This window comes from Streptococcus sp. ST16 (genome assembly GCF_046098135.1).
Taxonomy (GTDB): Bacteria; Bacillota; Bacilli; order Lactobacillales; family Streptococcaceae; genus Streptococcus.
This window is the reverse complement of the sequence record NZ_JBJUSE010000012.1, coordinates 1-52,593: the sequence shown is the minus strand read 5'-3', so window position 1 is coordinate 52,593 and position 52,593 is coordinate 1. Positions and strand designations below refer to the sequence as shown.

The 52,593-nt window shown below is 38.2% G+C and carries 61 protein-coding genes and 1 tRNA gene; 4 read left to right on the top strand and 58 right to left on the bottom strand.

All coding sequences use genetic code 11. The features are described 5' to 3' along the window. Nucleotides 1–2: 2 nt before the first annotated feature. The 6 genes from ACIY14_RS07875 to pbp2a form a co-directional block, all read right to left on the bottom strand. Nucleotides 3–74: transfer RNA gene (locus ACIY14_RS07875), tRNA-Glu, on the bottom strand. A gap of 64 nt (nucleotides 75–138) precedes the next feature. Beyond that, nucleotides 139–612, bottom strand: coding sequence for a sigma-70 family RNA polymerase sigma factor (locus ACIY14_RS07870; protein ID WP_409002178.1), 474 nt, complete (start codon nucleotides 610–612; stop codon nucleotides 139–141). A gap of 120 nt (nucleotides 613–732) precedes the next feature. Further along, nucleotides 733–1,269, bottom strand: a complete 537-nt coding sequence (nusG, locus tag ACIY14_RS07865) for a transcription termination/antitermination protein NusG (RefSeq protein WP_409002177.1) — start codon at nucleotides 1,267–1,269, stop codon at nucleotides 733–735. A gap of 52 nt (nucleotides 1,270–1,321) precedes the next feature. Further along, nucleotides 1,322–1,498 (bottom strand): preprotein translocase subunit SecE, encoded by a 177-nt coding sequence (gene secE, locus ACIY14_RS07860; RefSeq protein WP_409002176.1) that lies wholly within the window; start codon nucleotides 1,496–1,498, stop codon nucleotides 1,322–1,324. 9 nt (nucleotides 1,499–1,507) lie between these two features. Beyond that, nucleotides 1,508–1,660, bottom strand: a complete 153-nt coding sequence (gene rpmG / locus ACIY14_RS07855; RefSeq protein WP_009755504.1) for a 50S ribosomal protein L33 — start codon at nucleotides 1,658–1,660, stop codon at nucleotides 1,508–1,510. A 52-nt stretch (nucleotides 1,661–1,712) separates the two neighbouring features. After that, nucleotides 1,713–3,908, bottom strand: a complete 2,196-nt coding sequence (gene pbp2a / locus ACIY14_RS07850; RefSeq protein ID WP_409002175.1) for a penicillin-binding protein PBP2A — start codon at nucleotides 3,906–3,908, stop codon at nucleotides 1,713–1,715. 86 nt (nucleotides 3,909–3,994) lie between these two features. Between pbp2a and ACIY14_RS07845 the strand changes: the two genes are divergently transcribed. Then, the gene (locus ACIY14_RS07845; RefSeq protein ID WP_409002174.1) at nucleotides 3,995–4,870 is read left to right on the top strand and encodes an RluA family pseudouridine synthase; all 876 of its coding nucleotides are present in this window, start codon (nucleotides 3,995–3,997) and stop codon (nucleotides 4,868–4,870) included. A gap of 72 nt (nucleotides 4,871–4,942) precedes the next feature. Here ACIY14_RS07845 and gap read toward each other — a convergent pair whose 3' ends face one another. From gap to ACIY14_RS07670, 35 genes are all read right to left on the bottom strand, one after another. Beyond that, the gene (gene gap / locus ACIY14_RS07840) at nucleotides 4,943–5,953 is read right to left on the bottom strand and encodes a type I glyceraldehyde-3-phosphate dehydrogenase (protein WP_000260673.1); all 1,011 of its coding nucleotides are present in this window, start codon (nucleotides 5,951–5,953) and stop codon (nucleotides 4,943–4,945) included. Between the two features lie 316 nt (nucleotides 5,954–6,269). Next, on the bottom strand, nucleotides 6,270–8,921 hold the full coding sequence (adhE, locus tag ACIY14_RS07835; RefSeq protein ID WP_409002173.1) for a bifunctional acetaldehyde-CoA/alcohol dehydrogenase: 2,652 nt from the start codon (nucleotides 8,919–8,921) through the stop codon (nucleotides 6,270–6,272). A 296-nt stretch (nucleotides 8,922–9,217) separates the two neighbouring features. Continuing rightward, complete coding sequence (locus tag ACIY14_RS07830) at nucleotides 9,218–9,631, bottom strand: hypothetical protein (RefSeq protein WP_409002172.1); 414 nt, start codon at nucleotides 9,629–9,631, stop codon at nucleotides 9,218–9,220. Continuing rightward, on the bottom strand, nucleotides 9,618–10,061 hold the full coding sequence (locus ACIY14_RS07825; protein WP_002876368.1) for a low molecular weight protein-tyrosine-phosphatase: 444 nt from the start codon (nucleotides 10,059–10,061) through the stop codon (nucleotides 9,618–9,620). Before ACIY14_RS07825 ends, ACIY14_RS07830 begins: the two co-directional genes overlap by 14 nt. A gap of 47 nt (nucleotides 10,062–10,108) precedes the next feature. Then, entirely contained in the window at nucleotides 10,109–10,429 is a 321-nt protein-coding gene (gene yajC / locus ACIY14_RS07820; RefSeq protein WP_001069056.1) for a preprotein translocase subunit YajC, read from the bottom strand. 117 nt (nucleotides 10,430–10,546) lie between these two features. After that, the gene (gene tkt / locus ACIY14_RS07815; protein ID WP_409002171.1) at nucleotides 10,547–12,523 is read right to left on the bottom strand and encodes a transketolase; all 1,977 of its coding nucleotides are present in this window, start codon (nucleotides 12,521–12,523) and stop codon (nucleotides 10,547–10,549) included. Between the two features lie 118 nt (nucleotides 12,524–12,641). Continuing rightward, nucleotides 12,642–13,265, bottom strand: a complete 624-nt coding sequence (locus ACIY14_RS07810) for an HI_0552 family protein (protein WP_409002170.1) — start codon at nucleotides 13,263–13,265, stop codon at nucleotides 12,642–12,644. Between the two features lie 55 nt (nucleotides 13,266–13,320). Further along, nucleotides 13,321–14,307, bottom strand: coding sequence for an RNA-binding cell elongation regulator JAG/EloR (gene jag, locus ACIY14_RS07805; RefSeq protein ID WP_409002169.1), 987 nt, complete (start codon nucleotides 14,305–14,307; stop codon nucleotides 13,321–13,323). 14 nt (nucleotides 14,308–14,321) lie between these two features. After that, complete coding sequence (locus ACIY14_RS07800; RefSeq protein WP_002883077.1) at nucleotides 14,322–15,149, bottom strand: membrane protein insertase YidC; 828 nt, start codon at nucleotides 15,147–15,149, stop codon at nucleotides 14,322–14,324. Beyond that, nucleotides 15,124–15,495: a ribonuclease P protein component gene (rnpA, locus tag ACIY14_RS07795; protein ID WP_000748120.1), complete on the bottom strand. Its 372-nt coding sequence runs from the start codon at nucleotides 15,493–15,495 to the stop codon at nucleotides 15,124–15,126. The genes ACIY14_RS07800 and rnpA overlap by 26 nt, the downstream gene beginning before the upstream one ends. A gap of 170 nt (nucleotides 15,496–15,665) precedes the next feature. Further along, on the bottom strand, nucleotides 15,666–16,799 hold the full coding sequence (locus ACIY14_RS07790; RefSeq protein WP_409002168.1) for a tyrosine-type recombinase/integrase: 1,134 nt from the start codon (nucleotides 16,797–16,799) through the stop codon (nucleotides 15,666–15,668). Nucleotides 16,800–16,863: 64 nt separating this feature from the next. Next, on the bottom strand, nucleotides 16,864–17,238 hold the full coding sequence (locus ACIY14_RS07785; RefSeq protein WP_409002167.1) for a hypothetical protein: 375 nt from the start codon (nucleotides 17,236–17,238) through the stop codon (nucleotides 16,864–16,866). A gap of 10 nt (nucleotides 17,239–17,248) precedes the next feature. Continuing rightward, nucleotides 17,249–17,839: a hypothetical protein gene (locus ACIY14_RS07780; RefSeq protein ID WP_409002166.1), complete on the bottom strand. Its 591-nt coding sequence runs from the start codon at nucleotides 17,837–17,839 to the stop codon at nucleotides 17,249–17,251. 37 nt (nucleotides 17,840–17,876) lie between these two features. Next, nucleotides 17,877–18,194: a hypothetical protein gene (locus ACIY14_RS07775; RefSeq protein WP_409002165.1), complete on the bottom strand. Its 318-nt coding sequence runs from the start codon at nucleotides 18,192–18,194 to the stop codon at nucleotides 17,877–17,879. 44 nt (nucleotides 18,195–18,238) lie between these two features. After that, the gene (locus ACIY14_RS07770; protein ID WP_409002164.1) at nucleotides 18,239–19,066 is read right to left on the bottom strand and encodes a hypothetical protein; all 828 of its coding nucleotides are present in this window, start codon (nucleotides 19,064–19,066) and stop codon (nucleotides 18,239–18,241) included. Between the two features lie 10 nt (nucleotides 19,067–19,076). Then, nucleotides 19,077–19,895, bottom strand: coding sequence for an LPXTG cell wall anchor domain-containing protein (locus tag ACIY14_RS07765; protein WP_409002163.1), 819 nt, complete (start codon nucleotides 19,893–19,895; stop codon nucleotides 19,077–19,079). Nucleotides 19,896–19,913: 18 nt separating this feature from the next. After that, complete coding sequence (locus ACIY14_RS07760) at nucleotides 19,914–21,014, bottom strand: phage tail tip lysozyme (RefSeq protein ID WP_409002162.1); 1,101 nt, start codon at nucleotides 21,012–21,014, stop codon at nucleotides 19,914–19,916. Next, nucleotides 21,015–23,162 carry a type IV secretion system protein gene (locus ACIY14_RS07755; protein ID WP_409002161.1) on the bottom strand — a complete coding sequence of 716 codons (2,148 nt, stop codon included), beginning with the start codon at nucleotides 23,160–23,162 and terminating at the stop codon, nucleotides 21,015–21,017. A gap of 14 nt (nucleotides 23,163–23,176) precedes the next feature. After that, entirely contained in the window at nucleotides 23,177–25,684 is a 2,508-nt protein-coding gene (locus tag ACIY14_RS07750; RefSeq protein WP_409002160.1) for an ATP-binding protein, read from the bottom strand. Continuing rightward, a complete protein-coding gene (locus ACIY14_RS07745) occupies nucleotides 25,668–26,060 on the bottom strand; it encodes a TcpE family conjugal transfer membrane protein (RefSeq protein ID WP_247918155.1) in 393 nt (130 codons plus the stop codon). Before ACIY14_RS07745 ends, ACIY14_RS07750 begins: the two co-directional genes overlap by 17 nt. A gap of 4 nt (nucleotides 26,061–26,064) precedes the next feature. Beyond that, a complete protein-coding gene (locus ACIY14_RS07740; protein ID WP_409002159.1) occupies nucleotides 26,065–26,283 on the bottom strand; it encodes a TcpD family membrane protein in 219 nt (72 codons plus the stop codon). A gap of 14 nt (nucleotides 26,284–26,297) precedes the next feature. After that, nucleotides 26,298–27,254, bottom strand: coding sequence for a conjugal transfer protein (locus ACIY14_RS07735; RefSeq protein ID WP_409002158.1), 957 nt, complete (start codon nucleotides 27,252–27,254; stop codon nucleotides 26,298–26,300). A gap of 57 nt (nucleotides 27,255–27,311) precedes the next feature. Beyond that, a complete protein-coding gene (locus ACIY14_RS07730) occupies nucleotides 27,312–27,785 on the bottom strand; it encodes a hypothetical protein (protein ID WP_409002157.1) in 474 nt (157 codons plus the stop codon). Between the two features lie 30 nt (nucleotides 27,786–27,815). After that, nucleotides 27,816–28,031, bottom strand: a complete 216-nt coding sequence (locus ACIY14_RS07725) for a hypothetical protein (RefSeq protein ID WP_409002156.1) — start codon at nucleotides 28,029–28,031, stop codon at nucleotides 27,816–27,818. 19 nt (nucleotides 28,032–28,050) lie between these two features. Then, complete coding sequence (locus tag ACIY14_RS07720; protein ID WP_409002155.1) at nucleotides 28,051–28,419, bottom strand: hypothetical protein; 369 nt, start codon at nucleotides 28,417–28,419, stop codon at nucleotides 28,051–28,053. A 57-nt stretch (nucleotides 28,420–28,476) separates the two neighbouring features. Next, a complete protein-coding gene (locus ACIY14_RS07715; RefSeq protein ID WP_061417048.1) occupies nucleotides 28,477–28,749 on the bottom strand; it encodes a hypothetical protein in 273 nt (90 codons plus the stop codon). Between the two features lie 80 nt (nucleotides 28,750–28,829). Then, complete coding sequence (locus ACIY14_RS07710) at nucleotides 28,830–29,288, bottom strand: helix-turn-helix domain-containing protein (RefSeq protein WP_409002154.1); 459 nt, start codon at nucleotides 29,286–29,288, stop codon at nucleotides 28,830–28,832. 3 nt (nucleotides 29,289–29,291) lie between these two features. Then, nucleotides 29,292–29,612 carry a hypothetical protein gene (locus tag ACIY14_RS07705; RefSeq protein WP_409002153.1) on the bottom strand — a complete coding sequence of 107 codons (321 nt, stop codon included), beginning with the start codon at nucleotides 29,610–29,612 and terminating at the stop codon, nucleotides 29,292–29,294. Beyond that, nucleotides 29,609–30,838, bottom strand: a complete 1,230-nt coding sequence (locus ACIY14_RS07700; RefSeq protein ID WP_409002152.1) for a replication initiation factor domain-containing protein — start codon at nucleotides 30,836–30,838, stop codon at nucleotides 29,609–29,611. Before ACIY14_RS07700 ends, ACIY14_RS07705 begins: the two co-directional genes overlap by 4 nt. A gap of 291 nt (nucleotides 30,839–31,129) precedes the next feature. Then, complete coding sequence (locus ACIY14_RS07695; RefSeq protein WP_409002151.1) at nucleotides 31,130–32,875, bottom strand: FtsK/SpoIIIE domain-containing protein; 1,746 nt, start codon at nucleotides 32,873–32,875, stop codon at nucleotides 31,130–31,132. A 19-nt stretch (nucleotides 32,876–32,894) separates the two neighbouring features. Continuing rightward, nucleotides 32,895–33,356, bottom strand: coding sequence for a hypothetical protein (locus tag ACIY14_RS07690; RefSeq protein WP_409002150.1), 462 nt, complete (start codon nucleotides 33,354–33,356; stop codon nucleotides 32,895–32,897). Beyond that, the gene (locus ACIY14_RS07685) at nucleotides 33,356–33,658 is read right to left on the bottom strand and encodes a hypothetical protein (RefSeq protein WP_084919874.1); all 303 of its coding nucleotides are present in this window, start codon (nucleotides 33,656–33,658) and stop codon (nucleotides 33,356–33,358) included. Before ACIY14_RS07685 ends, ACIY14_RS07690 begins: the two co-directional genes overlap by 1 nt. 90 nt (nucleotides 33,659–33,748) lie before the next feature. After that, nucleotides 33,749–35,530, bottom strand: a complete 1,782-nt coding sequence (locus ACIY14_RS07680) for an LPXTG cell wall anchor domain-containing protein (RefSeq protein WP_409002149.1) — start codon at nucleotides 35,528–35,530, stop codon at nucleotides 33,749–33,751. 493 nt (nucleotides 35,531–36,023) lie between these two features. Next, nucleotides 36,024–36,227 carry a hypothetical protein gene (locus ACIY14_RS07675; RefSeq protein ID WP_409002148.1) on the bottom strand — a complete coding sequence of 68 codons (204 nt, stop codon included), beginning with the start codon at nucleotides 36,225–36,227 and terminating at the stop codon, nucleotides 36,024–36,026. Next, a complete protein-coding gene (locus tag ACIY14_RS07670; RefSeq protein WP_409002147.1) occupies nucleotides 36,217–36,438 on the bottom strand; it encodes a helix-turn-helix transcriptional regulator in 222 nt (73 codons plus the stop codon). The genes ACIY14_RS07675 and ACIY14_RS07670 overlap by 11 nt, the downstream gene beginning before the upstream one ends. A gap of 1,351 nt (nucleotides 36,439–37,789) precedes the next feature. Between ACIY14_RS07670 and ACIY14_RS07665 the strand changes: the two genes are divergently transcribed. Together ACIY14_RS07665 and ACIY14_RS07660 are read left to right on the top strand one after the other, a co-directional pair. After that, nucleotides 37,790–38,125, top strand: coding sequence for a helix-turn-helix domain-containing protein (locus tag ACIY14_RS07665; RefSeq protein WP_409002146.1), 336 nt, complete (start codon nucleotides 37,790–37,792; stop codon nucleotides 38,123–38,125). A gap of 2 nt (nucleotides 38,126–38,127) precedes the next feature. After that, nucleotides 38,128–38,553: an ImmA/IrrE family metallo-endopeptidase gene (locus ACIY14_RS07660; protein ID WP_409002145.1), complete on the top strand. Its 426-nt coding sequence runs from the start codon at nucleotides 38,128–38,130 to the stop codon at nucleotides 38,551–38,553. A 107-nt stretch (nucleotides 38,554–38,660) separates the two neighbouring features. Here ACIY14_RS07660 and ACIY14_RS07655 read toward each other — a convergent pair whose 3' ends face one another. From ACIY14_RS07655 to tgt, 17 genes are all read right to left on the bottom strand, one after another. Beyond that, the gene (locus tag ACIY14_RS07655; RefSeq protein ID WP_254726515.1) at nucleotides 38,661–38,951 is read right to left on the bottom strand and encodes a hypothetical protein; all 291 of its coding nucleotides are present in this window, start codon (nucleotides 38,949–38,951) and stop codon (nucleotides 38,661–38,663) included. Nucleotides 38,952–38,989: 38 nt separating this feature from the next. Continuing rightward, nucleotides 38,990–39,367: a type II toxin-antitoxin system HicB family antitoxin gene (locus ACIY14_RS07650; RefSeq protein ID WP_125828207.1), complete on the bottom strand. Its 378-nt coding sequence runs from the start codon at nucleotides 39,365–39,367 to the stop codon at nucleotides 38,990–38,992. A gap of 40 nt (nucleotides 39,368–39,407) precedes the next feature. Continuing rightward, nucleotides 39,408–39,596 (bottom strand): type II toxin-antitoxin system HicA family toxin, encoded by a 189-nt coding sequence (locus tag ACIY14_RS07645; protein ID WP_001131503.1) that lies wholly within the window; start codon nucleotides 39,594–39,596, stop codon nucleotides 39,408–39,410. Between the two features lie 371 nt (nucleotides 39,597–39,967). Then, nucleotides 39,968–41,158: an acetate kinase gene (locus ACIY14_RS07640; RefSeq protein WP_409002144.1), complete on the bottom strand. Its 1,191-nt coding sequence runs from the start codon at nucleotides 41,156–41,158 to the stop codon at nucleotides 39,968–39,970. 50 nt (nucleotides 41,159–41,208) lie between these two features. Further along, nucleotides 41,209–42,162, bottom strand: a complete 954-nt coding sequence (locus ACIY14_RS07635) for a class I SAM-dependent methyltransferase (protein ID WP_409002143.1) — start codon at nucleotides 42,160–42,162, stop codon at nucleotides 41,209–41,211. Between the two features lie 58 nt (nucleotides 42,163–42,220). Then, nucleotides 42,221–42,811, bottom strand: a complete 591-nt coding sequence (locus tag ACIY14_RS07630) for a class I SAM-dependent methyltransferase (RefSeq protein WP_409002142.1) — start codon at nucleotides 42,809–42,811, stop codon at nucleotides 42,221–42,223. Nucleotides 42,812–42,843: 32 nt separating this feature from the next. After that, nucleotides 42,844–43,257: a competence type IV pilus minor pilin ComGG gene (gene comGG / locus ACIY14_RS07625; RefSeq protein ID WP_409002141.1), complete on the bottom strand. Its 414-nt coding sequence runs from the start codon at nucleotides 43,255–43,257 to the stop codon at nucleotides 42,844–42,846. After that, nucleotides 43,235–43,696 (bottom strand): competence type IV pilus minor pilin ComGF, encoded by a 462-nt coding sequence (gene comGF, locus ACIY14_RS07620; protein ID WP_409002140.1) that lies wholly within the window; start codon nucleotides 43,694–43,696, stop codon nucleotides 43,235–43,237. Before comGF ends, comGG begins: the two co-directional genes overlap by 23 nt. Further along, a complete protein-coding gene (gene comGE, locus ACIY14_RS07615) occupies nucleotides 43,659–43,961 on the bottom strand; it encodes a competence type IV pilus minor pilin ComGE (protein ID WP_409002139.1) in 303 nt (100 codons plus the stop codon). The genes comGF and comGE overlap by 38 nt, the downstream gene beginning before the upstream one ends. Next, the gene (comGD, locus tag ACIY14_RS07610; protein ID WP_409002138.1) at nucleotides 43,924–44,358 is read right to left on the bottom strand and encodes a competence type IV pilus minor pilin ComGD; all 435 of its coding nucleotides are present in this window, start codon (nucleotides 44,356–44,358) and stop codon (nucleotides 43,924–43,926) included. Before comGD ends, comGE begins: the two co-directional genes overlap by 38 nt. Continuing rightward, nucleotides 44,321–44,644, bottom strand: a complete 324-nt coding sequence (comGC, locus tag ACIY14_RS07605) for a competence type IV pilus major pilin ComGC (protein WP_409002137.1) — start codon at nucleotides 44,642–44,644, stop codon at nucleotides 44,321–44,323. Before comGC ends, comGD begins: the two co-directional genes overlap by 38 nt. Nucleotide 44,645: 1 nt before the next feature. Next, nucleotides 44,646–45,662: a competence type IV pilus assembly protein ComGB gene (gene comGB, locus ACIY14_RS07600; protein WP_409002179.1), complete on the bottom strand. Its 1,017-nt coding sequence runs from the start codon at nucleotides 45,660–45,662 to the stop codon at nucleotides 44,646–44,648. Beyond that, complete coding sequence (gene comGA / locus ACIY14_RS07595) at nucleotides 45,610–46,551, bottom strand: competence type IV pilus ATPase ComGA (protein WP_409002136.1); 942 nt, start codon at nucleotides 46,549–46,551, stop codon at nucleotides 45,610–45,612. Before comGA ends, comGB begins: the two co-directional genes overlap by 53 nt. A 62-nt stretch (nucleotides 46,552–46,613) precedes the next feature. Then, complete coding sequence (locus ACIY14_RS07590; RefSeq protein ID WP_000286397.1) at nucleotides 46,614–46,979, bottom strand: DUF1033 family protein; 366 nt, start codon at nucleotides 46,977–46,979, stop codon at nucleotides 46,614–46,616. Nucleotides 46,980–47,133: 154 nt separating this feature from the next. Next, a complete protein-coding gene (gene nagA, locus ACIY14_RS07585) occupies nucleotides 47,134–48,285 on the bottom strand; it encodes an N-acetylglucosamine-6-phosphate deacetylase (RefSeq protein ID WP_409002135.1) in 1,152 nt (383 codons plus the stop codon). 140 nt (nucleotides 48,286–48,425) lie between these two features. Beyond that, nucleotides 48,426–50,243 carry an acyltransferase family protein gene (locus tag ACIY14_RS07580; RefSeq protein WP_409002134.1) on the bottom strand — a complete coding sequence of 606 codons (1,818 nt, stop codon included), beginning with the start codon at nucleotides 50,241–50,243 and terminating at the stop codon, nucleotides 48,426–48,428. A 132-nt stretch (nucleotides 50,244–50,375) separates the two neighbouring features. Continuing rightward, complete coding sequence (tgt, locus tag ACIY14_RS07575) at nucleotides 50,376–51,518, bottom strand: tRNA guanosine(34) transglycosylase Tgt (RefSeq protein ID WP_409002133.1); 1,143 nt, start codon at nucleotides 51,516–51,518, stop codon at nucleotides 50,376–50,378. A 116-nt stretch (nucleotides 51,519–51,634) separates the two neighbouring features. Between tgt and ACIY14_RS07570 the strand changes: the two genes are divergently transcribed. Then, nucleotides 51,635–52,492 (top strand): DUF975 family protein, encoded by an 858-nt coding sequence (locus ACIY14_RS07570; RefSeq protein ID WP_409002132.1) that lies wholly within the window; start codon nucleotides 51,635–51,637, stop codon nucleotides 52,490–52,492. Nucleotides 52,493–52,593: the final 101 nt, after the last annotated feature.

Sequence of the window (52,593 nt, the reverse complement as noted above, 5' to 3'; positions counted from 1 at the left end):
CATAGTCCGTACGGGATTCGAACCCGTGTTACCGCCGTGAAAAGGCGGTGTCTTAACCCCTTGACCAACGGACCTTGGGCTTTTCAACTCTTTCTATTATACCTACTTTTCCTACTTTGTCAAGGACTTTTTTCCTCTTTATCGAAATTCTGAAAAAATATTGGAAAGTTCTCTTAGAAGAGCTTTACGTCCTCTGAAGACTTCTCCTCCCATGAGACGATCCACTAACTCTTGTTTTTCTTTACATTGCTTTGATTTGTAATTTTTTAGAAGTTCGTGAAAAAGATAATAATCATCCAGTCTGAGTCCTTTTTCTCCTAGACGATGGCTAATCTCACTCACCTCTTCATAGGGTTCTTTGTTGAAACGGCGCTTATGGCTTTCCTGTTTTCGAATATTATCCAGGATGCGATTTCTAAATTTTGTTTTAAAGCAGACATACAGTCGATGGCGCTCACCCCCTAGCAACTCTGGATGGCTACTGACCAGTTCATAGAGGCACATCATGCCCTCCTGATCCCAGTCCTCTTTCTCCCACAGATGTAGATGATAATCTTTACGACACTTATGGACAATCCCCTTCGTTTCTTCGTATAGTTCTTTCAGATTCATAGACCTCTCCTTTCTGCATTTAGTTTAGCAAAATGCACGAACCCATGAATCTATTTCCTCTATTCTATACTTCTCCCTCTCTCAACGGCACATAAAAAGAGAGGCAAGGCCTCTCTGGGGTTATAATTCTGCAATTTGGTTTAGGTTTACTTCTGCAATCGTATCATTACCAAACATAGAGATAATCATCTTCACTTTATTGTTATCAATTTCGGTAATTTTACCTGTGTAGTCTGCAAAAGCGCCATCAATGATACGGACAGTCTGACCAACTTCAACGTCAATGTCAAACTCTTGAACAGTTTGTCCCATTGAAACCAGAATATCACGGATTTCTTGTTCCAATAGTGGAGTTGGTTTTGATCTGTTCCCGTGTGAGCCAACGAATCCTGTTACGTTAGGTGTGTTTCGAACGACGAACCATGCTTCATCGGTCATGACCATTTCTACAAGGACATAACCTGGGAAGCGATTCTCTTCAACTTCCTTTTTCTTTCCATTTTTCTCAACTTGCACAGTTTGTGTTGGAATCTCAACGCGTAGAATATTATCCAACATGTTATATGTTTGTGCACGTTGCAATAGATTTTCTTTTACCTTATTTTCATAGCCAGAATAAGTTTGTAGAACAAACCATCCCTTGCCAAAACTATCCATGATATTTCCTTTCATAATAGAAGAAAGCTAGCAGAAGTTCTCCGCCTTTCTTCTAAAAAATGTTAATAAATCGAATCAAACCTGAAACAATCAACTGGTCAAAAATGTAAATGATGACCACAAAGAAGGCTGTGTATTCCATAATAGAGCGAAAATCTCTCCAGCTTTCCTTGCGAGTTGGCCACGTTGTTTCTTTACGAAGTTTAAAAATATCCTTAATAAAACCCATCGTTCTCTCCTATCTCGTTTCTCTATGTGTCGTATATTTCCCACAATGTTTACAAAATTTATTTACTTCTAGTCGTGTTGGCTTGGGGTTCCCACTAGTTTTGATTGAGTAATTCCTTGAACCGCAAACTGCACAAGCTAGGCTTGCTTTTTTTAGTGCCATAACGCCTCCATCTTATCTATTATAACAAGAAACCTAGGCTTTGACAAGCCTCTTAACGAAATAGATTAAGGAATGAGTCCCATATTGTCTGGGCTTTTTCTTTTATCTTAGCTTCTGAAATCGCACGTCCCGCTTCATCTACAAGATTTTGTGCACGACTACGAATATCCGCTATCGGATCCTCCGACTGGTTTGCCTCATTTTCAATAGCTTGTTTTTTAGTATTTTCTGGTTCAATCCCATTTTGTTTATAAGCATTCTCAACTGTAAAAGTGCTACCTGGAGTGTAAGGCAAAATGGTATTAGCCATACTTCTAAAGACGTGGGCTGCTCCATTTGATGTCGAACCTGCCAGATAATGGTTTTCATCCGTCGTCGGGAAACCGAGCCAGTGGGTAATTACCACATCTGGAGTATAGCCAATCACCCACTGGTCACTAGTATATACTGAATTAAAAGCAGCCTCAGTAGTACCTGTCTTTCCAGCCATAACATAATCTGTTGGCGACGAACTAATTCCTGTACCATTGGTAAATGTTCCTAGCATCATGCTGGTCATTTTATCGGCTACCGACTTATCAATCACTCGTTTTTGGGAATTTTTATGACTCTTGATGACCTGGCCACTGGCATTTTCAATACGAGTGATAAAATGCGCTTCAGGCATCAGACCTTCATTAGCAAAGGTTGCATAGGCTTGTGCCATCTGGAGGGGATTCGTCTCTACGCCTCCACCGAGAGCGACTCCAAGAACTCGATCAACATTTTCCATATTCAGGCCAAATCTCTCCCCAGCGTCAAAAGCTTTGTCAATACCTAATACATTTACAGTCGCAACTGCCGGTAAATTGAGTGATTCAGCCAAAGCCTGATACATAGGTACTTCTGGAGATGTCTTAATGCCCGCATAATTATCCACTTGATAACTATCGTACTGCATCGTATGATTATCCAGTTGCTTGTTTAAGGCCCATCCTGCTTCTACTGCAGGTGTATAAACGACTAAAGGTTTAATGGTTGAGCCCGGGCTACGCTTAGACTGAGTGGCATAGTTGAAATTGCGGAAGCCTGGTTTGTCATCGCCAGCTACGCGGCCAACAACGCTACGCACCCCACCTGTTTTAGGCTCTAAAGCAACACTACCTGATTCGGCGTGTGTCCCGTCTTCTGCCTTTGGAAATAGTGAGGTATTTTCATAAACAACCTGCATATTGGCTTGGTAGTTTTGGTCAAGTTCTGTATAGATTCGATAGCCGTTGTTGACAATCTCTTCTTCTGTGAGATTGTACTTGGAAACCGCTTCGTTGACAACTGCATCAAAATAGGACGGGTAACGATAATCCGAAACCTTCCCTTCATACTTATCTTGCAGTTGAGAAGCCATATCTATTCCAGCTGCTTCGGTCTCTTGATTTTTATCAATATAGCCCGCTGCAACCATATTTTGCAAAACAGTATCCCTACGGTTGGTCGAAGTTTCAACAGAATTTAATGGATTATACAATTCTGGTCCCTTAAGCATCCCTGCTAGAGTGGCCGCCTGATCAAGCGTTAGTTGTGAAGCCGATACACCGAAATATTTCTTACTCGCATCTTCAACACCCCATACCCCATTTCCAAAGTAGGCGTTATTGAGGTACATAGTAAGGATTTGCTCCTTGCTGTATTTCTTTGTCAACTCTAAGGCAAGGAAAAACTCCTTGGCCTTCCGTTCAACGGTCTGGTCCTGGGAAAGATAGGCATTTTTCGCCAACTGTTGAGTGATGGTGGACCCCCCTCCAGAACGGCCTGCTGTAAGGATGGCTAGAAAGAAACGACCGTAGTTAATCCCATCATTTTTATAGAAGGAACGGTCCTCTGTCGCGACGACAGCATTCTGCAAGTCTTTGCTGATATCTGCCAGCTCAACATAGGTTCCCTTTTGACCGGATAGGGCTCCTGCCTCTTTTTCTTCGCGGTCAAAAATCAGAGTTCGGGTTTTCAGGGCATTTTGTAAGTCATTGACATTGGTAGACTTGGCTATCGCAAATAGATAGGTTCCTACCAACAAACCAGCACTCAACCCTAAAATGATGACGATTTTTGTCAGATGATAACGACGCCAAAATTTCCGAATTGGGCCTACTTGGGACATTTTTTTTCTATCGCTCCGTGAACGACGCATGCTAGTCGAATCAGACTCCGCTGATTCATTCGTTTCTTTCTTAAAGAGAGAAAGAAACTTCTCAAATAATTTATCTAATTTCATGCGTTTATTTTATCATCTTCACCATGGGAACTCAAGAATTTAGCTACTCCCTATCCAAATAGGGCTTTTTTTGTTACAATATCTGTATGCAATTCATATTTACATTACCCGAATCCCTGCCTCAAATGACGGTCAAACAATTTCTAGAGGAACAACTCCTCATCCCTAGAAAAATCCGTCATTTTTTGAGAACCAAGAAGAACATCTTAATTAACCACGAAGAAGTTCACTGGAACGAGATGGTGAAGCCAGGGGATATTTGCCAATTGACTTTTGACGAGGAAGATTATCCCAAAAAGGAAATACTTTGGGGAAATCCAGACCTCGTTCAAGAAGTTTATCAAGACCAACATCTCATTATCGTCAACAAGCCAGAAGGAATGAAAACGCATGGGAATCAACCCAAGGAGATCGCCCTTCTCAACCATGTCTCTGCTTACGTTGGGCAAACTTGCTATGTCGTTCATCGTCTAGATATGGAAACCAGTGGGCTAGTGCTTTTTGCTAAAAACCCTTTTATCCTGCCCATCCTCAATCGCTTGTTGGAGAAAAAAGACATCGCTCGCGAGTACTGGGCACTCGTAGAAGGACGAGTAGAGAGTAAAGAACTTATCTTTCGAGATAAAATTGGCCGTGATCGACATGATCGCAGAAAACGAGTAGTAGATCCCAAAAATGGGCAATATGCTGAAACGCATATCAGTCGATTGAAGCAATTCCCAAACAAAACAGCTCTTGTTCGTTGCAAGCTAAAGACCGGTCGAACGCATCAGATTCGTGTTCACCTCTCTCATCACAAGCATCCTATCTTGGGCGACCCTCTCTATAATAGTAAATCAAAAGCAAGCCGGCTTATGCTTCACGCCTTTCGCCTTTCTTTTACCCATCCACTTACCTTAGAAAAATTGAGTTTCACTGTTCTATCGGATACTTTTGAAAAAGAATTAAAAAAGAATGGATGACATTATCATCTATTCTTTTATCTATACAAAAAAGCAAGGCTTTCTGGCCTTGCTTTTTTATCGACTCAAGAATTATTTAGCGATTTTTGCAAAGTATTCAAGAGTACGAACAAGTTGTGAAGTGTAAGACATTTCGTTGTCATACCATGAAACAACTTTAACCAATTGTTTACCGTCAACGTCAAGAACTTTAGTTTGAGTTGCGTCAAACAATGAACCGAATGACATACCTACGATATCAGAAGATACGATTGGATCTTCAGTGTAACCGTATGATTCGTTAGAAGCTGCTTTCATAGCTGCGTTTACTTCATCAACAGTAACGTTCTTATCAAGAACTGCTACCAATTCAGTTACAGAACCTGTTGGAACAGGAACACGTTGAGCAGCTCCGTCCAATTTACCGTTCAATTCAGGGATAACCAAACCGATTGCTTTAGCAGCACCAGTTGAGTTAGGAACGATGTTAGCTGCAGCAGCACGAGCACGGCGAAGGTCACCTTTACGGTGTGGTCCATCAAGAACCATTTGGTCACCAGTGTAACCGTGGATAGTAGTCATCAAACCTTCAACGATACCGAAGTTGTCATGAAGAGCTTTAGCCATTGGAGCCAAACAGTTTGTAGTACATGAAGCACCTGAGATAACTGTTTCAGTACCATCAAGAATATCATGGTTAGTGTTAAATACAACTGTTTTAACATCTGATCCACCAGGAGCAGTGATAACAACTTTCTTAGCACCACCAGCGTGCAAGTGTTTTTCAGCAGCTGCTTTAGTAGCAAAGAAACCAGTTGCTTCAAGAACGATTTCTACACCGTCGTTAGCCCAGTCGATTTGTTCTGGATCACGTTCAGCAGAAACTTTAACGAATTTACCGTTAACTTCAAATCCGCCTTCTTTAACTTCTACAGTACCGTCGAAACGACCTTGAGTTGTATCGTATTTCAACAAGTGTGCAAGCATCACTGGATCTGTAAGGTCGTTGATGCGAGTAACTTCAACACCTTCTACGTTTTGGATACGGCGGAAAGCAAGACGACCGATACGTCCGAAACCGTTAATACCAACTTTAACTACCATTAGTGATTTCCTCCTTATGAAAATCATGAAAATTTTATTGTGAAAAGAGTAACTTGAATCACTACAAATCACCTTTCAACACACCTATTATATAACTATTTGAGTTTAATTGCAAGTATGGGCGTCGATTTTCTCTCTTGCTTTTCTACTTTTCCACTCCTTTTCATTCACTTATTCTTTAATTTTTAAATATATCCCTACAATCTTTTATAATGTCCGTATATTATCTCCATTTTCACGCTCAATCTTAATTCCAGGTCTATCTGAGTTCACAAAAAAGAGACAGGATAACTCCTGCCTCTAGGCTGATAAACGATTATTTACGACGTCCTGGACGTTCTTTATAACCATAGTAAGCATCTGCCATGATTTCTTCCATGTCAGCTACCATTGGCAAGCGTGGGTTAGCAGGTGAACATTGGTCTTCATAAGCAAGCAAGGCAATTTCATGCAAGCTGTCTTTCCAAGCTTTTTCATCGATTCCTTGATCCTTGAAATTCATCTTGATACCTACTGCAACACCAAGGTCGTAAACAGCTTTAGCGTATGCTTCAACTGCTTCTTCAGGAGTTGAGTGAGGCAATCCAAGCATTTTCGCGATGTCTTGGAATTTCTCATCAGCTTTCCAGTAGTTGTACTTAGGCCATGTAGTAGTCTTAGATGGACGAGTTCCGTTGTAACGGATAACATATGGAAGCAAGATTGCGTTTGTACGTCCGTGAACAGTGTGGTGAACACCACCAATCTTGTGGGCCATTGAGTGGCTCATGCCAAGGAAGGCATTGGCGAAGGCCATACCAGCCATTGTAGACGCATTATGCATTTTTTCACGTGCTTCTGGGTCAGCAGTCTTAACAGATTTTTCCAACCATTCAAAGACAAGTTTGATTGTTTGAAGCGCAATACCGTCTGTGTAGTCGTTGGCAAAGTTTGAAGTATAAGCTTCAGTAGCGTGAGTCAAGACGTCCATACCAGTGTCAGCTGCGATGAAGTCTGGAACTGATTCAACCAAAGCAGGGTCAACAATCGCAATAGTTGGTGTCAATGAGTAGTCAGCCAATGGGTATTTGCGGTTGTTTTTCTTGTCAGAGATAACGGCAAATGGTGTTACTTCTGAACCTGTACCTGAAGTTGTTGGAATACCGATGTACTTCGCTTTCTTACCAAGTGATGGGAAGCGGAAGGCACGTTTACGGATGTCCATGAATTTTTGAACCAAGTCACGGAAGTCGATTTCTGGTTGTTCGTAGAAGAGCCACATTACTTTGGCCGCGTCCATTGGAGAACCACCACCAAGAGCGATAATTGTATCTGGTTCAAATGCTTTCATCACTTCAGCACCACGTTCTACAGTTGTGATGTCTGGATCTGGTTCAACATCTGAGAATACTTGAATAGTTACACGGTTGCTACGTTTGTTCAATTGGTCAATAATTCGTTGAACAAAGCCAAGTTTTTCGATAGATTTGTCTGTAACAATCATAACGCGTTCAATATCTTCACATGTTTGAAGGTATTGGATAGAATTGCGTTCGAAGTAAATTTTTGAAGGAACTTTAAACCACTGCATATTATTTCTACGTTTCCCTACTTTCTTAATGTTTAGAAGGTTGATCGCACTCACGTTATCACCGACTGAATTGTGTCCATATGAGCCACATCCAAGTGTCAAGGATGGGATGAAGGCATTGTAAACGTCACCGATACCACCGAAAGTAGATGGAGAGTTCCAGATAATACGCATAGCTTTGATCTCTGTACCAAAGCGTTTAGCAAGAGCTTCGTCTTTTGTATGGATAGCTGCTGAGTGACCAAGTCCGTTAAACTCAACCATTTGACGAGCTTTTGTAAGACCATCTTCTGTATCTTCAGCTTTTAATACAGCGATAACTGGTGATAATTTTTCACGAGTCAATGGTTCTTTTGGTCCTACTTCTGCACATTCCGCAGCCAAGATGTTTGTTCCTTCTGGAACACTGAATCCTGCTTGTTCTGCAATCCATGCAGCTGGTTTACCAACGATGTTTGCATTTAGTTTAGCACCAGCACAGTTTTTGCTATTTGCTTTAGCTCCGAAGCAGAATTCTTCAAGAAGAGCTTTTTCTTTCTTGTTTACAAAGTAAGTATGGTATGATTTGAATTCTTCTACAAATTCGTCATACACTTCTTTATCAATGATAACGGCTTGTTCTGATGCACAGACCATCCCATTATCAAATGATTTAGACATAACGATGTCATGAGCAGCTTGACGAAGGTCAGCAGATTTTTCTACATAGGCAGGTACGTTTCCGGCACCTACCCCAAGAGCTGGTTTTCCACATGAGTATGCAGCTTTAACCATAGCATTCCCACCAGTTGCGAGGATAGTCGCAACACCTTCGTGGTTCATAAGTGCCCCAGTTGCTTCCATAGATGGCTCTGTAATCCATTGAACACAGTTTTCAGGTGCACCGGCTGCGATGGCTGCATCACGAACGATTTGTGCAGCATGAGCAGAAGATTCTTGAGCTGATGGGTGGAAGGCGAAAACAATTGGGTTACGTGTCTTCAAAGCAATCAATGATTTGAAAATCGCTGTTGAAGTTGGGTTTGTTGTTGGAGTGATACCACAAATAACTCCGACTGGCTCCGCAATCTTCGTCAAACCTGTAATTGGATCATCTTCGATAACTCCAGCTGTTTTAACTCCACGCATATTGTTCACTACGTGTTCACAGGCAAATAGATTTTTTGTCGCCTTATCTTCAAATACACCACGACCAGTTTCTTCAACTGCGTGTTGTGCAAGGATACCGTGCGCATCAAGTGCTGCAACAGACGCTTTTGCTACGATGTAGTCAACTTGCTCTTGGTTCAACTTGCGCATTTCATCAAGCGCAACCAAGGCTTTTTTCACGAGACCGTCGACATGCTTTTCAGCAGCAAGTTGTTTTTCCTCTGGTGTTACTGTTTTTTTATCAGCCATATTATCCTCCATAGCCTTTAAGGATGTTATCCTTTGTTAATTTTTTCACAAGTTCATTATAACTCTTTTTTTATACTTTGTAAACAGTTTCATAAGCATTTCACAAAGAAATTTCCTAAATTTGTGATTTTTTTCTCAACCCACCTGTGCAATAGGGTTTTATCTGGATGATTGTGAAATTATGAAAAATATTTTTTTATTTCACAAAGTTTTTTCTAGTTGATAGCTATTTACCGAATTTAATAACAGAAAACGCTTTCTTTTTTGCTTTTAAAAATAGCCTCCTCATCTGGAGACTACTGTTTTTGTTGGAAAACGCCTTGTTTAAAGGTTCCTTCATAGACAACTTCTTGTTCTGTCGTCAACTTTCCTTGACCTTCAGCCTGGCCATTTACAAAATCACCTTCGTATTTCCAGCCATCTTTTGATTGGAACGTTCCTTTTCCATTAAAGGCTCCATTATTGAAATCACCTGTATATTGGTCCCCATTTTCAAAGGTCATGGTCCCCCGACCATTCATTTTCCCTCGTACCAGGGTACCATCATAAACAAGGGCACCACCATCAAGTGTCAGGACACCCTTTTTGGGTGTATTTAGTAGAAATACCGAAAGGGCACAGAGTGCAATTACGACTACTGCAATGAACTCTAGCCTAGGGCGAGTTAGGTAAACTCTATACTTTTCATAGATTTGTTTAAGCTTTTCCATTGTCACTCTCATTTTCTAATCGATCTAGCCAGCTTTTACAGCCACTTGTGATGCGAGCATAGGTTTCCTCAAAATCTCCTGTATACCAAGGATCTGGAACACTTTCAGATGCAAAAGGGTAGATCTTATGCTGCAATTCCTGAGGACACATTTGACGCAGATCTGAAACGTTTGAAGCATCCATCCCGATAATGTAATCAAATGACTCAAAATCTTCTCTACGAACCTGGAGTGATGTTTTGTCTTTGTCATAAGGAATCTGATATTGCTGGAAAATCCCTTGCGTTCCCTTATGAATCGGATTACCATGTTCCCAAGACGAAGTCGCACGACTCTCAATCTGGTAATCGCTCGTCATGGATTTCATCACAAACTCTGCCATGGGGCTACGGCAGATGTTTCCTAAGCAAACAAATACTATTTTTCTCATCCCTTTTCCTCTTACTTCATAGAAAAACGGGAGTGACAGGTCCCGTTTTATTCTTCGATTGCTCCGCTTTCGTCAACAACTGTTCCTTCTGGTGTCACAGCCTCTTTGAGCGGCAAAACGGTCTTGATAGCAGCTAATTCAAAAGTCAAATAGACCCCATCTACATCAAGTACGATTGTTCTCTTCTCAGTGTCTACTTCATCCACTGTTCCGTAAAGGCCGCCAATTGTAATAACTTCATAGCCTTTTTGAAGCTTGTTCAAGCTTTCCATACGCTTTTGCGCTTGTTTCTTTTGAGAACGTTGCATAAAGAACATCAAGGCCATCATACCTACAAGCATGATTAAAAAAGTAATATTTGGATTCATTGTTTTCTCCTTTGTCTTTTACATAGGACTACTATATCAAATTTCAGCTACTTTTACAAGGTTGTGCCTTACTTTTATGGTTATAAAAAATCAGAGTTTTCACTCTGATTTCTACGATTACTTCAAGTTTTGAACGACTTTGACTAGATTTTCTACCGTAAATCCGTACTCTGCCAATACTTTTGGTGCTGGGGCAGATGCTCCGAAAGTATCAATACCGAGAACTGCACCATCAAGGCCAACATATTTGTACCAGTTTTGAGTTGCACCCATTTCGACTGCAACACGACGGCGAACTGCATTTGGAAGGATTTCTTCCTTGTAAGTTGCATCTTGTGCGTCAAAGACATCTGTAGATGGCATGCTGACTACGCGGACTTTTGCACCTTGACTAGCTAATTCTTTGGCAGCTGCGACAGCTAGATTGACCTCTGAACCTGTTGCAATCAAAATCGTATCAAAGTCTGCCGCATTTTCATAGACAACATAGGCACCTTTCGCAACCTTGTCGAAGTCTGTTCCCTCTTCAACAGTCAAGTTTTGGCGTGTCAAGACAAGGGCAGTTGGTGTTTTCTCGCTTGTCACTGCAAGGTACCAAGCCGCTTGAGTTTCACGCGCATCTGCTGGGCGGAAAACATTCAGATTTGGCATAGCACGGAGACCTGCTAAGTGTTCAACTGGTTCGTGAGTTGGACCATCTTCACCAACTGCGATTGAATCGTGAGTAAAGACATAAGTCACAGGAAGTCCTTGCAAGGCTGACAAGCGAACAGCTGCTTTCACATAGTCAGAAAAGACGAAGAAAGTACCACCGTATACACGAAGTCCACCATGAAGGGCCATCCCGTTCAAGATCGTTCCCATTGCAAATTCACGAACACCAAACTGAATGTTGCGGTTCAAGCGATTAGCATCGTCTTGAAGTCCATCCGTTTTGATATAAGTCATGTTTGAGTGAGCGAGGTCAGCTGATCCACCTAGGAAAGTTGGCAACTTAGCAGCTACAACGTTCAAAGCATCCTGACTTGAATTACGAGTTGCTTGAGAGAAACCATTTTCTAAGGCTGGGAAGTCTGCTGGAGTCACTTTAACTGGATCACGTCCGTCGATAATAGCTTCTACTTCTGCAGCCAGTTCTGGATACGCTTCTTTATAGTCAGCAACTAGTTTTGTCCATGCTTCATAGGCTGATGCACCACGGTCTGCAACATTTTCCTTGAAATCAACATATACTTCAGCTGGGATTTCAAATGGTTCATAGTCCCAACCGAGGGCTTGACGAGTTGCTGCAGTTTCGTCTGCACCAAGAGGAGCACCGTGTACAGCATTGGTTCCTTGTTTGTTTGGAGAGCCATATCCAATCACAGTCTTCACTTCAATCAAAGATGGTTTGCCTGAAGCTTTGGCTGCTTCAATAGCTGCATGGATTGCTTCCAAGTCTGTTCCATCTTCAACCAAGGCTGTATGCCAACCGTAGGCATTGTAACGGTCACGAACACTTTCTGTAAAGGAATCCTTTGTCTCACCATCCAAGTTGATGTCATTTGAATCATAAAGAACCACCAACTTGTCAAGTTTTTGCAAGCCTGCGTATGAAGCCGCCTCACTTGAGACACCTTCCATCAAGTCTCCGTCTCCACAGATCACATAAGTATAGTGGTCAAAGATATTGAAACCTTCGCGGTTATACTTCGCCGCAAGGAAACGTTCTGCTTGGGCAAAACCAGTAGCAGTAGAAATCCCTTGTCCTAGAGGACCAGTTGTAGCGTCAACCCCTGCTGTATGGCCAAATTCTGGGTGACCTGGTGTTTTGGAACCCCATTGGCGGAAGCTCTTGACTTCATCCATGCTGACATCTTCAAAACCAGAAAGGTGAAGAAGGGCATAGAGAAGCATAGAGCCGTGTCCTGCTGAAAGAATAAAGCGATCGCGGTTGATCCAGTTTGGTTGAGCTGGATTGATACGAAGTTGCTTTGTAAAGAGGCTATAGGCCATAGGAGCAGCCCCCATAACCACCCCTGGGTGACCTGAGTTTGCTTTGTTGATGGCGTCAATACCTAGAAAACGAATTGCATTAACAGATAGATTTGACATAGAATTTCCTTTCTCTTTGAAGTGATTAATGAATCACACATCCTATTTTTCTATTATATGAAAAAATGCATAGAATAGCAATAAAACAATTTGCGTTCATCTAACACATTTGATTTGTCTATCCTCTCGTCACTTCATAGTACGGGAGCAAACGAGTATAAGCGTCTTCTAGCTCCTCCAATATCGCTTTTACTGACTGATTTTCAATGAAGGAAACATCTGACTTGACTAAGACTTTACGAACTTCTTGATTTCTCAGCTTCTCTCGTAAAGTACGGCGATTCTCCTCAGTAGCCTCCACCTTATGACTTTCTCCATTTGAGTAGACTAGATAATAAATTCCTTCTACCGCTGGAAGCTCTAAAACCTTGGCTTGCTTGTCTAAGGTCTGTTCATCTTTCTTTCGCTCGATGAAACTAACTTCCAAAGAAATCCCAAAGTCAGCAGGTGTTCCATACAAACGAAGAGCCATCATAGGTTCTGTCACTTGTCCGTCTCTCTGTAGATAGGCCCAGAAATGTGGCCGTAAGCGTTGTGCTTGATTCATCCACTGGCTAGTCTGTTGGAGTTGCCATTCTGAATGACTTGCTTGAAAGATTTTGGCCAATTCTGTAAAAGACTTCCGAGCCTCTTGGCCTTTGTGACGCAATTCCAGCATCTTTTCTCTTTCATCACCAGCTTTATCAGGATTACGATACTGGACCCCTGCAAATGATAGATATTCTCTAACTGCTTTCAGCATATCTGAATCTTTCCTTTCCTAGCAAAAAATCAGGATGAACCTGATTTTGCTTTGCTTATTCTGCATCTACGACAACATAGCGATTGGGCTCGTCACCTTCAGAGTAACTCGTCACGCCATCCATGCGTGAAATAATGCGATGGATAATCTTGCGTTCGCTATTTGACATTGGATCTGTTTGTTGGCTACGTCCTTCTTCTAAAACGCGAGTCGCCAATTTTTGAGCGTAGGTTTGCAAGACTTCTGCACGGTGTTCAACGTAATCATTGACATTGATTGTGATGTAGAACGTTCTCGAATAGCGATTGTAAAGGTAATTTTGCGCTAACAGTTGAAGAGCTTTCAAGACTTTTCCGTGATAGCCGATAATACGACCTGGTTCATTGGTGTCAATTTGAAGATTGATGGTGCGGCGATTGTAGTCACTTGAAATCGTCCCTTCAACATCCATATCATCTACAATGGTTTGAACGTAGCTAGCTACTTCAGTTGCCCCTTGTTCGATATCATAACTTGGCTCTACTTTCAAGCCCAAGTCTTCCAACGATTGGCTTGCTGCTTCCTGCGTTTCAGTTTCTTTTTCCGGAGCAGATTCCACTTCCTCAATAACATCTTCTGCTTGAAGTTCATTTAAAATTGAAATATGACCTGTTTCTTCCAAAATCGTGCTGGCATGCTTTTCATTTTTCAGGATTTCAGCCTTGACCTCTTCAGAAACACCTTGACCTTCTTCTTCAATCTTCTTGATGACTTCCACTACATGCCCCAAATCAACTGTTGCTTCGCTGACGGTCTTCACTGGTTCATTCTTTTCATTAACTTCTTTTGGAACACCTTTGACAGCCTGTTGATTGGCTTTGATTACTGTCGTTTCACTAATCGCTTCGATATCAACTTGAGCTGGCTTCTTACCAAACAAGCCTAAGAACCCTTTTTTCTCTTTTGAAACGACCTTGATGTGGGCCTTCATTCTTGGAATGTCTAATTCTTTCAATCCTTTTTGGATTGCTTCTTCAACCGTTGAACCTGTAAATAATACCATTACAAGATTCCTCCTTATTTTTTCTTTTTCTGTGCTTTTTTCAAGGCTTTTCTCTTCTTACCTTCTAAATCTTTTTCTGCTTGCGCCACTGCTTCTCTTTCAGCAATAATCTTGAAAGGATTGTTCAAGAAATAGGTTTGCAGAACTTGGTAAGCATTGGATACAGCCCAGTACAAGGCTACACCACTTGGGGCGGAGATGGCAAAAACAAAGATCAATACAGGCATACCATACATCATCCCTGTCGTAGCTCCACTTTTTTCAGACAAAGCTTTATTCGATAACCAGCTACTCAAGAAGGTAAAGACTGCCGCCAAAATCGGAAGGACAAAACTTGTATCTACTCCTCCCAAATTAATCCATAAAAAGTGACCTGTTTTCAAAAAGTCTACTCGACTCAAGGCTTGAAAGAGCGCCAAGAGGACCGGCATTTGTATTAAAATTGGCCAGAGAGAGGATGAATGCTTGATCCCTAACTCTTTATAAACCTTGCGCATTTCCTGGTCTAGCTTGGTTCTACTTTCCATATCACGACCCGGATATTGCTCTCGCAAAGCCTTGATGCGTGGTTGAGCCTCTTGCATTTTTCTAGAGGCAACCATCTGTGTCTGAAAGACCGGTAATAGAATCGTCCGAATCAAGATTGTGAAGAGGATAATCCCCACTCCGATACTAATGTCAAAGGACAAAAAGCGGATAATTTCAGCAAAAAAATAGACGAATTTACTCCAAAAATCTGTCGAATCCGCTGTTATATCGCTAGCTGTACTATTTGTCGCACAGGCCGTCATGATAAACAAGGACAAGCCCAACAAACTAGTCAACTGTAGTTTCTTTTTCACTCCCATTTCCTTCCTGGTAAATCTTTGATAACTTTAATACGTGGAGTAGATTTTTCTCCATCTCTGCATATTCCAAGGTTTCCACCCCTTTTCGGGCAATCACGACAAAATCGACATGCTCTACCAAACTCCCTTTTACACTTTGTAGAATGTGTCGGATTCGTCTCTTAATTTGATTTCTGGTAACTGCATTCCCCAGCTTTTTGCTGACGGACAGTCCTACTCGAAAATGGTTTTGCTGGTTTTCCAATTGATAGACAACAAATTTTCGATTGGCAAAACTCGTTCCGTCCTTGAAAATCGCCTTAAAATCTTTCTCTCTTTTTACACGAAAGCTTTTCTTCAAAACTCAACTCCATCTATTAAATTACTACTATTATAACAATTTCCCTCAATAAAAGCTAGACAAATACCGTCAATTATAGACATAAAGGCTTTTTTCTACATTCTTACTCCAAAGATTATGGACTATTTTAGACATTTTTAGACATTTCTTGGTTACTTTTTGGTTAGCTTTTACAAGTCCAATTTATCCAATTTTTCAGTTATATTAAACTTCATCTGCTCCGTAACATGAGTATAAACTCCCAAAGTCATTTTCTCGTTCGTATGACCTACTCGTTCCATAATCGCTTTGATTGGAACTTCCAATTCTGCAAGTAAACTAATATGTGAATGCCTAAAAACATGAGTAGTCAATACAAAATCCTCTTCTTTTTGGATTCCACTTCTTTTAAAACTTCTCTTCAAAAAATCATTAAAAGAAAAAATCATAAAAGGATTCCCATTTTTCGTAAATATAAATCTTCCTTCACTTTCTAAAAGAAGATACTCTTTTAGAATACTTACTACTCGATTACTAATACCAACAACTCGATAAGAAGCTAAGCTCTTAGGGCTATCTAAAAATATCTCTGCCTTACTTCCACTTGTATGCAATGTATGTTTAACTTCTAACGTTTTATTCTCAAAATCAATATCATCTATAGTCAAAGCCAAGACTTCTCCAAACCGCAGACCTGTCAAATACATGAATTCAACAATTAAACGCACTCGTTGATTCTTTTCTTCTTTTTCTAAGAAATTCAAATATTGAAACATTTGATCCCTTGTTAAATACTTATTTTGTTTCCTCCTAATCTCTTTTACATTCTTTTTTCTTTTTGGTAAAACAACCTTTTCAACAGGATTCTCCATTATATAACCAATATCTAAACAATACTTAAAAAACAGATTCAATAAAACTTTCTTATTTTTTCTATGAACCGCAGAACATTCCAGCTCCAACAATATATTCTGAACTATATGACTTGTCACATCTACTAATAAATAATTCTCTAATTTTCTAACTTCACCTATAATAGTATATTTCTGAGACTTAAACGTACTTCTTTTCAATTCTGTTTCACGAATTTTCAAATATTCTTCGTAAGCTTGTTTAACTGTAATATCCCTAACTACTTCCTTCTTCTTTTCTATTTTCTCCCTCTTTTTTTCTATTTTCTCATCTAGCAAGATTCTTGCTTGTTTCTGAGCTTGCCTTGTCTTAGAAGTCAAAGTTATAGAAACTTGTTTCCACTTATTCTCTTCTAAATCAAAATATTTTTCATAATATCTATATTTTCCATTCTCCAATTCTCTAAAAAACATTTTATACTCCTTTTAAAAATGAGTATATCTCTAGTCAATAACTATAGTATATCATTTTTTCGAATTAAATATATCTAACTCTCTCTCTATGCAGAAGGAATAGATAAAATCCTCTCACATTAATCAATACTTTTTGTCCTGTTCTAAAAGATATATCTTTAAATTCTTTCGTCTTTTGACTTTCATCTAATCTCCTTTCAATTGTTTTAATACTAATCGAAGGGAAATAATTTGCTTTTAAATCCTTCTTTGACACACAAATATCAGGATAATTATTATATAATTTTTCCATTTTTATTCTCCTATTTCCGAACAAATCTCGAATACGTGCTTGAACATTTTGACCTAAAATACGAATTTTATATCCTATCCTGGTTTCTTTATGTTCATTTTTTCTCCACAAACGACAAAAAACAGCAAGCCATTCCTGACTTGCCATTCTTTCTATGTTAGTTACTCAATTCCAACAATTCACTTTCAACACGTTTCAAAACTACTTGTACTTCTTCTGCAGTTCGATAACCCTCAAGTGAAGCTAACTGCCCTTCTATCCTTCCTAAAATACGCAACACCTTGTCTAATTCCTTGTTTTCTTTAGGCTTAGATAATTCCTGATTCGCTACTGTCAATCTTGTTACTTCTTCATGCAGTCTTGAATTCTGCAACACAACTTCTTTCATCAAATCCATTGTTTCCAAGATTTCTTTAGCCCTTGTACTGTTTTTATACAGATTTTCCCTAGCCATTTTTTCATATTTCATTTCATCAGAAATATATTCTGTATTTTTTTTTATAGAAGCATGCTCTTTAGATAAACCATCATGCTCTTTAGACAAGCTATCATGTTCTTTAGATAAGCCATCATGTTCTTTAGATAAGCTATCGTGTTCCATTTCACGTTCTTTTGACAATGCCTTCATTTCAGCTTTAAGACCGCTATTATCTCTAGCTAACTTAATAGCAATACCTACCAACGAAGCTACCGTTGTCAAAATTCCACCCAATGTAACCCAATCCATAATTGAATAATCTCCTATCATTTTTTCTCCTTTCTATCTTATCACATTTTCAATTATGTTATAACTGTTCTAACAATTTTTCTATATCAGGAAAATAAGTATAAGCTACTCCTCTAGTGAAATCAAAAGAATAACATTCCTCAACTGACACAGATACACTAGCATAATTTCTTTTTGGTAATTTTTTATTGGCGTGACATCCTTCATAAAAATAAACAACCCTGACAATTTTCCCATATTCACTAACCTCAGCCGTCATCGTTTCAATACCATAACCAGTATCACGACTAGCTGTAAATTCCAAACACTTTTGATTATCTCCCAATCTCTTAGCTAATCTTACAGCATACATTTTCAACAATTCTACTTGATCCATTTTCTACTCCTTAAAACAGCAAAAAAAGCAGGGTTTCCCCTACCTTAATTATTTACTAAACTTACTTTCATACCTTTCACTGTAAAAGCCTTTCTTCGACTTAAATCTAATCGAATCAATTTGAAATAAAAATCTAATTCTTTTCCAAAAGGATATACTCTAAACACTAAATGATACATTTCATCTACATCAGAAAATCCCTTTTTCAAAGGAGCTTCAAAACCATTCCATGCTTCTCTAGAATAAGCAATACCAGTAAATCTTTCAACATTCAAAAAACTTAACTCTACAATTCCTTGATAAGTCTCTTTTACTGCACGTTTATTAATCATAACCATTCGTTGGTTTGCATCACTTTCACCTGCATCGACATAGAAATTTATTTCAGGAGGAAAAGGATCCGTCATTTTCTTAATTCCAAGATATTCCTTATTTAAGACATTTTTAAATAAATATCGTTGAAATAGTTTTGTTTGAAACCACTTCATAAACTGATAAATACCAACGCTAATAAGAGCCATTAAAATCCATAATGAAAATTCATTCTCTTGAAATGGAAAATCCAATGCGCTTAAAAAAATCGAAACTAACACAAAGCTTCCAAAAAATGAATAAATGAATCTCTCAACACCAAAACGTAATTTTGAAAAAGAAACAGATAAGATGGAAATAATCATTAAAAATCCTAAATAATTTGAACTAATTTCAAGTATTGCTGATATTTTTTTAATCAGAACGGCACTCGCTATCATTTCAAATACTAAAGATTGCCATTTAAACAACTGACCAACCAGCCAATTTACTCCACAAATTGCAGATAGTTTATACCCCAACTTATCTGATTCTTTCAAAATTCTAAACAACTCTTTCATACTATCTCCCTTAATTCAATTTACGTCGACCCCAAACAGTAGCAACCAAACCTACAAATCCCCAAATAGTCGCAAAGATTGTACTTGCTGTTCCAGTATTCGGAAGAACTTTTAGCTGTCCTTCTTTATCTTTCAAAGCGATTGTTCCATCTTGCTGTTTCACAGCGCCAATTTCATAAGGTTCTTTTTCTTGATAATCGCCTTCTTCTGTTTCTACTACTACTTTCCCTTGATTCGTAGATACAACTGTATGACCTGTATTGGTTTCAATCGGAGTTTCCTTAATTTCTTCTTTGGTCACATTCAATGGCTGCGGAGTATCTTGTTCTTTTACTCCAACATTTTCTTCTGCCTTTTGTTTCTGCTCCTTAATTTCAGGAGTATCTTCTACAGTAGGCTTCTTATCTTCTTTTGGTTTTTCTTCTTTCGGCTGTTCCGATGGAGTAGGTGAATCAACGACAATACCTTTATTGTCCTTCTCCTGCTGTTTCTCAGAATCGCCACCCAAATCCAAATTATCATTCACCTTAGGTGCTGATTTTTCTGCAGGCGCTTCTGATGACTTGTCTTTTTCCGTAGGTGTTACAACAATACCACCTGTTTTATCATCAATAGGCTTCTCGCTTTCACCACCAATCACAACCGTTGATGACTTATCTTCCTTCGGTTTTTCCTCCGTCGGTTTTGTTTCCGTTGATGGAGTTGCTACAATACTTGTCGTATCATTCGTAACTGTACTATCACCACCAAGCGAAAGTGTATCCGCAAAAGTCGTCGTTGCCGAACTCAAAATAGCTACAGACAACAAAGTTACAAATTTCTTATTCATTTCTTTTTTCCTCATTTTCTATTTTCCAATCACATAATAAAAATTCTTCGCTTCCTCAGCACTAAATACACGATAATCTGTGATTCCAGTACCTTGTCCACTTTTGACAAAATTACATTCAGAAATCAATATTGACCCATCGTCTTTCACATCTTCGACGAAAGCTACATGACCATAAGTTGGGTGACCACCTGCCTGCCTACCTTGGAAGCTAACAGCAGAATGTTTTGTAGGAGTATTCGTTACTTCATACCCTGACTTATGCGCCCAATCCTGACCATTACCCATGTATGGATCAAACTGTATTCCAAATTCTTTAGCACGATTAAACACATACCACGTACACTCGCCGTAAGGATAGGATTCAGTGATATAACCTTCCTTGGTAATTTCCTTATCAATGGAATAGCCGTTTGGTATCTCCATCGCAACAGCTCCAGGAGCAATATCTAAGCTACCAGCTATCGCATTCCCACTAGACGAGCCATCCGATTCAATCGTTCCCTTAAAGACTTCATACCACTTCTTGCTGTCCTTCTCCAGCTTTTCTAGCTTGGTTTGACCATCTGACAAGGAAACACCTTCATAATGTTCAGACCAATACTTGGCACTTTCAAAAGGATCAGTAGCCTTCTGCATATAGTCCTTGACTTTCTTATATCCATGATTCAATTCATAGGACATTAATTCTAGTTCCACCGTACTATCTAAAGTACGTGAACTTGCATTTGCCCATCTATCACCATTGATAGTATTTCCATCCCAACCTGACCATTGAAAATAACCAGCTACTCCACCTGACGGATTCGTTAGTTTAGGATCAAAGTCACTTTCTCTTTCTGCATTGGCAAGCGATCCACTAGAACCCTCTAAAGTGAATTTTTCTTTTGAGAGTTGCCAGTTTAGAATTTTAATGACATCTTCTGCACGTTCGACAGAGATATTCGCTTTTTGAGCCACTTCTTGCGCTGTTAGACGTGTTCTCTTTCCAGTCGTACTACCTGACGAACCACCAGCAGAACTCGTAATCAGTCCACCAAGAAGAAGCATCAAAAACAAAAAAGAAAGCAGCGGTAGAAAAAAGCTAAGCAGGGCAAAGGTTCGTCTAGTCTTTTTCATCTACGTAGCTAACCTTTCTTGTAAACCAAGTCTACCTTTTTTCCTTTGTAGTTTGCGAATTCTTTCTTTGCGTTCCAAACGTTTCAAAGATGGCAAATTAGCCGTTTCTTTCCATACACCATTTTCAAATGTTCTTGCCTTTGGTGTATGACCTTTTATTTCCTGCTTTCTATACATGCTTTCACGTACTCTATTTTCTAAAGTCTCGTAATTTTCTTTATTTACTCTTTTCTTATCTATATCCTTTTCTCCATAGTTTTTAAAATACTCAACTTTCATCTTGGCTCGGTCAAGCATTTCTCGTCTATGTGCCTTCCTCAATTCAACTTTCTTCGCACGTTTTATCTTACGAGCCATATAGTCATCATTTTGTGGAATTTCCATCTTAGCTAGATTGCTTCTTTTCTCCAAACGATTTTCATTCCAGTTTTTCAACGGTTTTGCCTTATCACCAACCCATCTTTGAGCATTGTTTTTGGTGATTCTTGCCAAGGATTTTACTCGGTTAGGAACTCTATCTCCAACCTTCGTCGCAAATGTTTTTGCCCTTTGCAAGTTCATCCCATTCCCTAGACGTCCTAGTCGCCCTCTTGTCAAACTAGAAAGAGGATTCCCCTTTCCATTCAGGAAGGATAAAAGGTTGTCTCTATTCCTAAATAGCCAGTAAATCACAATACATTTCAAAAACGTTGCTACAAGACCAGGTCCTCCCCCATAGTATTCTATGAAACTTGACATATTTCCATAAATAATCGGAACAATAACGCTTGCCAGACTAATAGCAGACGAAATCAACAAGAAAGAGATACCTTTTTTAGAAATACCACTAAAATAATGACTAAATTGTGGGAAAAGACTTAAAATTAAAGCAAATGGTGAAATCAACAACAATAGGGCATAAGAAAGCAAAATCACTACTCGACCTAACCCCATTGAAAGATACACAATACCGACTACAACAACATCAAAAATCGAGGTAAAAGCATAAGTGAACTTATCAGACCATTCATCAACCAAATTTTGTCCTTTGACATCTTCTGTTTCGTTTTTGTCATTCTTTTTGGTCAGGGCTTTTATTTCTTTATCCGATAACTTGAAATTTCCTTTACCTTCCTGATAGTTGGTCAAATCTTGGAAGTCTTCCTCCGAAAGATAATAATTTCCCTCACTATCTTTTTTTGAGTTCATGTTTTTATAAGCAGGGATAATCGTTGAGTTAAAATAGCTTTCAGCCATCGACATATCTACAGTCCCCACCTTTTTCACAATCTCCGTCTGAAATTCTTTTGTAATCTCATCCGTGACATTATATAGATGAATAGGAAGATAACGCTCAGGACTGCCATTGATTGAAATTTTAGTGAAAAAACCACCAACGAGCGCAAAGACCAAACCAAGTTTCAAAGCTGTTTTGAAAACTTGTCCGCCTTTAACCCACACAGACAGAATATAGACAGCCATAAAAACACCTGCAATATATTTTGTCGTTGCCCCAAACAAAACAGAGAAAACAGCACTTGCCATTTCTACAACTTTGTTCAAGAAAGGCGATACATCCGTCATTTTTTCAACCGCAGATACTAAACTTACGATTATTCCAAACAAAAACTTAGAGAACCAGAAAATAGCTTGAACAACTTTATTTATCCAGTAATTCCCAACCTCACCAAGACCAAACAAACCTTTGTCAAAATAGACATAGCTGGTCAAGCGCTTCATTTTTGTCTTAAAATTGGCATAACTTAATTTTGTATTAGCTTTTTCTTCCTCTTCCTTCTTTTTCTTTTCTTCTTCTTGCTTTCTTTGAGTTTCCTTAACGCTATCAGCAACACCTTGATTGGCATTTGCACCAATAACATCCGAACTTCTTCTTAATGTATCATCAGTGATTTTTTCTAAGGAATCTTTATTTTCAGATGGATTAGGCTTAACAATACTAGAACTTGCACCTGTATTACCGCTATTGGGAAGCGTTAAGCCATCACTAGAACTAGATGAACTTGTCGAAGAAGAAGTTTTATCCTTCACAAAAGCTGGAGTTTCAGATAACGTGCCATTTGGCAGCGAAACTGTTCCTATATCCGCAAAAGCCAACAAAGGAAAGAAAATAGAAAGTAAAAAAACAAACAGAGCTAGTTTCTTCTTCATCTTTTTCTCCTTTACTAAGCTGTAGATTTCAGATTTGTTGTGACCGTTGCATACAATGGAGTTATCGAATCATATATGGTACCATCCACTGTAATTCTTTCTCTCCGACCAAACACATCAGAGAAGATACATTGTCCCATTGTCTGATTTTCAACCCATGCCTTAGACAAATCATCTTCTTTGATTTTAAGATGTTCCAAAATAGAAGAAGTCTCACTATCTTCTGAAAAGGCAAAGACTGTACCGAAACCAGTACCATCATCTTCAGTTGAAACATCTTTCACAGACTGAGTTACCAACACTAAGAAATTATTAAACGAACGACCTGTACGCTTGATTCTCGCCAGCAATTGACGACCGCTAGGAGTTAACAAAATTTGCCAAGCCTCATCCACATACAGCAAGGTTTCTTGTGTTCTATCTCTTTCTCCAAAATCAGCACAGAAAAACGTTAAACCGTACATAACCGCAAGACTTCGTAATTGAGTATCTGTCATATCCTCATACTTAGAAGTCTTAGGCATATCCAAGCCAGCGATTTCAAAGACCGTAATCTTATTGTCCGACTGCAAAGACTTGTTAGAGCCATCAGAGAAGCACAATTTTAATAAGGTATTTTCACCCATTTTTGACAAATAACGACCAATTCGTACTACATCTTCGTCTTTTTCTTCTTCAAAAGTCTTAAACAGATTCAACATTCCAACCGTTTCGCCATTTTGTTTTCTATCCCAGACCTTATCAATATTTTCCAACAAATAAGATTTCAATTTCTTAGAATCCTCTTTGTCTAAAACAGTCGAGATTAAAACTGAAGCAATTTCTGTCAAGGTCGTCTTTTCATCAATATAAGCAAATGGATCCAGCACTCCAATATTTCTATCTTCCTTCATATCCAAGGTTACAAAGTGAATTGATTTGATATACTCTTGTACTTCTTTATAAATATTCTGTTCCTCATACTCCTTCAAAATCTTCATATACTGACTTCGCATTTCCGCTTTAGGGTCAATATAAACAGACTTAATTTTCAAGAAACTATTCAAGGTAAACAACAATTTTGTTAGATACGATTTTCCATTTCCAGTCGCTCCAGTAATAGCAACATGAGGATTATTGGTTATCTTATCCTTAATCCCCATTTTATTCGCCTGAAGCAAGTTTGAAAAGACTAGACGATTACTTGCTTGTAAAGCTGCCTCAAAGTCACCTCCCCAGCTCGCAATCTCATTATCTATTCGACCAATGGGGAAGCCAACCTTGTTTCCTACTTCTTTTGTGACAAAAAACATATTCTGACAGAAACCTTCCAAAGAAGTATATTGCACATAACTTTCACGTTTTTTATCCAACAATTCTGTAAAGCGACCTTTGTAGAAAAGATACAATCTATCGGCATAACCTCTTGCAAGAGAACCTCCTAAATCAGCTATGAGCTTACTTAAAATATCATATCTTTCCTCAATCTCATCTTCATCATCACCAGTCACAACCAAGAAATGGAGAAATTCAACCATTTTCTCTTTACTTTCAACCTTTTCTTGATAGTCAACTAACATTTGATGAGCTTCCAACACTTCCAAACGTTGAATATCACCATCTTCCTCAATTTCAGCAACCACATTCCCCAAATTTTTACGTTTGTTTCTTGCTTTCTTTTTAGAAGAAGAAATACCCTTATCTGCCGAGAATGCAACTTTATAGATACTTTCTACAGGAAAATCTAGCAACTGCAATTCTTCTTGTAGATGAATCGAAGATACATTTTTAGGATAGTCTACAATTGGGAAACAAGCGACCAAATTATCATCATCTTTATTCTCCAATCGCAACACTTTGTGATCTTCAAAATAAATATTTGTATCATCGATATTATCGATACAATTCTTAATTGCATCTACTTCTGTTTCCTTGTCATAAAATTGACCTCGTAAGAATTGTAAACGAGCTAAAAACTCCAACTCCGTTTTTTCAACTTCACGAACTCTCAATTGATGCAAGGCACTTTTTAAAGCATTCTTTTTTAATTGCCAATCCTCATACCAATTTAAAGGAGGTAATTCACCCAGTCCCAACAACTTCAACGTTTCTTTTTTGTAGAAAGACATGCTGTCTTTTAAAGTCGAAACTAGATCCGGACTGATATTGTTTGATTTCAATGGAACAGAGATATAATGCTTGTACTCAAACAAAAACTCAATCTCATCTTCAATCTTTTCTTGCAGACTATCCATCATCAAATTTGCTAAAGGCGCTGTACCGCTATCTTGGTCAATATCTTGGCGCAAGAGTTCAAATCGCTCATACAAATCTATTGGAATAGGAATCGTATGCAATTCAAAATCACCATAAACCGATAGTTTACTAAAAGCTGAAAAAGCGGTTTGCTTAAACCGCTCACGTCCCCTCTTGTCTATCGTAACCAAAACCTCACTAGGAACTTCAAAGACTGCAAAAACACCACCATTTTTACGCAATATCAAACTGTCCGCAAAATCCCAGTAATTACTTGTAATTTCCACGATAAATCCTTTCTATTTTTACATATCGTTTACCTTTATTTATATAATACTTTTTGCCGTATCTTCCGTGATTCCAAAAATAAAAAATGTAATCACGTAGATAAATTACTATCGTTTTACCATCAATTTTATTATTAGTCAGAATTTTCCCCAATTGCCAGCCTAAGGCAGAACCAACAACTAAGCACCAACCCCACTCAAGAAAACCTACTGACATCAAAATAAAAAAGAAAATCGGAGTAAAAAAGACAAAATACAATAAAGTCGACATCTCAACCGCAAAAGGTAAACTAAAATTATCCGATAATTCTTTTACGAATATAGGCTGGTCAAAACCACGCTTATACGAAAATAATTGTTTCTCTTCTTTTTCCATAGGCTTACTTGAAAACTTCTAAAAATTTATTAAATAAAATCGCAGGGGCTTTCAATACAGCTTCTGGACTTAACAAGAACCATAAAATTAGGGCACCCGTCAAAATAGCTACCAAAATTCCCCAAGTCTTTCCTTCTCGCCAAGCACGAATGGCTTTACTAAATACAAACAATCCAATCAAAGGAACGCCCAACTTATCAACTAAATACTGAAAAAAACTCATTTATCTCATTCTCCTTAATTTTCTTTTTTATCTTTCTTTGCATAATCAAATGGAATCTGATGCTCCATTTTATCTACAAAATAACTATCTTTATCTTTCCTCAACTCAAAAGAAAAATTCTCACTATGACTTGTACCCAAAATATCAAAAGTAACTTGCACATAAGCTAGTGTTTTATCACTACCTTTTACAAAATAGGTATAATCAATGCTTTTAACAGTTGCTCCACCAATTGTTTTGATATTTTTTGAGATTAAGTCAAGATTCGATTGACTGCTTGTATAATTCTTGAAGAACAATTCAATAAAAGCAACCAAATCCTTTCTGTCATTTTCACTCAGACCGTCATTTGCTGTCAAAACCAATTGCTTTTCTTTGTCAACGTCCTGACTCTTAAAATCCGTAACAGGAGCAAACCAAGGCAAGCCATCAACATAATAGCGACCGTCTTTTTCAACGTATGGAATTGAAAACTCGATTGATACACGTTGAACCTTGTTATCAACCTTTGTATCATAAGTCACTGCATAAACTGCAACTCCATCTTTTGCCATCAGCAAACGACCACTCACAATAGACATATCTTGTTTTGATTGTCCCTGATTTTTAACGCTAGGCGGTGTTCCATAGAATTCACTCAAACGCTTTGCGTTTTCTTCACTATCCTTCTCACCTGCCTTATAAGTGAAATAATAGCTTACATAGCTATCCAAAAATTGCTCTAGTCGTCTATCAATTTCCTTATTATCTACTTTAGCAATCTGATTCTTTTCAAATTCCTTCACTTTAGATACATTCTTAATTGATAAAACTCCAGAAGCACCTACAAAGACCACAAAACCAATCAACAAAGAGCCAAAAATTAGATTCGCACTCTTTTGATTGATTTTCTTAGGAATGTATACCTTCTTATCAGAAAGTTTCTTTAACCTTTCTTGATTTTTTTCTCTTTTTTTAAATTTTCTTATCATTTCAAATAGATTACCTCAATTTCTTCTTTACTCCTTATTTTCTACTTCCTTCAAAAATCAAAGATTAACCTTTCTATAAAATCCTTGAGGAGTATTCAAGATTTCTCCTTGATCCACAAATCCCTGAAAAGCTATTACCCAACTTCCAGTCTCACAGATATAATTTACAACAGATTGATAGTCCAATCCTTTTGTTACTTCAAAGAAAGTTTGCGCTTCATCTTTAGAACAAAATCTATAATATGTAGTCACAATTTGAGTTACAGGCACATAGCGCTGCAATTGAAATTTCACAATGAACTCGTCGCCATCATACAACTCCAGTACAGCTTTCTTCAGTAAATAAACCTCGTCCAGCGACATAATTTTATCAACTTCCCAATCCGTAATACCACAAATGAAAAAACTATCTTTGTCAATTTCTCTTTCATTCATTCTTTCAAGGACTTGTTCTTGACTGTACTTCATAATATCCAGTTCACAGAGAAATTCAAAATTTCCTTCTCTCAAAACTCTTATATTCGCTATCATCTTGATACAAAGTAACTTTTACTCCTTCCTTTAACCACTTTCCACTTGTTTATTCAACTGTTCCAAATCAGCAACAGTAAATACACCATATCCAATAAAGCCTGAACCCTCATAATCAACTATTTCAATAGTTTCATCATAAGAGCCAGTCAAACCAACATGAGACAATCTTCCAAAATACAAAGGCAAGCTAAACCAAGCCTGCCTTCCATTTTTTGGATTCTTAATTAAAACTTTTGAAGCCATATTCAATACCAGCTATTCTTTATTGCAAAAAGTACCAGCTATCGCCTTTATGACCAAGAAATATATAAGAATCTTCTAGCCGACTAGTAATTTCTTCTTCATGTTCTTCCACATACGCTGGTAAACGATCTTCATTGACTAACTGGTCATATTCTCCATGATTCAAAATCTTAGCACATTCAATCAATGCTTCCTGCGTATCAATTTCTATAAATGAATTGATATACACATTGTCAGGATTGCAACCATCAAACTGTCCAAACTCCACACCGTCAAAATGTTCATTTAAACGATCAATAATCTTCTCAGGTTCATCAAGCAACTTTTTTCCGAAAGTGTAATGCTTACACACATCAGAAAACTTATTATAGACAACTTTAATACTCATTTTTTCTCCTTCCAAAAAGAAAAAGGAAGCCAAACTTGACTTCCTTCACCATTTTAACTAAATTGAAGCACTACGCTCCAAATTGCTTCCAATCGCAAAAGCACGATTTGCAACTTTATTGTATGCCTTTTTCATATCATAATAACTCGCCAAATCGTTTTTAATACACTGAATTACTTGATAAGATAAAGTCAATTCTTCTTCATTCTTAAGAAGCCCATGCAACTCCCCTGCAAGTGACCAAGATTGTGAAAAATCTTTTTCCTTCAATTTTTTAGCAAGTTCATTCGACAATTCAATAACTTGCTTATCTTTTCCTTGTAATGCCATTTCAATTACCTCTTCATTCATTTTTTCTATTTTTTTATAACCTATCCTTAACTAAAAAGAAGGAGAACGTTTTTTCACTTTCATTTATCTCTCCCAAACAACCAATCCAACGAAATTTCAAAAAAATCAGCTATTTTTTCTAGTTTCTCATAACTAGGTTTACACTTACCATTTTCCCAATCACTATAAGAATTTCGCTTTATTCCGATTTGTTCTGCTAATTCTTCTTGACTAATTCCATGCTGTAAACGTAATTCTTTAAGTCTTGCTGAAAATAATTTCTTTTTTTCTTCTTCTTTTTCTTTTTTTAACTTTAAAAAGGTTTCTTTTGATATTTCTAAATAATCACTTAGTAAATAATCAATCGAAACATCAAATATACAAGCTAACAGACTTAAATTCTCATAACTAGGTTTGCGATTTCCACTTTCCCACTTTTGATAAACAGCTTGTTGTATCCCAAAAAAATCAGCAACTTCTTGTTGTGTAAATCCCTCTTTCTTCCTTAACATTTTTAATTTTTCATGAAATTTCTCCATATCTTATACCCATCTTTCTAAATGAAATCGTTCAATCAACTTTAAACATTCTTCTTCCATATCTTCTTTACTCCTTCTTAGCAACCCAAACCACAATAATTTTCTTTTTACATCAACTTCATTCGCTAAATACCTTTCATATTCTACATTCAAGCGTTTCAGTTCATCCCAATCACATTTTCTCTTTGTCTGATTGTACTTTTGTGATTGAAACTCAATATAGGCTTGATACTCTCTAGCAACCTTACTATCAATTACTCCATCATAAAAATTTCTGTCAGGAATCAAATAGACAATCTTTTCAATATCTTTATATTCAATCATGAAATCCCTCCCAACTGACTTTGAAGAAATTCTAGTTCTTTTCGTTGCCGTGGAGTAATTTCTCCTGAACTCATTATTTTTTTCATATTCTCTTGCATAAACAATCGATCAATCTCAGAAACATACACTAACGAATTAGAAACCTTCTCAACAAGCCATCTTATCGTTCTTTCTATAGAATAAGGCTCAGGACTAACTGAAAGTCTGATTGCTTCGTCATTTCCAAAAAGACTTTGCCACTTGCTATCATACATTCTAAAACCATGTTCATCAGTACCATCATAAATCTGAATCGCACCTTGAAATATCGACCTTGTCAACTCAGCAATCTCAGCACCTTCTAAAACTTCTGTAACAAACGACCTTGCCTTTCCTTGCGAAAATCGAACCTCATACCGATTCCATATCCCAAACAACCTTACGCTATCTGATACGCTTATCCCTTCTTTCTTTGCTATCTCATATCTTTTTTCATAAAAGTTAAAATACATTTCAGACTGCCGACTGCCAAGATAAATTGACAATCCTTGCCTATTTTCTATTTCTAAGGGATTCTCAAAATCAAATCCACCTCCACCAACAAATGAAAAATTTCTTAGATATGGCGAAACAATTTCTTGATTATAATATCTAGTCACTAGAGATGATAAATCAAAGTTATCTTTTGAATCTTCCTGAACCATTTCATCAACTGCAATATCTATCCTAGTAACGCTAAAATCATTTCCATAATGATTCTGAATTTTTTCTATAAAGTCAATCCAAGTTATATTTTCATTTTCAAGATAGACTTCTAACTGTCTGCAGCCTTGACCGCTTAATTGAACCGTAATTCTGTTTTTATCTTCTCCATTCTCACTGTACGAAGAATTAAATCCCAAAAACCAAATATCTCCATACCGATACAACAGTTCATATTTCATAAATGAGGTCGTTTCAGGTTTAGGCATTATATCAAATCCAAAAAATTCTTTCGCAACAAAATAGACATCAATTTCATTATGAAGTGTAAACCTGAAATAATCCACCATATACCTTGTAAGATTAGCATCACATCTTTTCAAGCTAAATTGATTTTTTATTTCTAAAAAATCTGTTTTCTTCAAAGTTCTATAACCATTCTCGTAAGCCTTTAGCGTAGAAACAGGAATACCAGTCTTTATCGATAATTCTTTTCTTGTCATTTTTTGTTCTTTTCTAAACTCTTTTAACTCTCTTCCGTCCATTTCTCCTATAAAACTCCTTATTTTTACTAAAAGAGATACAAGAAATTGCAAAAAGGACACACCTTGAAGGCACGTGGCTGTAAGTGCGAAGTGCATTTTGTAACTCTTGTTACCCACCTATTAGAATAGGTGGGTTAATAAACATAGTCCAGCTAAAAATGCGGTCGGTGCGGTGCATGGGTTCGCCTACGGCTTCACCCCTGCTTTGCACCTACATTTTTAGCTGGACTATACTTAATAAAAAATGCCCCTAAAAAGGGGCACCAACACTATTCTAATAAAAAGGAAAGGTTAATCTCCAAAGTATTCGGAAACTAACTCACTCCAACTTTTATTAGATTCTTCTCTATCATCTATCATTTTTGAAAATAATTCCTCTGAATCTTTATCCAAAAAGATTTTACCTTCTCTACGCTCAAATGAATAAGTCCCCTGTTCTTCTATTTTTTGAATAACATTTCTCAAAATATTAGAACGAATACCTTTTTCTAAAGCAAAGTCTGATAGATAGACACCTTCAGTATCATCATTTTCTTCATTTTCTTTTTGCTTACTAGACAGCAATTCTTGAACCAATTCAGGGCTAGCTTTTTTAACAGTTCCTTTATCTAGTTCTTCTTTCGCCTGCATTTCTTCCTGTAAGGCTTGTTTTTCTTCTTCAGAAAGCACAGCTTCAGGATTTTCTAAAGGATTGAAAAGATTTTCTCGTCTTTCAATCTTCTCATATTCATCATAGAAAGAGAATTTCTTTTCAAGCAACGGTGAATAGAATTCCCTTGCTACTTCTCCATAAACACAAGCATAACCCCGGCCATAAACACGCTTACCACCTACAAACTTCACATACTTAAATTCTTTATTTTTATTGATATCACCAAACGTTAGATCATAACTAATCTCGTCCAATCGTCCAACAGAAATACGAAAGTTAATGTTAGCTTGCAATTTTGAACCTAAATCTTCTCTTGCAGGCTTCTGCATAGCTAAGATTCCAAAACACCCAGCTTGCCTTCCAAGAAGCAAGAATAGGCTCATAGCATTGTCTAAACGCTGTCTAGTTTGAAAGTCTAACATAGCAAACAAAGCATTATATTCATCACATACTAAGAAATAAGGCTCTAAACCGTACTCATAATACTTCTTCATATCCTTATCACCATTTTCAGCACGTTTTTTACGAATATAGGCATATCGTGCAAACATAATATCTACTGCCCTTTCAACCATAGCTACAATATCTTCTGAATTATAGAATATTCTACCTTCAAAAGCCTTCTGTTCTGCCATAGTCACAAAATCAGCTTGTTTTGGATCACCAATATCAGTAACACCAACTTTTGCCAATGCACGAATCAACGTTCTTAAAAGTACAGTCTTACCTCCACCAGTACCACCGACTACTAGCAAATGAGGGTCGTCAACAGGATTCCAATAGAGATTCTTCATCAGTTGAATACCCTTATCAGAATAGTTGACATCAGTTACCTTGATACGATTCAAAAAAGCAGAATAGGCAAGTTTATAGGTCTTAAACTTTATATCGTCCTGAACTTCCATAAAGTCCATAAAAAAAGTTGTTTCTAACTCACTACCAATCTTCTTAAATTTCTCTTGAAACTTGTTACCAGCCATTTTAAAGGCTACATCAAGATCATAGCGATTCTGTTTCATATAGACAGCAGGAAAGACAATCTTATCAATAGTACCTGATTCACGCTTAACCTTCTTTGTATAGGTATAGCCATTCTCTTTCAAAAAGAAAGCTAATTTAGACAATCTTTCTAACTTTTGGAAAAGAAAGAACCTTTCTTGTGAAAACCAAGTTAGGTAAATACTTAAAACAATAAATACTACCAATAAAATCACAAGAATCACAATAGCTGCTATATCTAAACCCTTGATTTTATCAAAATTTAAATACCCATAGAATACAAGCACAGGACTAAGCAGCAAAAAGAAAAAAGAAAAGATAAAGTATCTAAGATTCACCATATAAGGCTTGATCTTAATTCCCCTATATGCAGGAAATAAACCCATATCTTTTCTCCTTTACTAACTAGCCTTTATGCTCTTGCTTTTGTTCTTGTTTCTGCTCTTGTTTAGATTGAGTACCACCAACTTTTTTAAGTTTATCAACTACAAAAACAAAACGGTGCTTGTTAGGTTCTACTTGATTACGATCAGCCTTACGCATACCGTGATATGCAATAAGCAAAGTATCAAAATCAACAACTTCTTGATAACCAAAATTCAAAGCGTTAATTTCTTCTTCTGATTGTTCAGTTACTTTCAAGAAAATAACATCTTCTTGACCTTCTGAATAAACAAGGACTTCAACTCCATCATAGTCACCTTCACCAGTTTCAAGATCAATGTTTACAAATTGAGCGCCTTCATTCTTAATGAATTTACAAGTACCCAAAACTTCTTTTGGATTCAACAATAAATCATTCAAAATACGATATTTTTTTGAAAAAATTTCTACACGATTTCCAAGTTCTAGTCCATTTTTAGCCATTATTTGTTACCTCCTACACGTTTAAGTCCTTTAGCCAATACATTAGTTGAAGCAGAGAAATTTGTACCTTCTACATAATCTTCCAAGAAAGATGGTTCAATAGCTTCAACTTCTTCATTTACTTTATAAGTTGCCATATCTTTTGGAGTGATGATAGAAAACTGACCATGTTTTGCATTCATCACAATATGTCTTGTTCCATCAAACGGTTTACCTTCAACAATTGCTGGTGCTTTTTCAGAACCAACATAATTCGCTTTTCCAATAGCTTCGGGATTAAATTTAAAGTTTTCAATTTTCATTCTATTTTTCCTTTTCTATTTACAGTTTTTACAAAAATAAAAAGGTGGTAGTTCCTGTTACTCTACCACCTTTTATAACATTAAACTATTTTATTCTGCTTCTTTCTTACGCTTCACACCCACTAGACCTAACATTGACAAGATACCAGTACCAACATAACCAAGCATACTAGAAGCTGTTCCAGTTTCAGGCAATGATGGCTTATTAGGTTCTTGTGGTTTTTGTGGTTCAGGAGATTCAGGGGTTACAGGAACTTCCTTAACGTAAGCCTTATGATATTCTACTTCCACTTGTTTTTCTTGTGGTACAGGAACATAAGGTTTAATTTGAACGTATGGTTTAGGAGTGTATTTTGGATCATTGTATTTCTCAATAGAAATAGGCTCTTGCTTAACTTCTTTTTGAGAAGCACGACCAAACAAACCACCCACGATAGAATAGCTTGTATCAGAAGTGTTTGAGTGAATGAAAGTAAAGTTAATCTTTTGACCTTTAGCAAATGACCAACCAATACCATTAGAATCAAGCACCCCTGCTGTACTTTGTGATTCTGCTTCATCATTAGCAGTAAATGAGTTACCACTTTGTGTGATATTCTTACCAGTTGTCACTTTTGCACCATCTAGACTAGACACATCAATAACTTGATTGCTATCAACATCATTTACAGTTACTTCACTAACGTTATCAGAATCAGTCAAAACTCCAACAGTCACCATTTTAACCCAGCCTTGACGATCGTTACGGTAGGCACCTGAGGCACCACCTCCACCTTGACCATCAACACCTCCTCCACCGTTAGCTTCACCAGCGCCAGCAGAAATAAAGACACCATATCCAATACCACCATCTTCACCTGCCCACAAGGCTACATAACTACGAATAAATCCTGATTCAGCAGATGGTGTAATATTGCTAAATGTTAAGGTCACATCACCATTAGTAGTGTTCTTAACTTTAATTTTAATTGTTCCACTCTTATCATCAAGAAGGAACACATTATCAAAGCTAGCATCCAAGTTAGTATTACGAGCATACCCTTGAATAACATTAGCTGTATAGTCAGGAGCAACAGCCTTAGAACCACCTGAAATAACTTCAAAAGTAGTATTAGCATTAGCAGTCAATCCTGTTTGAATCGACTTAATCACTTTACCAGCGTTAGCCTTATTCCATGCATCAACAGTCTTTTGATCCTGGGCATAGTTACCAGTGAATTTCAAGCCTTTAGCTTCCATGATAGCTTTGTCTTTAGCTTTGATTCTTTCAGCTTCCAGCTTTTCTTTCTTGAACTTAGCTTCATTAGCTGTATTTTCTTTCTTCGCTTGCGCATTGTAACCATCAACAGTTTTCTTATCTTTTGGATAATCACCTGTATGTTTCAAGCCAGCTTTTTCCATAGCAGACTTATTGTCAGCATTGATTTGATTGTTTTGACCTTTAGCTGTTTCAATTTCCTTGATATTCAGCTCTTTTTCAGCAATCTTCTTGTCAATTTCATCAACTTGCGCTTTTTCATCTGCCTTAGCTTCTGCCTCCGTATCATAACCAACTTTTTCTTTTTCAGTTACTTTAATACCTACGCTTTTTGCTTTTTCAACAGCAGAATCCAAGTTTGGTGATTCAACAGGTTTAACAGTTTCTTCTTTTTTAGCTTCTACTTTTGAATCAGCTTTAGCTTCTTTTTTAGGCGATTCAGCAGGTTTAGCAACTTCAGTAGTTGCAGGTGATGATGGTTTTACTTCATCAGCAGAAACATTCCCGTTAGTTACCATAGCCATCATAGCAAGAGCCAAAATAACACCACAAGCACCAGCAACTTTAGTCTTACGAATAGAACCAAAAGCCTTATATTCATTAGTTTTAAACATTAATTATTTTCTCCTTTTTTCCTTTTTTATTTTAAATAATGTTTTTTTCTTTTTCGACCTCATTCATTAGATGGTGAACGTGATCGTTTATAAATAACTACTATCATAAATTCTCCTTCATTCTCAAAATAAAAAAGCCAGTAAAACTGACTCTTAATCAACACACCTATTTAAAATAACATTTAAAATTCGATAATCACTCCATCTTCTCTAAAACGATTATATGTTCTTTCAATCTTAGAAATTATCTTACTGTAATAACTTCTAGTCAACTGACCTACAGCATACAACTGATAATACAAATCATCACAACATTTTTTAGAAGATACATAAACATCAGCACCATTTTTTACATGAGCATAGATTTTCAAATTCCAGCAGAATCGACTATAAATTCGGTTATACTCTTTTATGATCCATTCTTCTGAATAAGTTCTTAAACCTTGACCCTCTTTATAACCATACTCTTCGATTTTAATACACCTCTTTCCTATTACTCAATCCTTTCTACTAGGTCAAGTAAGAATCGCTTCACTTCACTCTTATAAACATACTTAGTATTATCATCAACACTAAAGCGAATCGTTTCTTCATATTTTTTTCCTTTAGTCAACATTATTACCAATCCATAAGAAAACTGATGATGACAACCTAGATTATCTAAATCTTTAGTTGACAAGACGTCTTCACGCTTCACAGCGAATTTTTTCATCTACATTGATAAAATCATCAACTTTGCAGTTATAAAGGTAAGCTAACTTATACAGCTTATCAAGACTAGGTTCACGTTCTCCACTTTCATAACGTTTATATGCTTTCTTTTGGATTCCTAAAAAGTTTGCCAAATCATCTTCTGACTTATTATTTCTTTCTCTAAATAGAATCAATGCTTTTGATACGTTTATCATTCTTACATATTACCTCCGAAATCTAATACAGAATCCGTAACAATCATAACAAAATACAACATCAAAGAAGCATAAACAGAACCTACAATCATATAGAAAATCATAGGCGGAACAGCGTTCCAAATCATCACTCTTACAAGTATAGAAACTTCCTTAAATATCTCATTTATCATCTTTTCTCCTCTTCAACTCTTTCTACTCATATTGTTAGTTTACATAAAGGAATACTTCTTATATTCCCTTGTGAAAACTAACAATACTTTCAATCTTTATCAGGACAAGACCTGTTTTATAAAAATCTAGTTATTGTTAATTTTTGCAAAAATAAAAAGGCTTATTTTCAAAGCCTTTTTACGTTCCATTCCAAGTTACACATAATCTCACTCTTGCTTCACATTCTTCAACCACACCGTTCTCGGCCATCAATTCCACTTTCTTATTTTTAATAGAATATAGCAATATAAAAATGTATGCTCCTATCTTCGCATACTTTCAGAATATCTCTCGACATTCCTACTCTCTTCGCCAAGGTCACAAATTTAAGGATAACTCAATATCCCCTCTTTCTTACCCAAAAGCATTAGCAAGATTTTACTCTCACACACCGACCATACAACACATAGACCTCACTATCTCACTCTAGCTACCTTCTAAGAAGTATCATTGACTGTACCACAGCCATCAGTTCCCTTTTCTTATCTACTAAGGCAAAAGGACGAAAAACCCAACGTGAACTTTACAAACTCTAAACTCCTTGCCAACCCCATTTACTTATGGTATAATAATACCAATTCACCAAAAACAAAATATCGTAAACAGCTTAGTAAGATGGAAACACACTTTGCTGGATTTTTGTTTTCAAAAAAATTAGAAAAGAGAACATTATGGTTGAAATTATTACTAAAACAATATCCATCATTTACAACATTATGAAGTTGTTAGTCCGCCTTTACATTAAATCTTTTGAATACTACCCCAAAACGACAACTTTTTGCACAATCTATGCAATTGTACGTTATCTGTTTTTCCCTTAGTCCTACTAAGAAAAGTCAGCAAAGAGTTTAGAATCTATAAAGTTTTGTAGATACATTTCATGAAACATACCTACAATCAAACAAAACTTGACATTTTCCTAAAATTCACATATAATTAAATTGCTACATTTAATCGTGTTAGTCAATGCTCGTTGTTGTCTGACACGTTTTTTATTAAATTTTCAAAGTTCAACTCTTTTAGTTTTTTATGTAATCAACTGATTACATAAACTATTATACAATCAGTTGATTACTTTGTCAATACTTTTTTTAATTTTTTTTAAAATTTTTTACTTTATTTCAAAAAGGTACAAATTATGGAATTTAAAGATAGACTAAAAGAAACTCGACTGAATAAAAAACTAACTCAAAAGGAAATAGCAAGTCACTTCAACACATCTCCTCAAAGCTATGCACAGTGGGAAAAGGGACTAAGAAAACCATCAGCAGAAAATTTACAAAAACTAGCAGACTTCTTCAATGTTTCCACAGACTATCTTTTAGGTAAAACAGATATTCCTGATCTTGACTTAGAGGTTGACATAGACAACGCTATTGATAATTCAGTCGCTTATGATGGTACACCCATCACAGATAACGATAGAGAAATCATCAAGAACTTTCTAAAAGACTACTTTTCTAATAAGAAATAACTATGAATCTAAACAAAGTTATAAAAGAGATTGAACAATTAAACTGTCAAGTTATCACTCTTAACAACTTATCAAGCAAAGGTAGATATATCCTTGTAAACAACAAACACTTCATCTTCTTACGTTCTGACACAACAGACATTGAGAAAATAAATATACTTTTACATGAAAAACATCATCTCATCAATGACGACTGCAACAACTCACTTTCACAAATAGACACCTATAAAAATCATATAGAGAATGATAGTGAAAAGGCAAGAATCCTAGACTTTATGAGCTTAGTCAACAATGAATATCCTATAGATGATAGTTTCAACTTTCAAAACTACCTTATAAATGCTGACATTCCTGCAAAATACGAAAACTACGTCAAAGAAATAGCCACCGATTTCTACAATGAAAACAAAAAAAATAACATTATCTAAGATAGTGTTATTTTTTCTATTCCCGAACAAATTTTGAATACGTGTTTGAACATTTTGACCTAAAATACGAATTAAATATCCAGGAATATTTGAATTTCCTTCGCTTTTTACTCTAAAATCACAGTTCCCCAAAGTTCATCATTACAAGACACAAACAACTCATTAACTGTACTAGCGAGAGAGAAAAATCCGCCTTTTCCCTTTTTACACAACATAAATTTAACAAAATAGACTTCTAAATCCGCCTCATATTCTTTGTTAATCGTCATAACCTCATCAAAATCCATCTTATCTAACTGATCCGGATGCTCTTTCAAAAAGTCCTTCACAAAATAATTAAACTTTGAAACCATATTTTTTGGAAGTCTATCGTGATAATTTATCTCTTTAATTTCCATATTCTATCTCCTTAAGCATCAATAACTATTCCTTAAAATCAAACTTGCAATTTCTTCTCTAGCGCTTGCGCTAGCACTTCTGAATAGTTAATTTTTTCTCGATCAGCAAGACGGACTAGCCATTCAGGAACAGTCACATTCTTCCTAATCGCCTTATTACTTCTCACAAAAGGCGCAGGATCAACTTGAATCATTGATACAAAACCATCTGAAACCTCAATCTTTAAAATATCACTCGGAGTAGGCAACGCCATCCCTTCATCGATATAAGAAGCTAAAATATTTTCAAGCATTTCACGGGCATTTCTCATCGCTTCTTCGATATTTTTTCCTTCTGTACCACCACCAAATTCTGGAAATTCTACCCAATATCCTGTTCCTTCTTTATGAAATATAGCTGGATACGTTTTTAACATTCTACTACCTCCAATGTGAAAAGACTTAGGAATGTAAGACTTACAATCCTAAATCTTTGAGAATCTTTCTTTCCAATCCCTTTCCCAAATCTTCATTTCCATGAACTGGAATAGTGACAAGATAAGAAAAACCCTCCTTCTTAAAATGATGATGACTACCCCTTTGACGAACTTCAACCCATCCATTCTCAAGGGCTAGTTTCACCATTTCTTTTCCTGTAAGTGGCATATATCGTTGTTACCTCCTTACATTTACTATTATACACATTATGCGTATGACTGTCAAGTTAAAATAGACCAGTTTCACTCAATAACTACAAAATAAAACAGACCAGTTTCCTGATCCACTTTATTCTATATTCATTGACTAAAAATATACATTCCTTGGTTAGTTTTTGGTTAGTTTCTTAAAAAATACAATTCTTAATTCTTCAATCCTTTTAAAATCAAAAAATCTAACTTCCTCTTTAAATTACTACTATTATACCATATTTTTTGAAAAAGCCAATAACAGCAAGGCTTTAGACATTTCCTACATAAAAAAAGCTGGAAAATCTCTTTCCCAACTTCTTTTCACAATCAAATTTTACGTGTATTTACTTATTTTTTCAAGCGCTCAACATCGCGTGCAATCACCAATTCTTCATCTGTTGGAATAACCAAGACACGTATTTTCGCTTCGTCCGTTGAGATGTCTCCCGTTACACCAAAGACATTCTTTTCTGGATCTACATCACAACCAAACCAAGAGATACCTGAAATGACATCCTCACGGAAATTTGCTGCATTTTCACCGATACCTGCTGTGAAGATAATTGCATCTGCTCCATTTAGGACTGCAAGATATTGGCCAATATGTTTTTGGATACGATCAACATACATTTCATAAGCTAAAGTCGCATCATGGTCTCCTGCTTCCATGGCAGCAATCACATCACGCATATCGCTTGACTGACCAGAAACTCCCATGAGCCCTGATTCACGATTGAGAATGTGGCTAATATCTTCTGGGGTGTTGAAATCCTCTGTATATTGCATGAGGTAAGGGATGATAGCAGGGTCAATATCTCCTGTACGAGTTCCCATCATCACACCTCCAAGTGGTGTGAATCCCATAGAAGTATCCACAGACTTCCCACCCTTAACAGCTGTGATAGAAGCCCCATTACCAATATGGCAGGTAATCAATTTCAAATCTTCTAGAGGACGGCCCAAAAGTTTCGCTGCTTCTCCTGCGACAAACTGGTGGCTTGTCCCGTGGGCACCATATTTACGAACCTTGTTTTCTGTGTAGTATTTAGTTGGTAGAGGGTAGCGATAAGCCTTTTCTGGCATGGTTGTGTGGAATGAAGTATCGAATACAACAACACTGGTAATATCTGGAAGCAATTCCTTAAATGCACGAATTCCAGCTGCGTTGGCTGGATTGTGAAGAGGAGCCAAGAGTCCCAACTCCTCAACTTTTTCTATCACATCTCCCTCAACAACTGTTGATTCCTTGAAATATTCACCACCTGCAACGACGCGGTGTCCGACACCTGTAATCTCGTCGTACCCTTTGATGATGTCAAAACGAATCAAGTCATCCAATAAAATTTTAACGGCTTGTGTATGGTCTTCAATATCAAGAATTTGTTGTTCCGAACGACCGTCAAATTTTACTGTTGAAATTGAATCTTTCAATCCAATACGTTCAATCAAGCCTTTAGCCAAAACCTTTTCCTCAGGCATTTGATAAAGTTGCCATTTCAAGCTTGAGCTTCCGGCATTGATTGCAATTGTTTTTGTCATAAGATGATACCTCTTTTTAAGCGTTTTCATCTATTATAACAAAATCTCTTTTATATTTCAGTACCTTTGCTCCAATTTTGAAAATTTTCTTTAAAGGTCAACAAAACTGACGGATCTTGCAAGCTAGTAAGAGGGTAAACAAAGGGTTCTATTTCCTTGTCTCTTTTCTTCTGTAAGACAAAAATACTTTTAGCTTGGCTTGCAGTTGAGAAAATATCCTCCGGCAGAGCGATGATAGCAGCCAGACTCACTTCGTCTTTGAGCCACCCTTTTAACAAATCACTTTGAGGACTGGTCAATAAATCACTCGGAGCTAGAAAAATAGCATAGCCATTTGACTTAAGGTACTTGAGGCCTTGTTCCATCAGCAAATGGTGGGCATAGGTATGCTCTTGACTAGAAGCCACTTGATAGCGTGAAGCGATGGCATCGTCTGGGTAATAGCCAACAGGCAAGTCGCTAATGACCACGTCGCTTTCTTTAAGCATTTGCGGACGAACGGCATCTCCTTGAACAAAACCAGCCTGCAAACCAATCACATCTGCCATACTGGCTGCCGAATCAATCAGCAAGTCATCCACTTCGATTCCCAAGTAATCTACTTTTTTAGAGAGAGAAGTCAAGAAAGTGGCCCCTAAAATCCCCATACCAGAACCTATTTCGAGGATGCTAATTTCCTCTTGTTCAAACAACTCTTCTACAACAAGTACCAAGAGGAGGGCAATGGCATCCGGCGTAAACTGGTGATTGGCCTGTAAAAGCTCCGTTTGTCCCGCCTTCATCAAGAGAAACTGGTAGGTCTTGAGCCACTCTTCCTTACGAAGTGCTAGGCGCTTAAGGGCTTGATTGTTCTCCTTGACCTGCTCCAGCTCTGTCTCGCCATCCAAATAGATGCTGTTTTGCTCTACCAAGGCGTCATAAAAGTTGGTCGCCAAATCACTTTGGATGACTTGGACATTCTCTAGTAAATACGTATAAGCTTGTTCAATTTTTTCAAAATCCATATTCCTATCTTATCAAATTTCCCTCCTTTTTTCCATCTGAAGAGAAAAAATCACTGCTTTAGTCAGCGAGTGATTTTTGGGCTACAGTTAAAAAGAGTTCTGCGTAATTTCCTAGGAAAAGACCTTCAGCACTATAGAGAATCTGACTGTCAATGCTTGAAAAACCATTCTGAGCGAGCTTGGTTTCCAGTTCAGCTAAATCAAAACCATGATGGTTGGTATCTGTCTTGACAAAATCAGCGATGAGAACTTGTCCCTTCTCCCTAAGGTGATGGTAAAACATGGCAAGAGTTGCATCTAGATCAGGCATATGATGAAGAACCCGACTGACAACAATCAGGTCAAATTGCTGTTCCAAGGGATTTGCCAGTAAATCCTGCTCCAAAAACTGGATATTCTTGATGTCTTGTTGCTCTGCTTTCAAACGGGCTTGCTCCAGCATTTTCTCCGAGATATCTACAAGGGTAACCGACTTGGCCTGCTTGGCTAGGGGCAAGGCTAACAGACCCGTCCCACCACCAAAGTCCAGTATTGCCTTGTCTGATAGAAGAGCAATCTGTTTTTCAATTGCTTGACAAACCAAGTTTGCAAGAAAGATATTTTTGGGCGAATCAAAGGTTTCTGCTTTGTGATTAAAATCGTGTTTCATGCTTTTAGTGTAACACAAAGAAGTTGAATTGCCTAGGAATTGGCTTTCTTTTCTGCCTTATCTTCTGTTTTTTGTTGATTTTGTTCTGGGTTTGAATCAGTCGCTACCTGTTGCTTTTTATCCGTTTTCTTGTTCTTGGGTTTCATCGAAGGAAAGAGAAATTCATAGTTGCCCTTATTCATACGAACACTTGTTGCAAAACCTGTTTTCGTATTGTGATACGTGACTTTTCCTAAGTTGAAGACTCGTTCCCCACTTTCTTGTTCAACCTTATCTTTACTTCGCTTGGCCATGGCAAAAGCGATCAACTTTTCTTTGTTTAGGGCAAAGTCTTTGTGATGAGCTACTTGCCGATTCAAATAAAACTGCAACAAAAGGCTAAAAATGGCTGCCATGGTGACTGCATATAAAAGAACGCCTGCCTTAACTTTTTGCTTTTTCCACACGATAGATGAATTCCCTTTCTAAGCCTTTTTGAAATTGGAAACGAAAGCGAACCAATTGATTTTCCTCTGTGATTTGTGCTGATTTGAGGCCATAAACCATTGGTTGGTAACCTCGTCCACTGCTATCGGTTTTCCGAAAATCATCTGAAGCTGACTTCCCTAAGGCAAGATCTTTACCATCCTGTTTCATATAGAGGCGATTGCCTTCTACCTTTTCAAACTGCGAACGCTCTAATTCAGCCTCTAGCTGATCCACAAACAAGAGCCACTCCTTTTGCTCGCTTTGTTGCTGGTAGCGAACTTCTGAAATGAGGAGCTGACTCATGGCTTGAAAGAGAAGTAAACCACCGCTAATGACGATAAGCGCAAGCAGAGATTCTAAAAGAGTGAAAGCTCTGACCTTACTGCTCTTTAAGATCCAGCAATTTCTCTGAACCATGGTAGACCTCCAATCCTTTTTCACTAGCAAATGCCTGAATCTCAACTCCATTTATGTTTACCTGATTTTGCCCTGTTTGCAAAGCCATCTTCGCCACACGCAAGACTTCTTCCTTTTGCAAGATTTCTGCCTCTTCCTGCCTATTTTTCTGGATTTGTCCCAAAAGAAGAGTCGCAATGCTGGCAAACACGGCTAGAGCAACTACTGCTTCTAGTAAAATCACTGCCCTAATTTTTTGTTTCCTTAATGCGTTTAATTTTTCCATTTCCTAGATATAATTGATAGCGAATCGCTCCTTTGCTGGTCTGAAATTCAACCTTAGCCAGGGACGAATTGCCCCCAGCTCGGTCAAATATAATGCTTTGTCCTGATGGTGACTGAATCCCTTTAGGAACAGTCAAGTTTTGATTGCCATTGCTGATGGTCTGTCCATCTAAATTCAAGCTAGTCTTTTGCTGACTGGCTAGACTGCGTTTTTGCGTTTCCCGATAGAGTTCTTCAAACTCCATAAAGAAAATCTGCTCTTCCACTGCTGCAAAACCGGACTGAACAGAACCGGACAAGCCCAAGGCAAGGATACTCACAAGTCCCAAAACAAGGAGACTTTCCAGCATAGTAAAGGCCTTAATCTGCAACAGTTTGACTTGTTTTTTGTTGTGCATGGTATTCTTTATAAGCCTTGGCTTGCTCAGCTGTGATGCGACCGTCCGCCTGTAATTTGCTTAAGCTAGCATCTTCATTCTTGTCCAGACTATAGAGCTCTGCCTGACTTTCCACAACCTTGACAACAGCAGCTTTTCCTTTATCATCTACGACATCCTTTTGCTTGGTTAAATTGGGCACAAAGAGCAAGAGGAGTACGCTGATGATTAAAAGGACGACCAACATTTCTACCAAAGTGAAAGCTTTAACCTTGGCTTTTTTTAAATTTGTCATGAGTTTTTTCATTTTAAAAATTTACCTCCATATTTTGATACATGGGCATGAGCATTGCCGCATAAAGTAAAACGATAATCAGGGCCACAAAGATAAAAACCAGTGGCTGTACTAAGTTCATGGTGCGGTTGACTCGGGTAAAAAAGGCTTCCCAAGTTTTTTCAGCATAGATTTCCAACTCACTCCCCAGCTTGGACTTGACTTCCCCATACTCGATGATGAGACTCAACTCCTTTTTAAAGAAAGGATAGGTCGCTATTGTTTGAGAAAATTCGCGACCATTTTGCAGGGCTTGAGCCAAATCTTGACCGATTTCTTTAAGGAGCTGGGAACCTTGTTCCTGCATGATCTGAAAAATCTGCGTCAGCTCCATCCCCTGTGAAATCATATTGCCCCATTCACGCGCATAATAGGCCGTCAGATAGGTCTGGACAAAGATTCCCAGAAAGGGAAATTTTGCCAATATCGAAAAAACGCGCATCTTAGAACTTCTTTTATAGAAAGTGAGGGCTAAAAGTAGAGACAGAGAGCAAACCAACACTAGTCCAAGAAAAATTTGTGGCAGATTACCGATGATTTGGGTGGCGATATTGCTACTGTCCAGTTGAGGTAGCAAATAGTTTCTCAACCCCAGCATGATTAGCAGAAGAAATCCCAGCAAAATCAGGGGATAAGTCGCCACTTCGATTAACTTTTTCTTGACCTTAGCCAAATTATCCAAATATTCTTCTATCTTTCCCAAACTCAGATGAAGATTCCCATGAACTTCAGCTAGAGATAATTGGGTCACAATAGCACTTGAAAACCCCAAACTGTTCATCATTTCTGAGAAAGATTTCCCCTGAGACAATCCCTGGTGCATCTGGGCCACATAGTCCTTTTCCAGCAAGGCACTTCTCCCCAAGAAAGAAATAATTTCCACCAAATGAAAGCCACTGGAAAAAAGGTTGTTAAACAGGGTGATGATTTTCTTCTGCTTAGCTGTAGCTAATTTTTTCCGTTTCAGCCTGAAGACTTGTGATATGTCCATCTTTAAGAAGCTGGTCAATCTGCGCATTCCACCTGGTTGGCTGATGTTCTTGATAGTCTTTGTTTGCAAAGTCAACGATTCCTCCTCCCCCAATTAATCTCTGGTAGCAGACTCCTTGCAAGACAACTGCTAGTTCCTCCTCCGTCACCCCCAACTCCAGAAGACGTTCATAAACACCTCGGATACTCTTGGCATGAATGGTTGAAAAGACCGTCGCACCTGTCAAACTAGCTCTGACCACTGCACGCGCCGTCTCACTATCCCGAATTTCACCGATAATCAAGAGGTCAGGACGATGCCGGAGAGACAGTTTGATCAGATTTTCATAGGTCAAGCCAATCGCCTCATTCAACTGCAACTGGAGCATGTCTTCCTGCTTGATTTCTACTGGATCTTCAATGGACATGACCTGCTGCCCCTTAAACAGAGACTTGGCTAATTCGTGCATCAAGGTCGTCTTGCCACTGCCGACTGGACCTGCAAAGAGATAGAGGCCCCGTTGCCTGTACTGCCCACCCAGTTCGTTCATATCCTGAAACCAGAAATGTAGCTCCTGCTCCTCATCGTGCAACAAACGAATAACCAAACTCTCATGTCCCCGATAATCTCCCACGGTAGACAAACGCAGAGAAGACTTCTTCTCCCCATACTGATAATCGCAAGAGCCCAGCTGACTGCGCCTCTTCTCTCCTACGTTCATACCCGCCACAAACTTAAAATGACTAATCACAGCAGCTAAAACATCAAACTCATAGGAGGCAACTAGACACCGCTCGTCTCCAACCCGCATGTGAAGTTCATAGGACTTTTCCTTGGGGATAAAATAGATATCCTGAGCCTTCTTTTCTTTCGCAGTAGCAATAATTTTCTGTGCAATTTCTTGTACCATACCGCCCTCCTTATCTAACTATTCGCAAAAAAATAAAAAAAGCAACTTAAAAAGTTACTTTTTTATCTCCATTTCATACGGCAAGAACGGTGTTTTTCTTGACCTGTTTGTTTTTCATAACCTGGACGTAGCTTTTCATCGGGGATGACTTGCTCATCCTGTAAAAGTGCCAAAGAATGGTACTGCTGCAAATACTCATTACACTCATCACACCAGCGTTTATCAGCAGGATCCCAAAAAATAGTCATCAAATCACTCCGACTCTTATAAAGAGGATTCTTCTTTTCCAGCTCAAACCAGCATGATTTATAATATTTTAGAGCATCATAATACTTGTCAAAAGATTGACTCATGATGACATCTTCTTCCCAACCTTCTATGAACCACCACGGTTCAAAGTCCCCATACATTTCTATAACACGATACATTCTTACTACTTCCTTTGTACCGTATATTATATCTAATTTTTTAATACAAGAAAAGGATTTTGCTTGTTTTCCACATTAGAAATTTCTTTAATCCTATTATTTTCATCTGATAATAAAAATAGGAGTCCCTTATTGACCCCTATTTTTTATCTTCTTAGGCTTGATAACGTTTCACACCATCTAGGTAGGTTGCTACCAATTCCAAATCTTTATCTAGGACGATAAAGTCAGCGTCATAACCTTCACGGATTTGACCACACACATCATCAATGTGAACTGATTTAGCTGGGTTGAGGCTGGCCATCATGACTGCTTCATGCGGATTCGCAATGCCCCATTCGACCACATTCTTCAAACCATCTTTGAGTTTGAGGATAGAACCTGCCAAGTTACCTGTCGATTTGAGGCGAGCCGTTCCATTTGCAACGACAACTGGGAATTCTCCCAACATATAGTCGCCGTCTTCCAATCCACCAGCTGTCATACAGTCTGTGATAAGGGCAATATTTTCAGTTCCCTTTTGCTTGAGCAAAATGTCACAGGCCTTTGGATCTACGTGGTGACCATCACAAATCAATTCAGCGTAAGTATGTGGCAATTCATACATTGCTCCCACCATACCGAGCTCACGGTGAGTCAACCCACGCATCCCATTGTAGGCATGTACCCAAACGCTTGCTCCAGCATCGACTGCTTTTTTAGCTTCATCAAAAGTCGCATTTGAGTGTCCAAGAGCAACCGTTACGCCTTCTCCAGTGATAGTTCGTACAAAGTCTTCTACACCTTCACGTTCTGGTGCAAGGGCAATTTTATTGAGTAAACCATTGGCTGCTTTTTGCCAAGCACGAAACTCATCCATACGAGGGTCTTTCATATAGGCAGGGTTTTGAGCCCCCTTGTATTTCTCTGTGAAATAAGGCCCTTCAAAATAGATCCCACGAATCTTGGCTCCACTTGCTTCCTGGTAACGAGCACCGATATTTTCAGTTACCGCAAGCAACTGCTCGTAAGAGGAAGTCAACGTCGTTGGCAAGAAGCTGGTAACTCCTGTGCTAAGTAGTCCTTCACTCATGGTATGAAGGGTACCTTCGATGTTATTATCCATGACATCCACACCGCCAAATCCATGAATGTGGGTATCCACAAGTCCTGGGGCAATGCTATAACCAGTATAGTCAATCACCTCAGCTCCTTCAGGAATCTGTTCTACATGTTTTCCAAACTTGCCATCCACAAGTTCCAAGTAACCACCACGACAAACTCCGTGTGGGTAGAAAAACTGATCCGCTTTAATATAATTAGGCATAATGATAACCTCCTTAAAAGATTGATTCTACAATTTATTATGTCAATTACATTATAAACCTTTCTTTTTCATTTGTAAATGGTATAGACCTATTTTCTAGAGATATTTTAAAAGAGCTGGATATCTCCAACTCTTTGATTTTATTTTGATTTTACAGGCAGTTCTTGAGCGGCATTAACAGCAGCTGCAATCGTCTCTGCGTAAAGTTTAGCACCTTCTTCAATCATGCTGCTATCATTTCCAAAGTGGACTTGGTCAGTTCCAGCCCAGATTTCAGGGTGTTCCTTAGCGACCTTATTCCAGTCAGCAATGCTCACATAAGGATTCTTTTCAGCTAATTCCCGCGCATAAGCCGCATACTGCTCCACTGATGCATAAGTGTCCTTGCTCTTGTCTCCCTCATAAGGTGTCACCAGTATCAGATGGTGTCCTTTCGGTAGATTGTTCACGATGCTGTCCAAATCATTCTTATAACCTTCAGGATTGTTGACTCCCGTTGCAATGACAACCGTTTTTAGAAGCGCCTTGTTCTGACTGTTATTGAGCATGATGTCATTGGCTTGCTTGGTCGTCCGACTAACCTGAGCATTGATATTTGCATCAGGAAGCGCCTCTTTTAAGGCTGTATTGGCACGTAGAGTCACTGAATCTCCTATTAGGCTTGTTCCCTCAGAAATTCCTAGGCGACTGACTTCAGCTTGTTCGGCAAGAGTCTTTGTTTGTCCTATATTGGTCTGAGCTTGCTTGAAACCATTGACCATCAAGTCTGTCTCAAAAGCTCCAACCTGAGGAGCCATAGCTATGATAATCAAGGTAAGTAAGGAAAGGACGCCCACAACACTAGCACTAATGGGTCTGATGTGATGCAGTTTAGTGATTTTTCTAACCAAAGCATTGGTCTTACCGGCAATCAATGGCTCAATAATATAGAAGGATAGGATAGCAAAGAAATAAGAAAAGATGATTGTCAGAATAACAGCAGGCAAATTACTCATCAACTGAGAAAAGATAATATAGAAAGGCCAGTGGAAGAGATAAACCGCATAGCTGGTATCCGCTAGAAAAGTGATTATCCGAGGCTCTTGTATCTCAGGCGTTTTCTCATGCAAGACACGCGCAGCAAAAATCATGATCACGGCCGCTAAACTTGCCAGTAAGAAACCAAATAGATAAGCGAACAGGTAGGTAAACTTGACAAAGAAGGTCAAGAGTACTAATACCAAGAGGCCCGCAGTAAACACCAGTAGATTTTGACGAAGATCCCACGTCCGATCAAACTGCTTAACTAAATCGCTCGTCTGACGAACACCCACAACCGTCGCCAAAATGCTTCCTAAAAAGAAGGGATAGACATGGGTTAAACTTGAAAAGTAGACAGACGAATGAGAACTAGCCATGAGACTACCAATAAACATAGAGAAGAAGCTGAGAATGAATGCTCCCGCAGAAAGGAGAAATACCATCCCTCTCAATTGACTGCTAGATTTCGAACGTTTCGATAAGAACCAAACCGCCAATCCCCAAAGAATGTAGTAGTGAACCTCAACAGCTAGACTCCAGTTATGAACAAAGAGATGCGGAATGAACTGGGATTCGTAACTTCCCCCTGTTAACATCTCATAGAAGTTGGTCATGAAACCAAAAACTCCCGCAATCTGACCGCCAATTCCAGCAACATAGTCTTGGCGAACTAAGAGGGTAAAGGGCATGGTCACCAAAACCATCAGAACCACAGGTGGTACGATGCGGTAAAACCGTCTCTTAAAAAAGCCCAGTAAATCAATCTGGCGTTTTTTCCCAAATTCTTCTAAAAGGAGGGAAGTGATTAAAAATCCTGAAAAAGTGAAAAAGACATCTACCCCAAAGAAGCCTCCAGGAAAGATTGTTTGAAAGAAGTGATACAAGAGCACTAAAAGTAAACCTGTAATCCTAATCAAGGAAAACCATTTAATACGCATACGAGTTTATTCTCCATTAAATTAGGAAGTAAAAACCACCTAATTCCCATTCCATTATACTCCCTATTCTATCAAAAAAATAGGAAAAATCCTAAGAGAAAACTTAGGATTTTAGCATTCTATTTTTACACTTTAGAAATTGCGATCCGACTTATTGTAGCCATATTTTTCTACAAAATACTCACGGAATTCCAAGAGATTATCATCCATGATGGCTTGACGAACCTGCTTCATCAGATTGAGCAAGAAGTAGAGGTTGTGGTAGCTAGTCAAGCGGATACCGAAGGTTTCATCAGCCTTGAGAAGGTGGCGAAGGTAGGCGCGTGTGTAATTCTTACATGTGTAGCAATCACACTCAGGATCCAATGGCGTAAAGTCCTCAGCAAACTGAGCATTTTTGACAACCAAACGTCCTTGACTGGTCATACAAGTACCGTTACGAGCGATACGAGTCGGCAGGACACAGTCAAACATATCCACCCCACGAATCACTCCATCGATCAAGCTATCTGGTGCTCCCACGCCCATCAGATAGCGAGGTTTGTTTTCAGGCAGCAGTTGGGTTGTGAAGTCCAAGACGGCATTCATCTCCTCGTGGGTTTCTCCCACTGCCAAACCACCAATAGAGTAGCCTGGAAAGTCCATACCAACAAGATCATGCGCTGATTGGCGACGAAGATCTTCAAATCCTGCCCCCTGTACAATCCCAAATAAACCTTGGTCATGTGGACGACGGTGAGCCTTCAAACCACGTTCAGCCCAACGACTAGTACGCTCGATGGATTTCTTAACGTAGTCGTAAGGTTGATAAAACTGAGGACATTCATCAAAAGACATCATGATGTCTGAGCCTAGATTGTTCTGAATAGAAATGGCCTTTTCTGGCGATAGAAACATCTTGGAACCATTGAGATGGTTTTTAAAGGTTACTCCTTCTTCTGTGATATTTCTGCTATCTGCTAGGGAATAAACCTGAAAACCCCCACTATCCGTCAAGATGGGCTGGTCCCAATTCATGAACTTGTGGAGACCACCTGCGCGTGCGATGAGTTCATCTCCAGGACGAAGCCAGAGATGATAGGTATTGGACAGGATAATTCCTGATCCCATCTCCTTCAACTCCTCTGGTGACTGGGTTTTTACAGTAGCTTGGGTCCCAACCGGCATAAACATAGGTGTCGGGAAGGTGCCGTGAGGGGTGATGATTTCTCCTAGACGAGCTCCCGTGTGTTTTTCTTTCTTAATCAAACGGTATTTGATTGGTGAATCTGACATTTTCTACCTCCGAAGCTGGGAAAGACAGTCCCAGTTCATACTTTGTGCCCAAAGGCATACTGTATGATTTTATCAAAAAAAGCTGGAACTGTCACGAACTATGGTATAATGAGAGAATGAAATACCCAAAAATTGATTTAAAAACTATTCGTCTGCAGACTAGGCAATTTCAGGCTGAAAATCCCCGCCTCCTTCTGGTCTATCTCCTTCCTAGTATGCTGGTCATCTTGTCGGGCTTTCTCAACCCCTTGGCTCGTCTCCAAGAAAGTGTTTTAGAACAATCCTTTTTCAGCATGCTGGCACAAGTGCTCCAAGCCTATCTCTTCCCGCTAGTGGTTTCTTTTGTGAGCACGATTTTTCTAGCAGGTGCTGCCTTTACGACACTCCGACTCCTCAAAGATCCTGATACGGAACTTTCAGTAAAATCAAGCCTGGCCCTCTTTGCTGAAGAGCGCTTCTCGCAAACCTTCCTAACTCTGCTCCTCAAACGTTTCTACCTCTTTTTATGGAGCATTCCAAACTTAGTAGGCATTTATTTTCTCTTTTATAGCAACCTATTGGCTCGGAGATTTGTTGCCCTACATCCAGAATTTCCAAAACTAGACCTCTCATCCATTGAAACGGAGCAGTTCCTTCTGACCTTTGGGCTCTACTTTTTCGCGAGTCTCATCTTGATGATTGTGGGCAATATCCTCTACATTCCACAACATTATGCCTACTCGCAGGTAGAATTCCTCCTCTGCGACACTCTGGATTTAGGACATGCTAAACCCCATCAAATCCTGAAAACCAGCCGTTTCTTGATGAAAGGTTACAAATTTCAACGCTTTGTCCTCGACCTACAACTACTCCCTTGGTACTTCCTCAACTGGATTACTTTTGGAATTGCTAGTTTTTCACTCCTTCCCTATATCCAAAACAATCACATCTTCTTTTACAGAGCCCTACTAGCCCGTAAACGTCGAAATGGATAAGAACCTACAAAACCCAGTGTCCTGATGAACTGCACCCCAAAAGTTAGACAGAAAAAATCTAACTTTTGGGGTGTTTTATTATGAAATTGAGTTATGAAGAT

Excerpts from the sequence above, each read along its gene's own strand:
- comGD (WP_409002138.1), bottom strand. The coding sequence starts at position 44,358 with ATGCACAACAAAAAACAAGTCAAACTGTTGCAGATTAAGGCCTTTACT.
- secE (WP_409002176.1), bottom strand. The coding sequence starts at position 1,498 with ATGGGTTTTATTAAGGATATTTTTAAACTTCGTAAAGAAACAACGTGG.
- ACIY14_RS07580 (WP_409002134.1), bottom strand. The coding sequence starts at position 50,243 with ATGCGTATTAAATGGTTTTCCTTGATTAGGATTACAGGTTTACTTTTA.
- nusG (WP_409002177.1), bottom strand. The coding sequence starts at position 1,269 with ATGGATAGTTTTGGCAAGGGATGGTTTGTTCTACAAACTTATTCTGGC.
- comGA (WP_409002136.1), bottom strand. The coding sequence starts at position 46,551 with ATGGTACAAGAAATTGCACAGAAAATTATTGCTACTGCGAAAGAAAAG.
- ACIY14_RS07630 (WP_409002142.1), bottom strand. The coding sequence starts at position 42,811 with ATGAAACACGATTTTAATCACAAAGCAGAAACCTTTGATTCGCCCAAA.
- ACIY14_RS07725 (WP_409002156.1), bottom strand. The coding sequence starts at position 28,031 with ATGGCTTCAAAAGTTTTAATTAAGAATCCAAAAAATGGAAGGCAGGCT.
- comGE (WP_409002139.1), bottom strand. The coding sequence starts at position 43,961 with ATGGAAAAATTAAACGCATTAAGGAAACAAAAAATTAGGGCAGTGATT.
- comGF (WP_409002140.1), bottom strand. The coding sequence starts at position 43,696 with ATGGTTCAGAGAAATTGCTGGATCTTAAAGAGCAGTAAGGTCAGAGCT.
- comGB (WP_409002179.1), bottom strand. The coding sequence starts at position 45,662 with ATGGACATATCACAAGTCTTCAGGCTGAAACGGAAAAAATTAGCTACA.
- ACIY14_RS07720 (WP_409002155.1), bottom strand. The coding sequence starts at position 28,419 with ATGAGTATTAAAGTTGTCTATAATAAGTTTTCTGATGTGTGTAAGCAT.
- ACIY14_RS07730 (WP_409002157.1), bottom strand. The coding sequence starts at position 27,785 with ATGATAGCGAATATAAGAGTTTTGAGAGAAGGAAATTTTGAATTTCTC.
- ACIY14_RS07735 (WP_409002158.1), bottom strand. The coding sequence starts at position 27,254 with ATGATAAGAAAATTTAAAAAAAGAGAAAAAAATCAAGAAAGGTTAAAG.
- ACIY14_RS07660 (WP_409002145.1), top strand. The coding sequence starts at position 38,128 with ATGAATCTAAACAAAGTTATAAAAGAGATTGAACAATTAAACTGTCAA.
- ACIY14_RS07650 (WP_125828207.1), bottom strand. The coding sequence starts at position 39,367 with ATGTTAAAAACGTATCCAGCTATATTTCATAAAGAAGGAACAGGATAT.
- ACIY14_RS07690 (WP_409002150.1), bottom strand. The coding sequence starts at position 33,356 with ATGGCTAAAAATGGACTAGAACTTGGAAATCGTGTAGAAATTTTTTCA.
- ACIY14_RS07740 (WP_409002159.1), bottom strand. The coding sequence starts at position 26,283 with ATGAGTTTTTTTCAGTATTTAGTTGATAAGTTGGGCGTTCCTTTGATT.
- yajC (WP_001069056.1), bottom strand. The coding sequence starts at position 10,429 with ATGAATCCAAATATTACTTTTTTAATCATGCTTGTAGGTATGATGGCC.
- gap (WP_000260673.1), bottom strand. The coding sequence starts at position 5,953 with ATGGTAGTTAAAGTTGGTATTAACGGTTTCGGACGTATCGGTCGTCTT.
- ACIY14_RS07645 (WP_001131503.1), bottom strand. The coding sequence starts at position 39,596 with ATGCCACTTACAGGAAAAGAAATGGTGAAACTAGCCCTTGAGAATGGA.
- ACIY14_RS07810 (WP_409002170.1), bottom strand. The coding sequence starts at position 13,265 with ATGCTGAAAGCAGTTAGAGAATATCTATCATTTGCAGGGGTCCAGTAT.
- ACIY14_RS07845 (WP_409002174.1), top strand. The coding sequence starts at position 3,995 with ATGCAATTCATATTTACATTACCCGAATCCCTGCCTCAAATGACGGTC.
- ACIY14_RS07665 (WP_409002146.1), top strand. The coding sequence starts at position 37,790 with ATGGAATTTAAAGATAGACTAAAAGAAACTCGACTGAATAAAAAACTA.
- ACIY14_RS07570 (WP_409002132.1), top strand. The coding sequence starts at position 51,635 with ATGAAATACCCAAAAATTGATTTAAAAACTATTCGTCTGCAGACTAGG.
- ACIY14_RS07745 (WP_247918155.1), bottom strand. The coding sequence starts at position 26,060 with ATGGAAAAAGAAGAGAAACAATTATTTTCGTATAAGCGTGGTTTTGAC.
- ACIY14_RS07785 (WP_409002167.1), bottom strand. The coding sequence starts at position 17,238 with ATGGCAAGTCAGGAATGGCTTGCTGTTTTTTGTCGTTTGTGGAGAAAA.
- ACIY14_RS07760 (WP_409002162.1), bottom strand. The coding sequence starts at position 21,014 with ATGAAAAAGACTAGACGAACCTTTGCCCTGCTTAGCTTTTTTCTACCG.
- ACIY14_RS07790 (WP_409002168.1), bottom strand. The coding sequence starts at position 16,799 with ATGTTTTTTAGAGAATTGGAGAATGGAAAATATAGATATTATGAAAAA.
- ACIY14_RS07685 (WP_084919874.1), bottom strand. The coding sequence starts at position 33,658 with ATGAAAATTGAAAACTTTAAATTTAATCCCGAAGCTATTGGAAAAGCG.
- ACIY14_RS07655 (WP_254726515.1), bottom strand. The coding sequence starts at position 38,951 with ATGGAAATTAAAGAGATAAATTATCACGATAGACTTCCAAAAAATATG.
- ACIY14_RS07755 (WP_409002161.1), bottom strand. The coding sequence starts at position 23,162 with ATGAAGAAGAAACTAGCTCTGTTTGTTTTTTTACTTTCTATTTTCTTT.
- ACIY14_RS07710 (WP_409002154.1), bottom strand. The coding sequence starts at position 29,288 with ATGGAGAAATTTCATGAAAAATTAAAAATGTTAAGGAAGAAAGAGGGA.
- nagA (WP_409002135.1), bottom strand. The coding sequence starts at position 48,285 with ATGCCTAATTATATTAAAGCGGATCAGTTTTTCTACCCACACGGAGTT.
- rpmG (WP_009755504.1), bottom strand. The coding sequence starts at position 1,660 with ATGGCACTAAAAAAAGCAAGCCTAGCTTGTGCAGTTTGCGGTTCAAGG.
- adhE (WP_409002173.1), bottom strand. The coding sequence starts at position 8,921 with ATGGCTGATAAAAAAACAGTAACACCAGAGGAAAAACAACTTGCTGCT.
- ACIY14_RS07780 (WP_409002166.1), bottom strand. The coding sequence starts at position 17,839 with ATGATAGGAGATTATTCAATTATGGATTGGGTTACATTGGGTGGAATT.
- ACIY14_RS07715 (WP_061417048.1), bottom strand. The coding sequence starts at position 28,749 with ATGGCATTACAAGGAAAAGATAAGCAAGTTATTGAATTGTCGAATGAA.
- ACIY14_RS07670 (WP_409002147.1), bottom strand. The coding sequence starts at position 36,438 with ATGATAAACGTATCAAAAGCATTGATTCTATTTAGAGAAAGAAATAAT.
- ACIY14_RS07770 (WP_409002164.1), bottom strand. The coding sequence starts at position 19,066 with ATGAAAGAGTTGTTTAGAATTTTGAAAGAATCAGATAAGTTGGGGTAT.
- tgt (WP_409002133.1), bottom strand. The coding sequence starts at position 51,518 with ATGTCAGATTCACCAATCAAATACCGTTTGATTAAGAAAGAAAAACAC.
- ACIY14_RS07765 (WP_409002163.1), bottom strand. The coding sequence starts at position 19,895 with ATGAATAAGAAATTTGTAACTTTGTTGTCTGTAGCTATTTTGAGTTCG.
- ACIY14_RS07870 (WP_409002178.1), bottom strand. The coding sequence starts at position 612 with ATGAATCTGAAAGAACTATACGAAGAAACGAAGGGGATTGTCCATAAG.
- comGC (WP_409002137.1), bottom strand. The coding sequence starts at position 44,644 with ATGAAAAAACTCATGACAAATTTAAAAAAAGCCAAGGTTAAAGCTTTC.
- jag (WP_409002169.1), bottom strand. The coding sequence starts at position 14,307 with ATGGTATTATTTACAGGTTCAACGGTTGAAGAAGCAATCCAAAAAGGA.
- ACIY14_RS07825 (WP_002876368.1), bottom strand. The coding sequence starts at position 10,061 with ATGAGAAAAATAGTATTTGTTTGCTTAGGAAACATCTGCCGTAGCCCC.
- ACIY14_RS07590 (WP_000286397.1), bottom strand. The coding sequence starts at position 46,979 with ATGTATCGTGTTATAGAAATGTATGGGGACTTTGAACCGTGGTGGTTC.
- ACIY14_RS07635 (WP_409002143.1), bottom strand. The coding sequence starts at position 42,162 with ATGGATTTTGAAAAAATTGAACAAGCTTATACGTATTTACTAGAGAAT.
- ACIY14_RS07700 (WP_409002152.1), bottom strand. The coding sequence starts at position 30,838 with ATGGACGGAAGAGAGTTAAAAGAGTTTAGAAAAGAACAAAAAATGACA.
- ACIY14_RS07695 (WP_409002151.1), bottom strand. The coding sequence starts at position 32,875 with ATGGGTTTATTTCCTGCATATAGGGGAATTAAGATCAAGCCTTATATG.
- ACIY14_RS07830 (WP_409002172.1), bottom strand. The coding sequence starts at position 9,631 with ATGGAAAAGCTTAAACAAATCTATGAAAAGTATAGAGTTTACCTAACT.
- ACIY14_RS07705 (WP_409002153.1), bottom strand. The coding sequence starts at position 29,612 with ATGATTGAATATAAAGATATTGAAAAGATTGTCTATTTGATTCCTGAC.
- ACIY14_RS07640 (WP_409002144.1), bottom strand. The coding sequence starts at position 41,158 with ATGACAAAAACAATTGCAATCAATGCCGGAAGCTCAAGCTTGAAATGG.
- ACIY14_RS07775 (WP_409002165.1), bottom strand. The coding sequence starts at position 18,194 with ATGGATCAAGTAGAATTGTTGAAAATGTATGCTGTAAGATTAGCTAAG.
- ACIY14_RS07680 (WP_409002149.1), bottom strand. The coding sequence starts at position 35,530 with ATGTTTAAAACTAATGAATATAAGGCTTTTGGTTCTATTCGTAAGACT.
- tkt (WP_409002171.1), bottom strand. The coding sequence starts at position 12,523 with ATGTCAAATCTATCTGTTAATGCAATTCGTTTTCTAGGTATTGACGCC.
- pbp2a (WP_409002175.1), bottom strand. The coding sequence starts at position 3,908 with ATGAAATTAGATAAATTATTTGAGAAGTTTCTTTCTCTCTTTAAGAAA.